Annotated in this window: 35 protein-coding genes and 2 pseudogenes; 25 read left to right on the top strand and 12 right to left on the bottom strand. The window is 41.7% G+C overall.

What is annotated here, in order from left to right:
* Window positions 1–538 precede the first annotated feature (538 nt).
* The 3 genes and pseudogenes from LPH68_RS10090 to LPH68_RS10080 all read right to left on the bottom strand — a co-directional run bounded on the left by LPH68_RS10090 (window position 539) and on the right by LPH68_RS10080 (window position 3,494).
* Complete coding sequence (locus LPH68_RS10090; protein ID WP_115484095.1) at window positions 539–1,384, bottom strand: pilus assembly protein N-terminal domain-containing protein; 846 nt, start codon at window positions 1,382–1,384, stop codon at window positions 539–541.
* Between the two features lie 77 nt (window positions 1,385–1,461).
* Window positions 1,462–2,649 (bottom strand): annotated as a pseudogene (gene uxuA / locus LPH68_RS10085) (mannonate dehydratase).
* Between the two features lie 29 nt (window positions 2,650–2,678).
* Window positions 2,679–3,494 carry an SDR family oxidoreductase gene (locus LPH68_RS10080; protein WP_008020332.1) on the bottom strand — a complete coding sequence of 272 codons (816 nt, stop codon included), beginning with the start codon at window positions 3,492–3,494 and terminating at the stop codon, window positions 2,679–2,681.
* Window positions 3,495–3,614: 120 nt separating this feature from the next.
* Between LPH68_RS10080 and LPH68_RS10075 the strand changes: the two genes are divergently transcribed.
* A complete protein-coding gene (locus LPH68_RS10075) occupies window positions 3,615–4,496 on the top strand; it encodes an AraC family transcriptional regulator (protein WP_004310215.1) in 882 nt (293 codons plus the stop codon).
* Between the two features lie 70 nt (window positions 4,497–4,566).
* Complete coding sequence (locus LPH68_RS10070; protein WP_004310216.1) at window positions 4,567–6,519, top strand: glycoside hydrolase family 97 protein; 1,953 nt, start codon at window positions 4,567–4,569, stop codon at window positions 6,517–6,519.
* Window positions 6,520–6,863: 344 nt separating this feature from the next.
* Here the strand turns inward: LPH68_RS10070 and LPH68_RS10065 are convergent, their stop codons facing one another.
* Entirely contained in the window at window positions 6,864–7,706 is an 843-nt protein-coding gene (locus LPH68_RS10065; RefSeq protein WP_004308578.1) for an aldo/keto reductase, read from the bottom strand.
* Between the two features lie 236 nt (window positions 7,707–7,942).
* On the opposite strand from LPH68_RS10065, the gene LPH68_RS10060 reads away from it, so the two are divergent.
* Window positions 7,943–9,559, top strand: a complete 1,617-nt coding sequence (locus tag LPH68_RS10060; RefSeq protein ID WP_151923672.1) for an alpha/beta fold hydrolase — start codon at window positions 7,943–7,945, stop codon at window positions 9,557–9,559.
* Window positions 9,560–9,584: 25 nt separating this feature from the next.
* On the opposite strand, the gene LPH68_RS10055 is transcribed toward LPH68_RS10060, so the two are convergent.
* Together LPH68_RS10055 and LPH68_RS10050 are read right to left on the bottom strand one after the other, a co-directional pair.
* Complete coding sequence (locus LPH68_RS10055; RefSeq protein ID WP_117610819.1) at window positions 9,585–9,968, bottom strand: DUF3037 domain-containing protein; 384 nt, start codon at window positions 9,966–9,968, stop codon at window positions 9,585–9,587.
* Entirely contained in the window at window positions 9,946–10,728 is a 783-nt protein-coding gene (locus tag LPH68_RS10050) for a HipA family kinase (RefSeq protein ID WP_004308580.1), read from the bottom strand. Before LPH68_RS10050 ends, LPH68_RS10055 begins: the two co-directional genes overlap by 23 nt.
* A 164-nt stretch (window positions 10,729–10,892) precedes the next feature.
* Between LPH68_RS10050 and LPH68_RS10045 the strand changes: the two genes are divergently transcribed.
* From LPH68_RS10045 to LPH68_RS09950, 20 genes and pseudogenes are all read left to right on the top strand, one after another.
* Entirely contained in the window at window positions 10,893–12,827 is a 1,935-nt protein-coding gene (locus tag LPH68_RS10045; protein ID WP_008774953.1) for a glycoside hydrolase family 127 protein, read from the top strand.
* A gap of 15 nt (window positions 12,828–12,842) precedes the next feature.
* Window positions 12,843–14,768, top strand: a complete 1,926-nt coding sequence (locus LPH68_RS10040; RefSeq protein WP_099146614.1) for an alpha/beta fold hydrolase — start codon at window positions 12,843–12,845, stop codon at window positions 14,766–14,768.
* A gap of 21 nt (window positions 14,769–14,789) precedes the next feature.
* Window positions 14,790–17,057: a heparinase II/III family protein gene (locus LPH68_RS10035; RefSeq protein ID WP_151923673.1), complete on the top strand. Its 2,268-nt coding sequence runs from the start codon at window positions 14,790–14,792 to the stop codon at window positions 17,055–17,057.
* A 127-nt stretch (window positions 17,058–17,184) separates the two neighbouring features.
* Window positions 17,185–19,962, top strand: coding sequence for a two-component regulator propeller domain-containing protein (locus LPH68_RS10030; protein WP_004325499.1), 2,778 nt, complete (start codon window positions 17,185–17,187; stop codon window positions 19,960–19,962).
* 231 nt (window positions 19,963–20,193) lie between these two features.
* Entirely contained in the window at window positions 20,194–20,709 is a 516-nt protein-coding gene (locus tag LPH68_RS10025) for a sigma-70 family RNA polymerase sigma factor (RefSeq protein ID WP_004296983.1), read from the top strand.
* 44 nt (window positions 20,710–20,753) lie between these two features.
* Window positions 20,754–23,963, top strand: a complete 3,210-nt coding sequence (locus tag LPH68_RS10020; protein WP_230296923.1) for a TonB-dependent receptor — start codon at window positions 20,754–20,756, stop codon at window positions 23,961–23,963.
* Window positions 23,964–23,990: 27 nt separating this feature from the next.
* Window positions 23,991–25,712, top strand: a complete 1,722-nt coding sequence (locus LPH68_RS10015; RefSeq protein WP_117809119.1) for a RagB/SusD family nutrient uptake outer membrane protein — start codon at window positions 23,991–23,993, stop codon at window positions 25,710–25,712.
* A gap of 34 nt (window positions 25,713–25,746) precedes the next feature.
* Entirely contained in the window at window positions 25,747–27,210 is a 1,464-nt protein-coding gene (locus tag LPH68_RS10010) for an Ig-like domain-containing protein (protein ID WP_151923676.1), read from the top strand.
* Window positions 27,211–27,262: 52 nt separating this feature from the next.
* The gene (locus LPH68_RS10005; RefSeq protein WP_224440800.1) at window positions 27,263–28,528 is read left to right on the top strand and encodes an alginate lyase family protein; all 1,266 of its coding nucleotides are present in this window, start codon (window positions 27,263–27,265) and stop codon (window positions 28,526–28,528) included.
* Between the two features lie 93 nt (window positions 28,529–28,621).
* Complete coding sequence (locus LPH68_RS10000; RefSeq protein ID WP_117809117.1) at window positions 28,622–31,762, top strand: glycoside hydrolase family 2 TIM barrel-domain containing protein; 3,141 nt, start codon at window positions 28,622–28,624, stop codon at window positions 31,760–31,762.
* Between the two features lie 222 nt (window positions 31,763–31,984).
* A pseudogene (locus LPH68_RS09995) lies at window positions 31,985–32,098 on the top strand (type II toxin-antitoxin system RelE/ParE family toxin); the annotation flags it as partial.
* Window positions 32,070–32,372: a helix-turn-helix domain-containing protein gene (locus tag LPH68_RS09990; RefSeq protein ID WP_004296976.1), complete on the top strand. Its 303-nt coding sequence runs from the start codon at window positions 32,070–32,072 to the stop codon at window positions 32,370–32,372. The pseudogene LPH68_RS09995 and the gene LPH68_RS09990, both read left to right, overlap by 29 nt.
* 221 nt (window positions 32,373–32,593) lie before the next feature.
* On the top strand, window positions 32,594–35,425 hold the full coding sequence (locus tag LPH68_RS09985; protein ID WP_117610828.1) for a two-component regulator propeller domain-containing protein: 2,832 nt from the start codon (window positions 32,594–32,596) through the stop codon (window positions 35,423–35,425).
* A gap of 703 nt (window positions 35,426–36,128) precedes the next feature.
* Complete coding sequence (locus tag LPH68_RS09980) at window positions 36,129–36,644, top strand: RNA polymerase sigma-70 factor (RefSeq protein ID WP_151923677.1); 516 nt, start codon at window positions 36,129–36,131, stop codon at window positions 36,642–36,644.
* Window positions 36,645–36,713: 69 nt separating this feature from the next.
* The gene (locus LPH68_RS09975) at window positions 36,714–40,013 is read left to right on the top strand and encodes a TonB-dependent receptor (protein WP_074909995.1); all 3,300 of its coding nucleotides are present in this window, start codon (window positions 36,714–36,716) and stop codon (window positions 40,011–40,013) included.
* Window positions 40,014–40,016: 3 nt separating this feature from the next.
* Window positions 40,017–41,750, top strand: coding sequence for a RagB/SusD family nutrient uptake outer membrane protein (locus tag LPH68_RS09970; protein ID WP_151923678.1), 1,734 nt, complete (start codon window positions 40,017–40,019; stop codon window positions 41,748–41,750).
* Window positions 41,751–41,781: 31 nt separating this feature from the next.
* Window positions 41,782–43,308 (top strand): Ig-like domain-containing protein, encoded by a 1,527-nt coding sequence (locus LPH68_RS09965; protein ID WP_074707729.1) that lies wholly within the window; start codon window positions 41,782–41,784, stop codon window positions 43,306–43,308.
* Between the two features lie 5 nt (window positions 43,309–43,313).
* Window positions 43,314–44,717 (top strand): alginate lyase family protein, encoded by a 1,404-nt coding sequence (locus LPH68_RS09960; RefSeq protein WP_074909988.1) that lies wholly within the window; start codon window positions 43,314–43,316, stop codon window positions 44,715–44,717.
* A 249-nt stretch (window positions 44,718–44,966) separates the two neighbouring features.
* Complete coding sequence (locus LPH68_RS09955) at window positions 44,967–46,616, top strand: glycoside hydrolase 43 family protein (protein WP_074707724.1); 1,650 nt, start codon at window positions 44,967–44,969, stop codon at window positions 46,614–46,616.
* A gap of 66 nt (window positions 46,617–46,682) precedes the next feature.
* Window positions 46,683–47,903, top strand: coding sequence for a glycoside hydrolase family 88 protein (locus LPH68_RS09950; RefSeq protein ID WP_074707721.1), 1,221 nt, complete (start codon window positions 46,683–46,685; stop codon window positions 47,901–47,903).
* 162 nt (window positions 47,904–48,065) lie between these two features.
* Here LPH68_RS09950 and LPH68_RS09945 read toward each other — a convergent pair whose 3' ends face one another.
* The 4 genes from LPH68_RS09945 to LPH68_RS09930 all read right to left on the bottom strand — a co-directional run bounded on the left by LPH68_RS09945 (window position 48,066) and on the right by LPH68_RS09930 (window position 53,337).
* Window positions 48,066–48,539: a copper resistance protein NlpE N-terminal domain-containing protein gene (locus LPH68_RS09945; protein ID WP_009040929.1), complete on the bottom strand. Its 474-nt coding sequence runs from the start codon at window positions 48,537–48,539 to the stop codon at window positions 48,066–48,068.
* Window positions 48,540–48,596: 57 nt separating this feature from the next.
* Window positions 48,597–49,889 (bottom strand): hemolysin family protein, encoded by a 1,293-nt coding sequence (locus LPH68_RS09940; protein WP_009040928.1) that lies wholly within the window; start codon window positions 49,887–49,889, stop codon window positions 48,597–48,599.
* Window positions 49,890–50,140: 251 nt separating this feature from the next.
* Entirely contained in the window at window positions 50,141–50,926 is a 786-nt protein-coding gene (locus tag LPH68_RS09935) for a M48 family metallopeptidase (RefSeq protein WP_151923679.1), read from the bottom strand.
* Between the two features lie 32 nt (window positions 50,927–50,958).
* Window positions 50,959–53,337, bottom strand: a complete 2,379-nt coding sequence (locus LPH68_RS09930; RefSeq protein ID WP_151923680.1) for a TonB-dependent receptor — start codon at window positions 53,335–53,337, stop codon at window positions 50,959–50,961.
* Between the two features lie 181 nt (window positions 53,338–53,518).
* On the opposite strand from LPH68_RS09930, the gene LPH68_RS09925 reads away from it, so the two are divergent.
* Window positions 53,519–53,953, top strand: a complete 435-nt coding sequence (locus tag LPH68_RS09925) for a DUF2007 domain-containing protein (protein WP_008643234.1) — start codon at window positions 53,519–53,521, stop codon at window positions 53,951–53,953.
* Window positions 53,954–53,979: 26 nt separating this feature from the next.
* Entirely contained in the window at window positions 53,980–54,798 is an 819-nt protein-coding gene (locus tag LPH68_RS09920) for an alpha/beta hydrolase family protein (protein ID WP_151923681.1), read from the top strand.
* 408 nt (window positions 54,799–55,206) lie between these two features.
* On the opposite strand, the gene LPH68_RS09915 is transcribed toward LPH68_RS09920, so the two are convergent.
* Both LPH68_RS09915 and LPH68_RS09910 read right to left on the bottom strand, forming a co-directional pair.
* Window positions 55,207–56,001, bottom strand: coding sequence for a DUF4595 domain-containing protein (locus tag LPH68_RS09915; protein ID WP_117684424.1), 795 nt, complete (start codon window positions 55,999–56,001; stop codon window positions 55,207–55,209).
* A gap of 6 nt (window positions 56,002–56,007) precedes the next feature.
* The gene (locus tag LPH68_RS09910; protein WP_117684422.1) at window positions 56,008–57,456 is read right to left on the bottom strand and encodes a S41 family peptidase; all 1,449 of its coding nucleotides are present in this window, start codon (window positions 57,454–57,456) and stop codon (window positions 56,008–56,010) included.
* Between the last annotated feature and the right edge of the window lie 215 nt (window positions 57,457–57,671).

Below are 57,671 nucleotides of genomic sequence, written 5' to 3'. Positions count from 1 at the left end.
AACCCACTGTATTTATAATGTCAGAACTATACATTCATTACTAAAAGTATATGTGTTCAAACAATTATGCAACAATCAAATGAAACGGCTTACTTTAATGAGCTGATTTGTTTACTGCCGTTAGCTTTTCAGCTCATAGCAGTAAACAAGCCAGCTCACAGCAGTGAGCTTTTGAAGATGAAGTAAGCTTAATCATTAGGGTCCATAGGGTTATTGTTATGAACCTTATTGCTTTGATTCCAACATATTAGTGGCTATCAACTGGTTTATGCCTGTTTGTCAAGATAAGAAGCCAAGTCTGGCAACTAGAATTAGGACGAAACACAGGGTGAGGGTAAAAGTTACTCTCACCTTTACCCTCACCTTTACTCTCACCCTCGAAAGCACGATGAATAAAGGGATATAAGAAAAAGGTGAGAGTGTGAGAGTAAGTCTAATAAAACTATTGTGTATAGCGTTTTTAATTAAATGGAAGATGCGACAAAAAACAGTTATTCGTGCTTTTTGCCGCATCTATTTTATAGAAAGAGGAATAAACCTATCGTAACGGAGTGAATGAACCTATATAAATGCGTTCTATTTTCAGGGAGGTGGCATTTATTCCGAATAGGTCGGTCACATCTGATTTATAATCTTCAGTTACATCTTCCACTAACCAATAAGGAATCGGGCCAAGGTCTCGTGTGGTGATACTCTTTGAAGTATCGGGACGTTCGGGAAGTTTAAATTTGCAGTCATACTCTTTACCATTGATTGTAATTTGGAATGTAGTGCCTGACTCTGATGTGGAGCGGGAGAAGCTTCCTTCTATTTTCGGAGCATTTTCTTTACCAGTAACAATTGTCACTTTGCCACTACTTTTTTGGTCATAAGAGAAAGCTATTCCTCCTGTAGCTTGTATACCCGCTTCCTCCTTTATCTTTTTTATGACCGCTTCTAGTTTTTCTTTTTGTTGTTCATCCAACAGACTTTCATCTATTCCTGTGATTTTTGCTTCCACAGAATTCACTGAAAAAGATTGTTTGCCGTTGACGACCTTTAGCCCTATTTTTATGATTCTTCCATCAGCGTCTTTTACCATCAATGACGTGCTGCCCAGTTTTATAGAGCTGATTTGAATATCATTGTTTTCATCCACATAAGCTGTAGCAATTTGCCCATCGGCTATTTCTGCTGTATAAGGAGCTACGCCACCCTTAATTCCCAACTTTGTTCCTCCCGTGATTGACAAACTGGTTTCACTAATGGGAGGTTCCGGGTCGAGCATTACTTCCCAGTATTCAAACAGGTAAAAATCGTCAGCCTCGTCGCTGCATGAATAAAATACAGGAAGGGAGCATAATAGAATAAATAGTAGACAGAGCTTCGTAGTTTTTGCTTTCATGATATTCTTCTTTTTTGTTTCTTCACAAAAGTAAAGCTCCTTTCCTGTATTTCAAAGTATATTGATGAAAAATAAGATTAAAACTCTATCTTATGTTGTTTCTCATCATCCACCACAGCCATCATTCCTTCTACCTGTGCTAAAGCCAGCATACGTCCGTGGAAAGAATAACCGGCATTGTAGCCTTTATCTTCATCTCCGAGCATCAATCGTCCATGATCTACGCGCATGGGAAGTCCCGGATTCTCATTTTCGAAAATGCGGATGAGATCAATCAGATGTCCTCTTCCTGATAGATGGGAACTTTCGATGAAGTTTCCTCCCGGCATGGCCTCTGTACTGCGTAGATGAACGAAATGGGTTCTTCCTGCAAACTTCTTCGCCAATTCACGAGTATCATTATGTGCGCCTGCACTAAGAGAACCAGCACAGAAAGTCAGCCCATTATGCGGATTGTCTACGGCATTCAGGAACCAGGCTATATCTTCTTCATTGGTGACAATACGGGGTAGGCCGAGAACTTGGAATGGAGGATCATCCGGGTGTACACACATATTGATACCATATTCATCGCATACAGGCATAATTGCAGAAAGGAAGTAACACATATTCTCTCGTAAAGCATCCCGGTCTATGTCTTTATATAAACCTAACAGACGTTTGAATATAGCAACTGGGTTTTTATCTCCTTCTTTGATATTACCGTTCACAAATCCTTGTGTCTTGACGATAATAGTATCAATCAAATTATCCTTTTCGGTCTCTGTAATCACTTTGTCCAGTTCGGCAACTTTATGCAGTTCTTCTTCTGTGTAGTCTTTTTCAGCTCCTTCACGTTCCAGTATTTTGATGTCGAAGTAAGCGAAACGAATACGGTCGTAGTAAAGCGAACTGGTACCGTCCGGCCAAGGGTACTGTAAATCCGTACGTATCCAGTCGATTACCGGCATGAAGTTGTAACAGACTGTTTTCACTCCGCATTTACCCAGGTTGGCAAGACTTACTTTATAATTTTCGATCAACTGTTCACGTTCCGTACCCGCATACTTGATTGCCTCACAAACCGGAAGGCTTTCCACGACCGACCAGCGCAACCCATACGATTCAATATACGATTTTAAATCGTTGATGGCTTCTACTGTCCAAATCTCTCCGTTCGGTACCTCGTGTAATGCAGTGACGATTCCTTCAACACCTATCTGACGGAGCATTGGCAAGGTGATTTTATCTTTCTTGCCGAACCATCTCTATGTTTTTTCCATCATAGCGTTTGAATAAATTAAAAGATTAAATATTAAACGCCGCTGAATGCACTGAAACCACCATCGATAGGCAACATAGCTCCCGTTACGAAACTAGCGGCTTCACTGCACAGGAATTGTACGGCACCATTCAATTCTTTGATGTCGCCGAAACGATTCATCGGAGTCTTGGCTAATACCTTTTTACTTCTGTCGGTCAATGAACCATCCGGGTTGATAAGTACACGACGGTTTTGGTCACCGATAAAGAATCCCGGAGCGATAGCATTAACACGGATACCATCACCGTATTTCAGTGCCATTTCGCTTGCCAGCCATTGGGTGAAGTTGGCTACTGCCGTTTTAGCGGCCGAGTAACCCGGTACACGGGTGATAGCACTATAAGCAGCCATAGAAGATACATTGATGATGCATCCTTTCTTCTGTTTTGCCATTACCTTACCGAATATCATGGACGGATAAACTGTACCGTTCATATTCAGGTTAGTCACTTTTTCCCAGCAAGAGATGTCCATATCATAGAAGTGCTGATCTGGTTCGAGAGTGGCTCCCGGCATATTGCCACCGGCAATGTTCAATAGAATATCGATCTGTCCCCATTTGGCTACGACTTCTTCGGCTACTTTCTCCAGGCTGGCGATGTCAAGTACATTACCGATGATGCCGATTACATCGTTACCATATTGCTTAAGTTCAGCCACACGGTTGTCCAGTTGCTCCTGACGAATGTCAATAGCTACAACTTTTGCTCCCTGCTGTACAAAGTGTTGGGCAATATTTCCGCCCAGTACACCACCTGCTCCGGTAATAACAGCAACTTTACCGGCAATACTAAATAATTCGTTCATGTTTTCTATCAAATGTTTTTATGAATGGATGCAAAAATAGCGGGTTTTTATACATGCTATGATGCGTATTTTTGCAAGATATTTACCTATCTTTGCAAAAGCAGTTTAGAAAGGAGATTTATGAAGAAGATAATGAATGAGAAGTTGACTATTACGACTTCTAATCCCGTCCGTGCCCGCTTTTATGAATATCCACGTTTCACGTATCCGTGGCATTTTCATAGTGAGTATGAAATTATTTATGTGGAGAAGGGAGAGGGGGATTGTCTGGTGGGTGACAGCATTATCTCCTATTCAAAAGGTGATTTGATTCTTTTCGGTTCCGAACTGCCTCATAGTATGCAAAGTCCACCGGACGGCGGGGAAGAATCTGATAACGAAGAAAAATCCGAACTGAAAGTAAGAGGAGTCAATATTCAGTTTGAAAAAGACTTCATGCATTATTCTATATCTCAATACTCCCAGTTTATTCCTATCAGGAATTTATTGGAGGATGCTTGCAGAGGAATTAAATTCACAATTACCCGTTCGGGGAAAATCATTAAGCTATTAAAACAAATACCTTCTGCCAAAGGAGTAGATCAAATTATCCTGTTGCTTTCACTCCTACAAATGATGGCTACCAGTAATCACAGGAAGTATCTGACTACTTCTCATTATACTCCGTCTCCTTCGATTATGCGTAATGAAAGAATGGAAAAAGTGATTGCCTATTTGAATAAACATTATACCGAGTCTATCGGTCTGGATGAAATTGCTTCTTATACAGCGATGAACCCTACTGCTTTCTGCCGATACTTTAAAGAAAACACAGGAAAAACATTCAAAGAGTATGTACTTGATATGCGTATCGGATATGCTTGTAAACTATTGAATAGTAGTATGATGAATATATCTCAAATCAGTGCTACTTGCGGATTTGAATCACCTGTACATTTTAACCGCATTTTTAAAAGGGTGACAGGAATGACACCTACTTTTTATAGGGAACAGATGGAATAAGCTTTTCAGGCAATAAACATTTGAGTATAATTTCTTTCTCGTTCGTATATAATAGGAAAGATGAATAAACATGAACGTAAATAGAATGAAGAAAAGAATTTTGCTTTTGTTGTTGGTGATACCGGCATTGATAAAAGCGCAAGATGTGATGACAGAAACCCGTCAGGAACTGACGTCTCCTGATGGAGCTTATCGTTTTACCTTTTATCAACGTGCGGTAGGAGAGGATAATGCACAAATGTATTATACCTTGACTTATAAAAATCGTCCGGTGATTGAAGAAAGTAAACTGGGTGTTCTGATTGAAAATCAGTTGTTTGAATCGGCGTTGGGTATACCGAATGATACTTGTCATTTTTGGTGTGAGAATCTGAAGTTGACGGGGACTGAACATCAAAAGACGGACGAGAGATGGAAGCCTGTATATGGCGAGCGTGCGGAGGTTCGTGATTGCTATAATGAGATGACCTTGAAGTTCAAGAAAGGAGAAGGAAAAGGTAATCGGGATGGTGGTTATGATAAGCGTAAAAACTACTTTATGAATATCATAGTCCGCGCCTATAATGAAGGAGTTACTTTCCGCTATCATTTTCCGGAAATGACAAACGGGCTTTTCTTGCATATCGTCGGTGAGCAGACTAGCTTCACAATGCCTGAAGGAACGATGGCGTATTATGAACGTTGGGCACAAGGGCCTTATGAACTCCGTCCGTTGGAAGGATGGGGCAAAGAGGAGAGTGAGCGTCCTTTGACATTGAAACTGCCTGATGGATTATCTGTAGCCTTGTTGGAAGCGGAAATGGTGGATTATGTTCGTGGTAAATTCCGTTTATCGGCAGAGAAACCTTCCACTTTGGAGACAAGCCTGTATAGTAGCGTCGATATTATTTCTCCTTACAGTACTCCGTGGCGTGTAATCATGGTTGGCGAACGTCCGGTCGATTTAATTAATAATAATGATCTTGTCTTGAATCTGAATCCGGCTTGCAAACTGGCTGATACTTCTTGGATCAAACCCGGGAAAGTATTCCGTTCGGGCGACTTGAAACAAGATAGAGTAAAAGCGGCCATTGATTTTGCGGCAGAACGCGGTATTCAGTATGTACACATGGATGCAGGCTGGTACGGACCGGAAATGAAAATGAGTTCGGACGCTACTACAGTTTCTTCTGATAAAGACCTTGATATACCTGCTTTGTGTAAATATGCCGAATCGAAAGGAATCGGACTTATGGTGTATGTCAATCAGCGCGCATTAGTGCAGCAGTTGGATATTCTGTTGCCTTTGTATAAAAAATGGGGATTGAAAGGTATCAAGTTCGGTTTTGTACAGATAGGTAATCAGCGTTGGAGTACCTGGTTGCATGATGCAGTTCGTAAATGTGGAGAATATAATCTGATGGTAGATATTCATGACGAATATCGTCCGACAGGTTTCAGCCGTACTTATCCTAACCTGATGACGCAGGAAGGTATTCGTGGAAATGAAGAAATGCCGGATGCCACACACAATACGACTCTTCCTTTCACCCGCTATCTGGCAGGTGCAGGAGACTATACGCTTTGCTATTTCAATAATCGGGTGAAGAATACGAAAGCACATCAGTTGGCGATGGCAGCTGTGTATTACAGTCCTTTGCAATTTATGTTTTGGTATGACAGACCGGAATTCTACCAGGGAGAAGAAGAACTGGAATTTTGGAAAGCAATTCCGAGTGTATGGGATGACAGCCGCGCGTTAGATGGAGAGATTGGTGAATATATCGTTCAGGCACGTCGTTCGGGGAATGACTGGTTTGTAGGAGCAATGACGAATACGGAAGCCCGCACAATTACATTGACTACGGATTTTCTGGAACCGGGTAAGAAGTACATGCTTCACCTGTACGAAGATGATGACAAGCTGAATACACGCACGAAAGTACGCAGTACTCATAAGAAGATAAAAGCCGGAGATAAGCTTGTTTTGAAGCTAAAAGCAAGTGGCGGAGCCGCATTGCATTTCACTCCGCTAAAGAAATGACTCAAATTATTTTGATGGTCATTGAGTATGTGAAAATGACAAGTAAATGATAATTTTGCGGAGTGCCCTGAAAGGGCTTAATTATATAGCGTAGGGCAACGCCCTACGAAAAAGACACATCGGCCACAAGCCCTGAAAGGGCGGAACCGTATACAATTATGCCCTTTCAGGGCGCAAATTCAGATTGCTGTTTTTACGTAGGGCGTTGCCCTACGCTATATAATTAAGCCCTTTCAGGGCACCCCAATAAATATATAATTGTAAGGCTTTCAGCCTAACCGATAAATTCTCATTTAACCGCTAAATTCCCATTTGTAGTCTTTATTGGGATTTACTACTTACCACTATTTACCATAATTAATCAACCACTTCACCATCTCCGGATCATAGTGGGAGAAAAAGAGTGTTTTAGCTGTATCAAGCGCAGCGATAGCCGCCATATCGTCCGGTGTTAACGAAAAATCGAAAACATTGAAATTCTCAATCATACGTTCTTTATGAGTCGATTTAGGAATCACGATGATATTGCGTTGAATCAGATAACGCAGTGCGACCTGTGCCACTGATTTGCCATATTCTTTACCGATTTCCTGGAGAGTCGGGTTGGTAAAGAAGTCGTTTCGTCCTTCAGCAAACGGTCCCCATGACATAATTTTAGTACCATATTCTTTCATTACTTCCTGCAACTTTATCTGTTGGTTGAAAACGTGTGTCTCTACCTGATTGACGGCAGGAGTAATTTCACAGAATTCTGCCAAGTCTATAAAGCGGTCAGGATAGAAGTTGCTGACACCGATTGCACGGAGTTTACCAGCCTTATATGCTTCCTCCATAGCCCGGTAAGTTCCATAATAATCACCGAATGGCTGATGAATGAGCAGTAAGTCTATATAATCACTTTTTAATTTGTGAAGTGATTCATCAATAGAAGCTTTAGCTTTTTCGTAACCGGCATTTGAAATCCATACTTTTGTAGTGATGAACAGTTCCCCACGTGGTACGCCGCATTTACTGATTGCATTTCCAACACCTTCTTCGTTATGATAGGCTTGTGCCGTATCAATAGAACGATAGCCCACACTGATTGCATCCGACACGCAACGTTCACACTCTTCAGGCGTAACCTGATAAACACCATAACCTAAAATAGGCATTTCAATGCCATTGTTCAATTTTACTTTTTCCATAATCGAGTATATTATTAAAATAAAAGCGTATTCTAATGTTTTTATTATCTTTATTTCCTCTATACAAAGTTAGTCTGTAAAAGGTAATCTGTTTTTATATAGATTACGGGTTTTGCTACCTTTTTTACGGATAACTCTATCTTTGCATTTAATATCTACTATTATATAGTCGTTTTTTGAGTATTTTGTTCTTCATATTCGTAGTATAGGAAGTTAAATCAATTAAAAGAAGCATTATGAATAAATATTTTCTTGTTGTATTGTTGTCATTATTCATGCAGGTTGCTAAGGTGGCAGCAGCCCCCTGGCAATGGTCAGTGGAAATAAAAGAGCTGATTTCAGAAGAGACAAACGCCCACCCTTCTGCCTATCTATGGATACCGGAAAACTGTAAACAAGTCCGTGCCGTCATCATCGGGCAACACAATATGACCGAAGAAACAATTTTCGAGCATCCTGAATTTCGGAAGAATATGGGCAAACTGGGAATTGCAGAGATATGGATCACTCCCGGAATAGACCAACGCTGGGACGTGACAAAAGGTACCCAACAAATCTTTGAAACAATGATGAAGAACTTGTCTGAAATAAGCGGATATACAGAACTGGAGTTTGCCCCGGTTATACCCATCGGACACTCGGCAATGGCTACTTATCCGTGGAACTTTGCCGCCTGGAATCCTGAACGTACATTGGCCGTACTCTCTATTCACGGTGATTCTCCCAGAACTCATTTGACGGGTTACGGGCGTGCGAATTTGGATTGGGGAACCCGTACGATTGAAGGTATCCCCTCATTAATGGTAATGGGAGAGGACGAATGGTGGGAAGACCGGTTGATAACCTCTTTCGATTATCGTCGTGAATATCCGAATGCTCCCCTTGCATTTCTTGCTGATGCAGGACACGGACATTTCGACATATCCGATGAATTGATTGATTATCTTTCCCTCTTTCTGAAAAAGACAGTGGAATATCGGTTGCCGGAGCATTCGTCATTGGATGCTCCGATTCAGTTAATTCCGGTAGAAGCAAAGAATGGCTGGCTGGCAGACCGTTGGCGAAAGAATGAAAAGCCTACAGCCGAAGCCGCTTCCTATGATAAGTATAAAGGAGACAAGAACCATGCGTTTTGGTATTTTGATAAGGAAATGGCAGATGCCACAGAAAAATATTACGCCAATGAGCGTGGAAAGACAGAGCAGTATATCGGCTTTGAGCAAAAAGGAAAACTGATAACTTTCAATCCGAAATCCCATGTACGTATGTCTCCTTCTTTTCAACCCGAAGCGGACGGAGTCACTTTCCACCTGAAAGCAGTGTACACAGATACGTTAAGGAACGAATATTCAAAAGAACACAGTACGCATCCCATTCGAATGTCGAGAATTTGCGGTCCGGTGGAAGTGGTGAATGATACAACTTTTACTGTTCGTTTCTATCGGATGGGATTGGATAATCCTAAACGTACAGGAGGCATCTGCCTGATGGCTTCCGTAAAACAGGATCATAAATACCGGAGTGCCGTTCAGCAGGTAGAGATTCGTATTCCTTACCGGAATAAGGAAGGGATACCCCAAAGTATAATTTTCCCGAAACTATCCGATGTAAAAGCTTCAGTGAAAGAAATAAGTTTAAATGGAACTGCTGACTCCGGCCTTCCGGTTTACTATTATGTAAAAGAAGGTCCGGCAGAGATAAAGGGAGATAAACTGGCATTGACTAAAATTCCCCCACGTGCAAAATTTCCGGTAAAGGTGACAGTGGTAGCCTGGCAATATGGGCGTAGCGGAGAACCTAAAGTGCAGACTGCTGAAGCAGTAGAACAGAGCTTTTATATTACTGCCCGTTAGTTTGACAAAGAGATTGTCCAAGGAATCAGAGTACTAATTCCTTGAACAATCTTTCCAAAGTCTTATCTAAATCAGTAGAAAATCCCGGATGTGGGCGAGATACTTGTATGCAGGAACTTCTTACTGCAGTCAGCCAACGAAATCTGTCAGGAATATCCATATTGGCTATGGCTCCTCCCTCTTTATTTCCCATGCATATCTTGTCAAAGACCTGTAACCCTTCTTTCAGGCAATTCATATCCAGTTCGGAAGAAAACAGTTTTAGTTTGTTCTCATCTATCGTATAGAGGGATTTCAGGTATTTGGCTTGTTTGGAAAACAACACAATCCCCATATTGATAAACTCCTCCCGTTCTACTTTAGGAACGAAACGGATGACTGCGTATTCATATAAGTGCCTTTCTTGCATTTTGCGCTTCATTTACAAATGTTTCGGAATGTTTCATCCTTTCTTCTAAGAATCGAATATAAATGTCTCTCAAATCCTGTGGAGTTTCTGTGCCTTCTGTCCAGTTCAACCAGTCGTCGGGAATAGCATTGACTATCTCACGGATTTTATCAGAAGTCAATATCTGTCTGAATTCGATATCTACTTCTTCCAGTCTATCGGCAAACGGTAATAATACATGATCTTTTATCTGTACAAAAGGAACCAGTGCCTGTTTTTGCCAGTTAGTCCAGGAATGGTGGAAATAAAGGGACGCCCCATGATCTATCAGCCATAGTTCTTTGTGCCATATCAACATATTGGTGTTTTTAATGGTACGGTCTACGTTAGTCAGCAAGGCATCCAGCCATACTACTTGCGAAGCCGTTTTTCCATCTACTTGATGTACTATCGGATCAAAGGTCAACGAACCGGAAAGGAAATGCAATCCCATATTCAGTCCTCGACTCCATTGAAGTAAATCCTGTATCTCTTCGTCTGCTTCCGTTCGTCCGAAGGCCTCGTCCAGATTCAGAAAAACTATTTCGGGGACTCTGAAACCCAGTGCACGGGCTATCTCCCCACCAATCAGTTCGGCAATCAGCGCTTTTGTTCCGTGTCCTGCCCCCCTGAATTTGACTACATACTTAAATTCATCGTCAGCTTCGGCTAGAGCAGGCAATGAGCCTCCCTCACGCAGAGGAAGAATATATCTTGTAACATTTGCCGTACGTAAATCCATGTAGCTCCTTTCTTTAATTTGGGGAATAAAGATAGGACGTTTTAGATGAATTTTATAAGAAAGTGGGCTTTAAATTAAAGAATTGTAGCTTAATTAAATAATTTTGTGGCTTTGAGTGTTTAAGGCACCTTGTTCGTATCTTATAGATAAAAGATAGAAATAATATGAATAAGAAAGTTTTAGTTACGGTAATCTTGTTTGGTTCATTGACAGTATCGGGTATAGTGTCAGCTCAATCTGTATATCCCGGACAACATCAGGGAAAGTTGAAAAAGGAAACAGTCGCTCCCCTTCAGGCGGAAAGTTTTGATTTGAAAGATGTTCGCCTGTTGCCAAGTCGTTTCCGTGATAATATGCTTCGGGATTCTGCCTGGATGACGTCAATAGATGTGAATCGTCTGCTACATAGCTTCCGTACCAATGCCGGTGTGTTTGCCGGACGTGAGGGCGGATATATGACAGTGAAGAAACTGGGTGGTTGGGAATCTTTGGATTGCGAACTTCGCGGACATACTACCGGACACATGCTCTCGGCACTTGGTTTGATGTACGCAGCTACCGGCAGTGAGATATTCAAACTGAAAGGCGATAGCTTGGTTAACGGATTGGAAGAAGTGCAGAATGCACTGAAAAACGGGTATTTGAGTGCCTGGCCCGAAGAACTGATAAACCGGAATATTCAGGGAAAAGGTGTATGGGCTCCCTGGTATACTCTGCACAAACTTTTCTCCGGGCTGATAGATCAATATCTGTATGCGGATAATAAGAAAGCATTGACTATCGTCACCCGAATGGGTGATTGGGCATACAATAAATTGAAACCCCTTAGTGAAGAAACACGTAAACTTATGATCCGCAATGAATTTGGCGGTATCAATGAGTCATTCTATAATTTATACTCAATAACGGGAGATGAACGTTATCGCTGGCTGGCGGAATATTTCTACCACAATGACGTAATCGACCCATTGAAAGAACTTCGTGATGACTTGGGAACGAAGCATACCAATACTTTCATCCCGAAAGTGATAGCCGAAGCCCGCAACTACGAGTTAACCCGCAACGAGACAAGCAGGAAACTATCGGAATTCTTCTGGCACACCATGATTGACCATCATACTTTTGCTCCGGGATGTAGCAGTGACAAAGAACACTACTTTGATCCGAAGAAGTTATCCCAACATCTGACCGGCTATACCGGAGAAACTTGTTGTACCTATAATATGCTCAAACTTAGCCGCCATCTTTTCTGCTGGACGGGCGATTCATCTATTGCGGATTATTACGAAAGGGCATTGTATAATCACATCTTGGGACAACAAGACCCTGAAACAGGTATGGTAGCTTATTTTCTGCCTTTGCTTTCCGGGTCTCATAAACTGTATAGCACAAAAGAGAACTCTTTTTGGTGTTGTGTCGGTAGCGGATTTGAGAATCATGCAAAGTTTGGAGAAGCCATCTACTACCATAACAATCAGGGAATATATGTAAATCTATTTATCCCTTCACAGGTAACCTGGAAAGAAAAAGGACTGACAATCCGTCAGGAAACGGAATTCCCACAGGAAGAAACAACACGTTTTACTCTTCAGGCAGAAAATCCTGTCCGCACGACTATTTATCTGCGCTATCCTTCGTGGAGCAAGGATGTAAAAGTTTCGGTGAATGGTAAGAAAATATCTGTAAAACAGAAATCTGGTTCTTATATTGCCATTACCCGTGAATGGAAAGATGGCGATCAAATCTCGGCTACTTATCCGATGCAAATCAAACTGGAAACTACTCCGGATAACCCGGATAAGGCAGCCCTGTTATATGGCCCGTTGGTATTGGCGGGAGAACGGGGAACTGAAGGTATGCAAGCCCCTGCTCCTTTCTCAAATCCTGCTCTTTATAATGATTATTATACCTATAATTTTCATGTCCCAGCACATTTGCGTACCTCTTTGAAACTAGATAAGAAACACCCTGAACGTGCTTTGCAACGTGTAGGAAGTGATTTGAAGTTTACGACAGAACAAGGAGATGTGATTCGTCCGCTATACGATTTGCATCGCCAGCGCTATGTCGTATATTGGGATTTACAATCAGAAGAATAGATAGTAAACAACGAAATGAATAATCGTTTATTAATTGCCGCTTTTGTAAGTATCTGCTTTTTGTCCGGTTCTTGCAAAATATCATCCGGTCAGGGAAGTCGGTATGACTTCTCTTCTTTGGATTCTGTTATCCAAGGATGGGTAGACAAGGGATATTACCCCGGAGCATCCATTTGTGTAGTGAAGAATGATACCGTCATTTTTCAGAAGAACTATCGGGATTATACACCCGATACAAAAGTATATGTCGCTTCTGCCGGAAAATGGGTAGCGGCTGCTGTCATAGGCGCGGTGGTAGACCGTACTGATTTGGGATGGGATGATCCGGTAGAAAAATGGTTGCCGGAATTTAAAGACGATGCTAAAGGTAAGATTCTTCTCCGGCAATTATTATCCCATACATCAGGAGTACGTCCATATCTTCCCGAGCCCCGTGTAGATAACTATAATCATTTGGATTCGGCAGTCACTGAAATTCTCCCTTTGGATACAGTCTTTACTCCCGGCACTCGTTTTGAATATGGTGGACTTGCCATGCAAATTGCCGGAAGAATGGCAGAAGTGGCGATGGGAGAGGAGTTTGAGACTCTTTTTCAAGAACTGCTGGCGCAACCTTTGGAAATGAAAAACTCTCATTTTACCCCAATCAACACGGACGGCGGACATGCACCCATGTTAGGGGGCGGACTGTGTACTACAATGAATGATTATCTTCACTTCCTGTCCATGATTTATCACGATGGAATGTATAATGGCAAGCAAATTATATCAGCAGAAACTGTGAAAGAAATGCAGGCCGACCAAGTGAAAGGCGCCATAATCCCTTCGAATAACTCGGATAATTATGTAGCGAAAGGACTGGGACAATCCCACAATGGAATCTACGGATTAGGAGAATGGCGTGAATTAATAGATAAAAAGACAGGTGAAGCTTATCAGATTAGTTCACCGGGATGGGCCGGTGCTTATCCGTGGATAAATAAACACGATAAAGTTTACGGATTCTTCATCTCCCATGTAGCAGGTTCTTCTGCTAAAGAAGACGGTTTTTCTTCTTTCTTTGGCAGCCCTGTCATTTCACGGACCGTTTCAGAAATACTGAAAGGTAAGCCATTGGTTGTCAAACAAGGACGTATCAATGTAGGAAACGGCTCTCTATACTATGAGGAAGCCGGTCAGGGTGAACCGATCATCTTTGTACACGGTCATTCGCTTGACCATCGTATGTGGGATGAGCAATTTTTAGTGTTTGCGAAAAAGTATCATGTCATTCGCTATGATTTAAGAGGATACGGCATTTCTTCTTCCCAAACAGAAGATTATCAATTTATGCATGTTGAAGATCTGGTTACTTTGATGGACTCTTTGCACATCAAGAAAGCGCATATCGTCGGACTTTCTTTGGGGGGATTTATCACTGCTGATATGTTGGCGTATTTCCCAGACCGGATGTTATCGGCTTTTTTAGCCAGTGGAAACATTCGAAAGTCCAAAGGTCCCAGTGAACCGATGACTAAAGAGGAAGCAAAGGTACGTGATGACGAAATAGCTGCCCTGAAAAAGAAAGGAGTGGAAGTGATGAAGAAAGAGTGGTTTGAAGGATTAATGAAATCCGGTGGTAGCCAGCGTGAACGGATGCGTGTGCCTTTGTGGCAGATGATTGACGAATGGGATGCGTGGCAACCGCTACACAAAGAAGTACGGGTAGTAGCAGGGCTGGATGCTATTGAAGAATTGAAGAAGAGTCACCCTGCTGTACCTGCCTTAATTGTAGAAGGTCATTCTTCTGATAACAAATTTTCAAAAAATCCTCCCATATTGGAATATCTACCTAATGGAAAGCTGAAAATCATAGAGGATTGCGGGCACATGATGAATATGGAGCGACCGGAGGAATTCAATGCAGCTTTAGAAGAATTTTTAATCAATATTGAACAGTAAAATGAAAAAGCAATAAATATCATGAAACAAATAGTTCTATGCCTGATCGGAATATTATTAGCATCGTTTGTATCTGCACAAAAGATAAATCATCCTTCACTTTTGTATACCCCTCAACGCATTCAGCAGGTAAAACAACGTATGCAGAATGAACCGAAATTGCGGGAAGCCTGGGAGGATATTCAGAAAACCGCCGATGAAGCCTTACAAAAGAAAGATTTCAATCGGTTGGATTATTTGTCGTTGGCCTATCTGATGACGGATAATAAAGAGTATGCAAATATAATCAAAGAGATTCTTTTGAAAGCTGTGGAAGCCGAATCCTGGGGAGATATGGAAATGATGGCACGTATTCCTGCCTGGCGTTCGCAACTGGGCATGGCACATAAGAGTTTCCTTTCTGCCATAGGATATGATGCAGCTTATAATATAATGTCTTCTTCGGAAAGAAAAAAGATTGCCGAAGGCTTGAAACGATTGGCTGTAGAACCTGCATTGGGAGACTGGCTGCTGGAACCTACCCGTATCCATTCTTTGAATTCTATGGGACATAACTGGTGGACTTCTTGTGTATGCCAGGGTGGAATATTAGCATTAAGCCTACAGAATGAACTTCCCGAAGTAAAAGATTGGGTGGAGCAACTTCATGAATCACTACCCGAATGGTTTGACTTTGCAGGCGATGCCTTGCAGCAGAAAGCAAAGAGCTTTGATGAGGCCGGAGGAATGTATGAAAGTCTCAATTATGCAAATTTTGGTATTCAGGAAGCTCTTTTGTTTCGGATCGCCTGGATAAACACTCATCCGGGACAAAATCCCGGTGATATACCCCAATTAGCAAAACTTCCGAACTACTTTTCTCAAGTATGCTATCCCCGTACAGGTGTGCTGCATAGTTTGAATTTTGGTGATAGTCATAAGAACGTATCAGCAGAATCCAGTATGATGTTATTGTATGCATTGGGACTGAAAGACCCGACTATTCTGTGGTATATAGCCCAAGTAGAGCAAGGACAGCATCGTGATGGATTTTTCCTGAATCGTCCGATGGGCTTTCTCTATACCCCTGATTTGAGTAAAGCTCCCATAACTCCCGATTTGAAAACCTCACAGCTATTCTCGGATTTCGGTTGGGCCACCATGCGTACTTCTTGGGAGAAGGATGCTACGATGCTTGCTGTGAAAAGCGGTCATACGTGGAATCATTCCCATGCGGATGCCAACTCCTTTATTGTTTTTCATAAAGGCGTTGATATTATCAAGGATGGAGGAAACTGCTGGTATCCCAATCCTGCCTATCGCAACTATTTTTTTCAAAGCCAGGCACATAATGTAGTCCTGTTCAACGGGGAGGGACAACCTCGTGAACAACAGTATAGCGGCTCTACTTTGCGAGGAAATCTTTATCATCTCTTGGATGCGGGCAATGTGAAATATGTTTTGGCCAATGGAACAGGTCCTGTCTCTAATAATTTCAGCCGTAACTTCCGTCATTTCCTGTGGATGGATAATGTGATTTATATGATCGATGATTTGAAGACACATAAGGTAGGACAGTTCGAATGGTTATGGCATACCAATGGAACTTATAAGAAATCGGGCATTGACGTGAATGTGACAAACGGAAATTCTTCAGTAGTCATCCGTCCTTTATATCCCCGCATGCTGGCTAAGTCCGATTTTGTGCACGACTATCCCGAAGATTTATATTGGGAAGAAATAGAAGCTCCTACGGAAGATTTGAAAGGAACCGAAAAATATTATTCATTCCATTTACCAGCCGAGGTGAACCGTGTGAAAGGACTGACAGCTATTATTCTGAAAGACGCTCCCGATGAAAAAGACCTGCCTCAAATGGAAAGACGTGAAGGGCAGGACTGGATAGGGCTTCGTATCCGTCATAAAGGTAAAATTACCGATTTATATATCAACCAACTGGCGGACGGAAGATTAATGCACAGTAATTCATGGATTATGCCCGACGGCTGGATGACAGATGCTTATATGTTTGCAGTTTCTTACCCAGAAGGTACTGAAGCAAAGAACGCTAAGGACTTCTTTATTGCTTATGGAAGTGCATTGAGACGGGGTAATGAAACTTACTTTTCATCATTGGCTAAGCTGTTCGTTATTCAGAAAGCAGAAGGTAAGAAACTTGATCTTTGGATAGACGGACAGCCGAAGATAAATACCACCTTTAGAAGCACAAAGAAGCCTATGTCTGTAGAAGTGAATGATAAGAAAATCCCGGTAGTTTATCAGAAATCACAGATAAAGGTGAAACTGTAAATTATGTATATCCAGGATAGATTCTATCTTTTTAAAGAGAGTAAGTTCCTTGTTTTTTGTGCAAACCTATATAAAATCCGAGATATTTTATGTAGGTTTGCATTGTTTCATTAAATATGAATCCTCTATGCATAATCTAATACGACATATAGTAAAGGCTTTGACTACTCTTTGTCTGCTACTCATAAATATACCTATTTATCCGATTTCTTACTCTTTCCGCAGCATTTCCGAAACAGACGGACTTTCCGACCTGATGGTCAGTTCTTTTTATAAAGATTCATTAGGCTATATTTGGATTGGCACGGCAAGTTCTGTTGAACGTTTTGACGGAGTCCATTTGAAACATTATCCCATATTAGGGAATAATGAAAAACTAAAATGGGTGAATGTAATAACAGAGACGACTGGTAATAGGATATGGATAGGGAATGATATGGGATTGTGGACGGTTCATAAGGAAACAGAAAAACTGGAACCCTTTAGTCCGGAGACTATTAATTGTGGTGTTCGTGCCCTTTTACCAACTCGGGATGGAGGATTGTATATAGGTAGTGAAAAAGGATTATTTATCTATCGAAATAATCAATTGGAGCGACTGGCAGTAAGTTCCGACATCTTATCGGCAGAAAATTTCATCGTTGCATTGAATTTGGATGAAAATGGAGCTTTATGGATTCTTACCAAAGGTGGATTACATTCCATGAATATTTCAAACCGGAAAATAACCTCTTATCCATACAAGCAGGGATTCTCCTATAGAAATATGACACGTATCGGCAAAAAGCTTTATTTAGGAACAATGGATCATGGGTTGCTATGTTTTGATATCTCGACGGGTGAATTTAAAGAAAATATTATTGACTTGGGTTGTAATGTTATCATGTCTCTCTCCAGTGATGAAAAGAATTTGTTGTATATAGGCACTGATGGAAACGGGGTACATTTTGTTTCTGCGAATAATATGAAGATTGTTCGTTCCTTTTGTTACGAATCGGGAAATAAACAGGCGATCCGTTCCAATTCTGTCTATGCATTATTGGTTGATAGGGAAGGAGTGATTTGGATTGGTTTTTATCAGTTAGGCTTGGATTATACACTATATCAGAGCGGGTTATTTTCTACCTATGCCTATCTTCCTTATTTCGACTCAAAAGAGATGCCTGTTCGTGCAATAGCTGTTTCGAAAGACGAGAAACTGATAGGTTCGCGCAATGGACTTTTCTATATAGATGAAAAGAAACAGCGGTTTAAAAGTTTTAAGGTTCCCGAATTACGTTCCAATATGATTTTGTGTATTTATGCTTTTGAAGGAAAGTATTACATAGGTACTTATGGTGGCGGTATATATATCCTCAATCCTTCCACGTTGACTTTATCTGATTTTGAAACAGCAGACTTAAAATCAACTCCATTCCTGAAAGGACATGTGTTTTGCATAAAATCGGATGATGAAGGAAGTTTGTGGATGGCGACGTCTATGGGACTTTACTGTTATAGAGATGGAAAGCAAATCCGGCATTATACTACTGAAAATTCGAAATTACCGGGAGAGAATGTCTATGATATATGTTTTGATTCCACTCGTAAAGGATGGATTTGTACAGAGAACGGTTTATGCATTTGGGATCCATCAACCAATAGTTTGAAGTCGGATATGTTTCCTGAAGGGTTTATTCATAAAGATAAAATCCGGACAGTATACGAAGATTCTAATCATGAGCTTTATTTCCTTCCGGATAAAGGTGCAATTTTTATATCTGATTTGTCGATGAATCATTTTCGGAGAATGCAGTCGGGCACTCCTTTGGATGGAAAGGATGCAATGTTTATTATAGAAGATCATGAAGGTTGGTTGTGGATTGGTACTAATTTGGGCTTATATCGTTATGATAAGAAAGGTAATTTTATTCCCTATAATTTCGTAGATGGCTTGCCCAGTTCTATATTTATTACTTGTTTCCCTGTGATAGATGAAGAGGGTACGATGTGGTTCGGCAATTCGAAAGGTATGATTTATCTGACCTCGGAACAAAATGGCAGAAAAGCAAAATGGCATTATCCGGTTGCTATTACCGATGTATTAGTGAATGGAAAGCAATCGGTTTATGCTAAGATGAGTAGAGAAAATAACGTGTATAAAATAAAATTGGAAGCAGATCAGCGTAATTTGACAATCCGTTTCTCTGGGTTCACTTATTCGGAGCCTGCATATATGTCTTATAAATGTAAGATGGAAGGAATAGATAGCGACTGGCAATTATTGAGTGGACAATCTGAAATAACGTATTATGACTTATTATCCGGCAATTATCAGTTTAGAATTCATCGGGTGGATGATCCGGAGTCGGAAATTTGCCTGATGGTGACTATTGCTCCTCGTTTCAATGCTGTTATGTGGAGTGTGACTGTTTTAGTGATATTGATAATAACCTTGGCTTATATATATTATCGCCGGAGAATGAAACGAAACAACCTAATTCAGTCGAAGGAAAAACAGCAACCGGTAATAGAAGAAAAATATAGAAAGAGTAATGTGACTGAAGAAGAATGTAGGCGCTTGGCTGGCGAACTGGAACTTCTGATGCAAAGGGATCGACTATATGTTAATCCCAATCTGAAAATAGCAGACTTGGCTGCAATATTGAATGTTTCCACTTATACATTATCCTATTTATTCAATCAATATTTGGATAAAAACTATTATGACTATTTGAATGACTATCGCATAGAGGAGTTTAAGCGTTTGGTTGATAAAGATGAATATTCTAAATATACGTTGACAGCTTTAGCCGAACTATGTGGTTTTAGTTCGCGTACTTCCTTCTTTCGTTATTTTAAAAAGGTTATTGGAATTACTCCGAATGAATATATTCGAAGTATCGGAAAGACCAATGAAGAATAATATACTTATGTACCTTTCATTTTAAACTTTAGATTGATAAATACCTCTTTAGAGTCTCAAATAATAAATTGAGACTCTATGAAATTGAGAGTTAACTGTCTGATAATTAGAATGTGTGTTGATCGCTTGCTCTCCGCCAATAGGACGGAATTTATCTCTTTCTTTTTGAATATCCGTTTTCATATTTACCTTCTATATTTGCCAACGTAATGATAAACAAAAATCTAAGCAATGGAAAATATAGATATGTCATCCGTACAGTTGATTACTGATTCTTATCAGAATTATCATCGTTCCGTTTACTTGTATATCTTATATAAGATAGGAAAAGATGAAGACGCGAAAGATCTGGCTCAAGATGTATTTTTACGTTTGATGGATTATAAGCAAATGTTGCGACCGGAAACAATAAAGTACTTTATTTTCTCTATTTGCCGGAATTTGGTTATTGATTATTTGCGTCGTCATTATAAAATGCAGGAAATTACATCCTATTTTTTAGATCAGCTTCCTACCTTTATTAATGAGGTAGAGAGCCAGATAATCGCTAATGATTTATCTGTGTGTGAGCAGAAGAGAGTTCTCCGGCTGCCTGCGCAACGAAGAAAGATTTATGTAATGAGTCGCTTCAAGCATATATCGTCAGCGGATATTTCCGCTTGTCTCGGATTATCTGTCCGTACTGTAGAAAATCATTTGTTTATCAGTCGGAAAGAAATCCGTGAATATATCCAACAGTGTATCTAATATTAGAATAAATAGTATAAATGTTAGTTTTAAATTTTATGTATATGAAAAAAAGTCTCTTCAGATTTTCATCGAGAAGGATTCTATTCTCCACGGTGATAGCCTCTGCTCTTATAGCAGGTGGCTCGCAGGCTGTCTTTGCAGATGCCGGGGAAGTGCAAGTCGTATTGCAGACTGGTACAATTAAAGGTAAAATCGTGGATTCCAATGGCGAGCCCGTTATCGGTGCTAATGTTATGGTAAAAGGCACCACCAATGGCTGTATGACTGACATTGACGGAAACTTCTCATTGAAAGATGCCAAAGGAACTTTGGTTATCTCATATATTGGTTACAAAACGGAAGAAGTTCAAGTGAAAGGCCATGAAACCAGTTTGAAGATTGTATTGAAAGAAGACTCTGAACTACTCCTGGAAGTTGTAGTGGTGGGATACGGCAGTATGAAGAAAGAGTCGTTGACAGGCTCGGTAACAGTGGTCGACCAAAAACTTTTTAAAGACAAAGGTACGGTATCCAATCCGCTTTCGGCCATGCAAGGTCAGGTGCCGGGTTTACGCATCACCCGCTCGTCGGCTGCTCCCGGTGAAGAGGGATGGGGTGTCTCAATCCGTGGTTCTGTATCGAAGAACAAGGTAGAACCTCTCTTGATTATTGACGGTGTACCTGCCAGTGGTGTGAGTGAGATAGCTCAACTCAATGCCGATGACATCGAAACCATTAACTTCCTGAAAGATGCTTCGGCTGCCATTTATGGTGCAAAAGCGGCAGGTGGTGTGATTTTGGTAACTACCAAACGTCCCGATGCCGGCAGAACCAAGGTGGAATATAGTGGTTCGGTTACACGTAAAATTGTGGGTTTGCAGCCCCGCATGATGAGTATGGACGAATGGACGGATGGTGTGCTCCAAGCCCGCTTGAATGACGGCTATGGCGAAGACGACAACTGGGTGCGCTATGCCCGTTTGGCTAAAGCGATGAAGGGGAGTTGGATTAATCTGCATGGTGGAAATAATCCCGATGAAGATCCCATTCCGGGAGGATTCCGCGGTGTGGCCGACTTTGTGTTTCATGATATGAACTGGACTGATGTGCTGTGGGGGAACGCTACTTCTACCCAACATAACCTCAGCATAAGCGGAGGTTCGGAGAAATCGACCTACCGGCTCTCGCTTGGTTATTTGAATGACCAAGGGACGCTGCAATGGGGGAACAACTCGAACGAACGCTATAACGTACGTTTATTCAACAGCTTCAAGATAAACGACCGTATCAGCTTGGAAAGCAATATGTCAGCCAGTCGTCAGCATCAGGTGGCTCCTACACAGATTGGTAGTATATTAGGCAGTAGCATACCGCAGCCAGGGTTACCGGTTTCGACCATCGATGGCAAACCGTATGCGTGGGGAGGCATTCATACTCCCAACTGGTCGGCCGAGTTGGGAGGTGACAACAAACTTGTAGTGACCACTATGAATGTGAACGAGATTTTGAAAGTGAACATATTGGATGGCCTTGATTTTCAAGGTACTTTGGGGTACTCAACGAACAATGCGGCCCGTGACGAACAGTATCTTTCAATTGATTGGTATCAATACGATGGCACACCGATTCAAAACGAGAACTCTCCCTATCCTGCAAAAGAAAAATCATCGTATACTAAAAGCTCTGCACGTACCGATAATTACACGGCATCAGCTTTTCTCACTTATAAGAAATTATTTGATGAGGCTCACGACATATCGCTTATGGGAGGTGTGCAATATGACTATGCCGCTTACGATTATAGCGGTACCAAAGCAATGGACGTGGAAGCGGCAATCGAATCGCTTAACGGTAAAGGACAAATCTACATAGACAAGGTAGACCGTTGGGAGGAAGCTATTCTCTCTTATTTCGGTCGCTTGAATTACAACTATAAGTCAAGATATATGGTAGAAGTGAATGCTCGCTACGACGGCTCTTCGAAATTCTTGCCCAAGAATCGCTGGAACTTCTTCTGGGGCGCATCAGCCGGATGGCGTATCACTGAAGAGAAATTCATGGAGAACTTGCGTGACTATGTGAATGAACTGAAACTACGTGCCTCATATGGTGAGGTAGGTAACCAAAATGGTATCGGACGCTATGACGGCATCCAACTTTACAACTACAAATCGAACAGCGGTGCTTTGTTGGGCAACTCGAAAGGAACCTATGTGGAATCTGCCGGACTGGTGAGCACTGTGCGTACTTGGGAACGTATTTACAACTATAACTTGGGTATTGACTTCGGATTCTTCAACAATCGCCTTACGGGTACGTTCGAGATCTTTAAAAAGAAAAACGATAATATGTTGGTTTCGCGTCTGCATCCCGGTGTTCTGGGCGGAACTGCTCCCAGTACGAATAGTGGTAAGTTTGAAGCCAATGGTTACGATGTTAGTTTGACTTGGCATGATAAGATAGGCAGTTTCAACTACCATGTTGGCGGTACGTTAACCTATATGACCAATAAACTCGTTGATGGAGGTAACATCGTGGTGAGCGCAGGTTATAACGAAGCTGTGAATGGCTATCCGCTCAATTCGGTATTTGGCTACCGCTATGTGGGCAAGGTACAAAACCAAGACCAACTGGACTATTACGTGGACAAATATGTGGGCAGCAACTCTATCGCCCTGCCTGCCAACTTGCGTTTGGGCGACCACATGTATGAAGATGTGAACAAAGACGATAAACTGACACAAGATGACCTTGTATTTCTCGGTTCCGACGACCCCAAATATTCGTTCTCGTTTAATTTCGGATGCGAGTGGAAAGGATTCGATTTCAATACCGTATTCCAAGGTGTGGGCAAGCGTACCATCTATCGTGAAATCGACTCTTGGAAAGTGCCTTTCAAGGCTATTTGGCTGAACACTACCAACCAGTCGGTGGGTAATGTATGGAGTCCTGAAACTCCCAATAACCATTTTCCTACTTATTCAAACAGTAATGACATCAATAATTACAACTACATTCCCTCTACCTGGTCAGCCGATAACGGAGCTTACCTGCGTCTCAAAGAGATTGTACTTGGTTACACATTGCCAAAGGCATGGATGAATAAGAGCGGTTTCATCAGCAACTTGCGTATTTATGTATCGGGCGCCGATTTATGGGAAAAATCGTATATCACCGATGGTTGGGATCCCGAAGCCACCCGTAAGGTGGAAAACAAGCAACGCTATCCGTTTAACCGCACCGTGACTTTCGGTGTGAATGCCACATTCTAATTTTTATTCTTAATATTGAAGATAACAATGAAAAAAATAGTATATATTTTAGGAATTATTTGCGCCATGATCATGCAGTCGTGTTTAGACCTTGAGCCCAAGACGCAATTGGCGGATACCAACTATTGGAAGTCGCCCGAACACTTCAAACTTTTTGCCACCCAGTTCTATGGCTGGTCGGCCGACTTTCGATGGCTCGACGACAGTCAGCACGCCGATATTCGCTCGGATTTGTTTGCCGGCAGCACGGTGAACATCTATAGTAACGGAACGAACAGCATTCCGTCATCCGACAAGCATTATGCCGACAATTACAATCGTATTCGCCAAGTCAACACCTTGTTGCAACAGGCTGATGCGTATGAACAACAAGCCGACATTGCCATTTCAGTGGGGGAAGCCCGTTTCTTCCGTGCTTATTGTTACTTCGAGTTATTGCAGGCTTACGGTGACCTTATCATAGCCCGCACGCCGCTCGACATCGACTCGCCTGAGATGCAGAAGGCTCGCAATCCGCGTACCGAGGTGGCTGACTTCATCATTGACGACTTGAAAGAAGCCGCTAAACTATTGCCCGTTGATAAGGCTATCAGCAGCAGCGATGAAGGTCGCCTTTCCAGCGAAGCCGCTTTGGCGTTTCTTTCGCGTGTAGCCCTTTACGAAGGTACATGGGAGAAATTTCATAATGGCGGTCAAAATACCGAACGTACAAAAGATTTGCTCAATACCGCAGCACAGGCGGCTCATGATGTAATGGCGGGCGGAGCATTCGAGCTTTTTGCTCCTCAAGAATTGGGAACGGAAGCCTACAAGTATCTCTTTATCTTGGAGAATGAAAAGTCAAACCCTGCCAATATCAATAAAACAGGTAATAAAGAGTATATCTTTACCCGCCGCCACGACCCTGTTATCAATTCTATTGGTTTCAACATTACACAAGGGCGTTTGGGCAATGCCTTGTACGTTACTCGCAAAATGGCTAATATGTATCTGCAAAGCAATGGGTTACCCATCAATCCCCAAACGTGGAATTACACGAAAGTGGATGATGAATATAAAAATCGCGACAACCGCATGAACAATCAGCTTATGGTGCCCGGACAGACTTATTGGGGTACAAATGGCGGACGCATTGATTGGAGCGGCGATGCTGCCGAAATAGCCAATGCCTCGCATAGGAACTTCATGCCTCAAACCGGTACGGGCTACTTTCCCCACAAGTGGTGCAGCGAACGTGACGGAGTGCCCACCGGTATGGAAGCTTACGACTTCCCCGTCATCCGCTATGCCGAGGTGCTGCTGAACTATGCCGAAGCTGTGTTTGAACGCGATGGACAAATATCAGATGAAGACTTGGCTATCAGCTTGAACTTGACACGTAAACGCATTAACCCCGAAATGCCTGACTTGACTAACGACTTTGTCACGGCAAATAATTTGGATATGCGCACAGAGATTCGTCGTGAGCGTACCATCGAGTTTTTCGATGAGAATTTCCGCATTGATGATCTGAAGCGTTGGAAGACGGCCGAAGACGAAATGCCGATGAATCTCACCGGTGTGAAGTGGAAAGATACTGATTTTGAAAGCAGATGGCCCGATGCTTCTTTTAAAGACAAAGATGGTGAAGGCTGCATTATTCACGAAAAAGGACGCAACTGGCACGAAAAGCATTACTTGTTGCCGCTGCCCACTGACCAACTCAAGCTGAACTCCAACTTGAAACAAAATCCGGGTTGGAACCAATAATCCATTCATTATTCATTTATAAAGTAATCGAATTATGACATACAAAAACATACTTCAAAAGGGTGCATTTGCAACACTGTTGGCGGGTGCCTTGGTGGTGACCGTTTCGTGCAACGATGACGATGTATCCCCCGTTTTAGAAGAGAGAGTGCTCGTTAAGGAAATCAACCTTGAGGTGACTCCCGAACTGCCTCTGCTGATAGACACTGATACTTTGATAAAATATACCGTAGGCCCGGATGAGGCTTTCAACAAAGAGGTGGTATGGAAATCGACTGTGCCCGATGTGGCTACCGTAGATGCCGAAGGACGCATCACTGCAGTGAAGGCCGGTAATACGGTCATTTCGGCCAAACCGGTTGTAGGCTATTCTGCCACTTCGACCATCAATGTGAAGGTGGTAAACGAAATCATTCACATCACTGATATCAGTCTTACTAATGAAGAGCTTGAAGTGTTTGTTACCTCGACTCTGCCGCTCATTTGGCAGACTACTCCGGTCGTTCCCACTTACCCCGGAGTGATTTGGAAAAGCCTTACTCCCGATAAAGCCACCGTCAATGAAAAAGGCGAGGTGAAAGGTGTGGCCGAAGGAACGGCACGCATACAAGTCACCGCTACTGACGACAAACATTTCACAAAAGTGTTTGAGATTAAGGTGAAGCCTATTATTTATATCGAAAGTATGGAATTCGTGAAGGATACCGATAAGCTGGCTTTAGGCGAAACCTATACTCCGCAGATGAATGTAACGCCGGCAGACGCTACGCTGTCGTACATCGCATGGGAAAGCAGCAAGCCCGATGTTGTAGAGATTGACGAAAAAGGCCGGTTTGTGGCGAAGGCTTACGGCAATGCCGTGATTACTGCTTTGGCAGACTATGGCGACGGTAAACCTATCAAAGCTACGATGAGTATCAATGTGAGTGAGGGATTGATGAACGACCAATTTACCATTGAGAACATCTGGCAACCATTCGGCAATTTCAATCATCGAGAATTTGAATGGATGGAGAACGATGGAGTACTTCGCATATTACCCGGTGACGATAAGGCTTACAAGGCTGTGCGCATTTGTCGTACCGGAGGATTTGGGTTCAACGTAACCAACTATCCCATCTTGGCCTTTAAAGTGAAATTCCCCGAAAATGTGTTCGAAGCATCAACAAGCATAGAGTGGTATCTCGACATTTGGGGTGGAAGCGGCATTACCGTAGCCGGTAAATATGGCGAAGATACCGATAAAGGAAAAAACGCCATGACTGTGGCAGATTGTGGCGAATACAAAGTATTCTACGCCGACTTTACGAAGAAATTCCTCGGCAAGAATCAACAGTATATGCCTACTGCATTGACGAAGTACGACACGGTGGAACTTCAATTTTGGAAAATATGGTATGAAGCCAGCGAAACTGGCAGTATCTATGTGGATTGGGTGAAGACCTTCGAATCGGAACAGGAACTGAAAGATTTGATTAAAGCTGAAAAAGCCGAATAATGGTAGCCGACTTCTCAGAAACTGATTGAATAACAAAATGAATATTGAATATATGAAAAATTTGATTTATACCTTCGTGGGCAGCATGGCACTTGTGTTGCTGACCGGCTGTAGTGCTGAGTTCGAGAACGGAACTCCCGAACCATGGCAACGCGAAATCAACCCCAATGAAAATTATGAGTACACCATCAAGCACCCTTGTCTGGTGAACACCGAAGCCGATTTTGAACGTGCACGCCGTAAAGTGAATGAAGGCGCCGAACCTTGGATTAGTGGTTGGCAAAAATTGTGCGACAGCCGATTTGCCCAACTGAATTATAACTCAAATCCGCAAGAAGAAATTGTGCGCCACTCAAAAGGCGGAAACTTCAATACGGCTGCTTTTGATGCCGGTGCCGCTTATCAGTTGGCTTTACGCTGGAAAATTTCGGGAGATGAAGATTATGCGAAAGCGGCTATTAAAATTCTGAACGGATGGGCTAAAACTTGTAAAGGGGTGAACTATAAAACGTGGCCTGACGACAGCCATCGCCTGCTTGCTGCCGGATTTATCGGTTACCAGTTTGCTGCTCCCGCTGAACTGATGCGCGACTACGAAGGCTGGAAAACCGAGGATTTCGAAATCTTCAAGAAATGGATAGATAAAACTTTCTATCCTATCTGCGACGATTTCTTAGATAACCACTTTAACTCTTCAGCCATTGCAGGTTGGATGAGTTGGGATCTGCCCGCCATGCTCACCATTCTTTCTATCGGCGTGCTGAATGATGACGATGCTAAGATTAAACAAGCCCTGGAGTTTTTCTACCACGGAAAAGGTATGGGCTGTATCGAGTGGTCGGTGAGAGGTATGCACGAAGACCCGGAAGGAAAAGTGAAAGGCAGACATTTGGCACAGAGCCAGGAGATGGGACGCGACCAGGGGCACGCCACTCTCAATGTCGGTTTGCACGCTTACTTCTGCCGTACGGCTTATAACATGGGTATCGACCTTTTTGCCTACAACGACAACATTGTTCTCGACCTCTGCGAATATACGGCTAAGTATAACTTGACTTCGGCTGAAGATGTAGAAATGCCTTTCGAACCTTACTATCACCCCAAATATGGTTGGCACGAGAAGGTGTCGGCCGAGGCTAAGGGGCGTGCCCGTCCGGGATGGGAACTCCTCTACAATCATTATGCCAAGGTGAAAGGTATGAATGCACCCTATTCTCAAGCCTTTGCCGAAAAGGAACGCCCCGAAGGATATGGTGAGCGTGGAACTGCTGAAGCCGGCGATTTGGGATTTGGGACATTATTATATACTGAAGAATAACTTTTGAGTTTTCCGGCTGATTTCAAGGAGTTAAGAGGTTAGACTTCTTAACTCCTTGATACTACTCTGTGAAACCTTCACAACTCTTTCCTTATGATAAATAGATTATTTCCTACCTTATTATTCTTTATCTGCTTCTTTTATAGTTTGCCTCAAACGGCAAAGGCGCAAAACAACGAGTGGGAAAATCCCGCCAAATATGAGTGGAACAAAGAGAGGCCACATGCTGACTTTCGTCTCTACGAACAGGCAGAGGATGCAGTGAACGACAAACCCCGAAAATCGTCTTGGCAACATTCGTTGAATGGTGTGTGGAAGTTTATCTATGCCCCTACTATAGCAGCGAGCATAAAAGATTTTTATCGGATAGATTTACCCGACAGTAATTGGGATACAATAACAGTTCCTTCTAACTGGGAAATCCAAGGATTCGGTGAACCGATAATCCGCAACATTCAGTATGTATTTTCATCCAATCCACCTTATATTGACGTAGACAATCCTGTGGGTACCTATCGGCGCACATTTACGGTTCCTCGAAACTGGCAGGAGCGCGAAGTATTTCTGCACTTCGGCTCCATTAGCGGCTATGCCCGCATTTATGTGAACGGGCAGCAAGTCGGAATGACCAAAGCTTCCAAAACACCGGCTGAATTTAATGTGACGAACTATCTGAAAGAAGGAGAAAATTTACTGGCAGTACAGATTTATCGCTGGCATGATGGCAGCTATATGGAAGACCAGGATTTTTGGCGACTGACCGGGATTGAACGTGATGTATTCTTGCAAGCTTACCCTAAACTGACTATTTGGGATTTTTTCTTAAAATCAAGTTTGGATAGTACATATAAGAATGGTATATTCAATGCTACCGTAGATTTGCGTGAATTTACAGGTAATAATGTAAAAAAAGGAACACTCAAACTGGAATTATTGGATAAAACCGGCAAAATAGTTTTGTCACAACAAAAGAAATTTGACATAGAAGATGAGTTTACCCAATTAGCTTTTTCGGGCGTCATTAAGAATGTATCCAAATGGAATGCTGAAAAGCCATCTCTTTATGATTGTGTCATCACACTTTGGGATGATAAAAACAAGCAGCTTGCAGTTACTGCCTGTAAGACCGGTTTCAGAAAGATAGAAATAAAGAATGCTCGATTATTGGTGAATGGTGTTCCGACTTATATAAAAGGCGTGAACCGTCATGAGCATAATGACAGCTTGGGGCACGTCCAAACTCGCGAATTTATGATGAATGACCTGAAATTGATAAAACAACTGAATATGAATGCTGTTCGTACCAGTCATTATCCCAATCATCCGTTGTTTTATAAATTATGTGACCAATATGGCATTTACATTATAGATGAAGCCAATATTGAAACCCACGGAATGGGCTCAGTTCCTTATTTCAAAGATACCATTCCGCATCCTGCTTATCGTTCCGAATGGTATGCGGCTCATGTAGACCGTATCACCCGTATGGTGGAAAGAGATAAAAATCATCCGTGCGTCATAGGCTGGTCGTTAGGGAATGAATGTGGTAATGGAATCGTATTCCATGATGAATATAAACGTCTGAAAGAATATGACCCAAGTCGTTTTGTGCAATTCGAACAGGCTTGGGAGGACTGGAATACAGATATTGTATGTCCGATGTATCCCAATATGTGGAAAATAACGGAATATGCCAAGTCCGGTAAACAGCGCCCCTTTATCATGTGTGAGTATGCCCATGCCCAGGGGAATAGTAATGGTAACTTCAAAGACCTTTGGGATGTTATTTATGACAGTCCAAATTTGCAAGGTGGTTTTATTTGGGACTTTATGGATCAAGGGTTTAAAATGAAGACAGAACCGGGAGACGGACGCATCTACTGGACGTACAATGGAAAAATGGGAAGTTATAAATGGCTGGAAGATAGGAAAGGGGAATTAAATACAGGAACCGACGGCTTAATTTCTGCTAATGGCATTCCCAAACCACAAGCGTATGAAGTAAAGAAAGTCTATCAGTACATTCAGTTTAACGCGAAAGATTTGAGTAAAGGGATTGTTTCAATCAGGAATCGTTATGATTTTACCAATCTGAATGAATATGCTTTTACTTGGGAAGTATATAAGAACGGAGAGAAATTCTCTACAGGAAATTTCAATGTTGAATTAAAACCTCATGCGGAAAAAGAGGTACGATTGAATCTTCCAGTCATTCCGGAAGATGGAAATGAATATTTTCTCAACCTCTATGCCTATACAAAGGTTGCTACCGATTTAATTCCTGTACATTATGAAGTGGCTAAGGAACAGATAAAGCTAAATAGAGGCAGTTTCTTTGCTTCTCTTTCGGCTTGTTCGGGTAAGTTGTCTTATGAAACGAAAGACAATGTTTTATCTTTTCAGTCGGATGCCGTCTCCGGTAAGATTGATTTGAAAAAAGGAGTGCTGTTTAATTATAGCATAAACGGCAAACAACCCATTAAGCAATATCCGGAACCGGCTTTTTGGCGTGCTCCGGTTGATAATGATTTCGGGAATAAAATGCCCTGGTTGGCAGGTGTCTGGCGGACAGCGCATGTGAACCGTTATGTGAAGAACGTGGTTATAGAGGAAAAGAACGAAAAAGGATTGTCCATAAAAATTGATTGGATATTAAGTGACATTCAAGTTCCTTACACGATAGAATATTTGATACGTAATAATGCATCTATTATTGTGACAGGAAGTATTGACTTGACAGGAACGAGACTTCCTGAACTTCCTCGCTTCGGTATGCGGATGGAATTGCAACAACCCTATGAAAATCTGACTTATTATGGTAGGGGACCTTTTGAAAACTACATCGACCGTTATTCAAGCTCGTTCATCGGGCGATATGAGGATAAAGTCGACAATCAGTTCTATTGGTATATACGTCCACAGGAAACCGGAAATAAAACGGATGTTCGTTGGCTGGCTTTATTGAATAGTGAAGGAGAGGGAGTGAAGATTACAGGTCTGCAACCTATCGCATTTTCCGCTCTGCATTTCTCACCGGAAGACCTTGACCCCGGTTTGACCCGCAAATTGCAGCATACCATTGATATTGTTCCGCAAAAGAATATTTTCCTGCATGTTGATTTGAAGCAACGCGGATTAGGCGGTGATAATAGTTGGGGGATGTATCCACACAATAAATATCGTTTGCTTGATAAAAAATATGTTTATAGCTATATGATTGAATTGATAGACTGATAAATAATTAGAATAGCATAGAGATAATGGAAATGTGATTGATAAGTATTGCGCTATGGGTTCTCCACATTCTCCTAATCGGGAAGAGACAGAACTACTGAAACGGGAAGGATGGAGTACGGCAAAAGAAATGATTATAGTCTTTTTTACTGTTAAAATCTAACGCCAGGTTGCATAATTGTACAACTTGGCGTATATTTGTAATATGAAACGTAAGATTATGTCTTATTCAATGGCTTTCAGAAAAAGAGTCAGAAGACACCATCAGGAGAGATAGAAAAGGCGTTAAAAATAAAGGAGGCTTATTATGGAGACAAACAATCATCAAATCGTTGATTACAGTGCTGTGTTAGAAGCACAGTATGGAGCACTGGGCACTCCTGAACGTGCGAAGTTTGACGAAGAAGCTTATGCTTTTTATACGAGTCAAATACTTTTGGATGCGCGAAAGAATGCCAGATTGACGCAGGAAGAGCTTGCAAAACGTATCGGTGCCAACAAATCATACATCTCACGCATTGAGAAAGGCATTACAGTTCCGAGTGTTGCTACTTTCTATCGTATCATAAATGCTTTAGGATTAACGATTGAGCTTAAACCTGCTTTATGATTTAGGTTATTTTGCAATAATAAAAAGTCCCATTCCATTTATTTGGTTCGGGACTTTTGTTTTTATTTGGATTGTATTGAGTAAATTATTTACCCCCTTCGTATTTAGTTATGTACATATAGAGAATACGAAGGGGCTACTTTTTTAAAAAAGGAATGTGCTCTTTTGGAGATTTTTATGTATGTTTGTCACATGTTTAATATGAAAGGAAGCAGTTGTAAGTGAAGAACACGATTAAATATCTGATTCTTATATTAATATATTTGGCTTGTGGGGGTAATCTACAAGCCCAAAACTATACATTCCGTAATGTCGTCATGTCCGACGGGCTATCCGGACTGTTGGTGAATGCCATTTATAAAGATTCCGAAGGTTTTGTATGGTTGGGGACGGATAATTGCCTCGACCGTTTTGATGGTGTGAAAGTGCGCCATTTTGAATTCCGTGGCATTGAGTCGGGAAGAAAGAAACGGGTAAACAGTGTTACGGAAACATCCAATAAACAACTTTGGGTGGGAAACGGAATCGGGCTTTGGCGGTTGAATCGCCCAAACAGCCAATTGGAAAGGATTGTCCCCGAAAAGATAGACTTTGCCGTCAATACGTTACTGGCCGATGGAGATATTCTTTATATCGGCACAGAGAAAGGCTTATTCATTCATAAAGACGGTCAGTTGCTTCAAGTCTTGACAGACCGGAATATGCTTGCCGCCTGTAACAGAATCATGGATATTTGTCTGAATGAAGATAAAACCGTATTATGGTTGGCCACGGTACAGGGATTGTTCTCTTATTCACTGAAAGACGGCAAGATTGATTCCTGGCATTTTCAGGAGAATGTGCCCGAAGCCGATTATTTCCGTTGCCTTACTCGTATCGGCGAAACGCTCTATCTCGGTACAATGAGCCAAGGTGTAGTACGTTTCGATATAAAGAAGGAATCATTCTCTCATGCGGTATCTTTGGGGTGCGATGTCATTTCCGATATTTCCAGCGATGGTAAAGGGACTGTGTATATAGCTACTGACGGCAATGGCGTACACTTCCTTTCACACAAAGACCAACAAGTGACACGTCGTTTTTACCATGATGTCAATGATAAGGAAGGAATTCGCAGTAATTCTATTTATTCCTTACTTATAGATGATAGAGGTGCCGTCTGGGTGGGGCATTTTCAGGCAGGACTGGATTATTCACTCTATCAGAACGGCCTTTTCCGTACGTATGATTATCCACCTTTGTTTAATTCGGCCAATCTTTCCATCCGTTCTTTTGTAAACAAAGGGCAAGAGAAGGTCATCGGTTCGCGTGACGGCTTGTTTTATATAAACGAAGCTACCGGAGTAGTGAAGAGTTTTGTAAAACCCGTCTTGACCTCGGATTTGATACTGACAATCTGCTTCTATCAAGGAGAATATTACATCGGTACGTATGGTGGCGGTATGATGGTATTGAATCCGGAAACGCTGTCTCTGAAATATTTTGCCCAAGGTGATACGGAGCTTTTCCAGAAAGGACATATCTTCTGTGTGAAACCGGATGCCAAAGGAAATCTTTGGATAGGTACTTCGCAAGGGCTGTTCAGCTATAACGGACAGACAAAGCAGATAAAGAGCTTCACCAGTGCCAACTCCCAACTGCCGGAAGGCAATGTGTATGAAGTCAGTTTTGACTCTACCGGCAAAGGATGGATTGCTACCGAAACCGGTATGTGTATTTACGACCCGGCTTCCCAAAGTTTGCGTTCCAATGTCTTTCCCGAAGGATTCGTGAATAAAGATAAGGTTCGTACTATCTACGAAGATGCTGAACACAACCTCTATTTTATCCGTGAGAAAGGAAGCCTGTTTACATCCACTTTAACGATGGACCGTTTCCAGAACCGCTCTATCTTTTCTACTCTTCCGGACAACTCGCTAATGTCTGTTATAGAAGATAACCAAGGCTGGTTGTGGGTGGCTTGCAATGACGGGTTATTGCGTATCAAAGAAGAGGGAGAGGAATATGATGCTTTCACTTTCAATGATGGAGTGCCGGGACCAACTTTTACGAATGGAGCTGCTTATAAAGATGAAAAAGGACTATTGTGGTTTGGTAACACTAAAGGACTGATTTATGTCGATCCGAAACGTGTGGACGAGGTGCGTGGCAAGGTCCGTTCGATCGTATTTACTGACATATTAGCTAATGGTGTCCCTTTTACCAGCTCCTCTTTGAAATACAATCAGAATAATTTGACTTTCTGTTTCACAGACTTTGCTTATGGTCTCCCATCTGCCTTACTATATGAATATCGACTGGAAGGAGTGGACAAGGACTGGAAATTATTGGCTGCACAGAACGAAGTTTCTTATTACGGACTTTCTTCCGGGACTTATACTTTTCGTGTACGTCTTCCGGGAAATGAGCAATCCGAAGCTAGCTGTCAAGTGACGGTATGCCCTATGATACCTTGGTGGGGATGGGGACTTTCCGTTTTATTAATCGTAGGAATTATAGCCTTTATACGGTATTATGTCTGGAAACGTATGCGTCGTTTGCTTGTTTCTTCTGCTTCGCCGGTTGTGGTATCATCAGCAGAGGAGGAGATACAACAAAGAGAACAGTCTGTAGAACAACATCCGGAAGTAAATTCAGAACAACAACCTTCCGTTGTTGAAGAGAAATATAAGACCAATAGACTGACCGAAGAGGAATGTAAAGAACTTCATAAAAAACTGGTGGCTTATGTGGAGAAAGAAAAGCCATATATCAATCCCGATTTGAAGATGGGTGACCTGGCTTCTGCATTGGATACTTCTTCACATTCATTATCGTATCTTTTGAACCAGTATCTTAATCAGTCCTACTATGATTTTATCAACGAATATCGCGTTACCCAATTCAAAAAGATGGTAGCGGATAGCCAATATTCCCGCTATACTTTGACTGCACTGGCAGAACTTTGTGGATTCAGTTCGCGTGCCTCCTTCTTCCGCTCATTCAAAAAGAGTACGGGAGTTACTCCGAATGAATACATCCGTAGTATCGGCGGAACAGCCAAAGAAGAGTAACTTTCCGACTTATTATCCCTGAAATCTATTTTGCATCCATATTACCTTCACCCTTCACTTCTCCCTGTTCATCGGGGTTAGAGGGTGAACCCTGCCCTTTCACTTGGTGAACCCCTTCTCTTTTATTCTTTTCCTATTTCCAATCTGTTATTAGATAAGTTCTTCTTCTCCCTATCTAAACTTCCTTTTCCTTAATTGCAAAGTTGTTTTTTATAGGAAGCAAACTTTAAATGCAAGTTTTGTTTTTATAATCAAAGCTTGCATTTATAAAAACAAAACTTGCATTTATATAATCAGAACTTTCATTTATAGTTTATCATTAACCAAAAGCAACTTTGCAACAAGGGCAAAACAAGTTTATCATTAATGAAAAGGAACTTATCTCTTAATGTCCTGCATCATCATTAGCCTGAATGTAAGATGAAGGAAAGGCCAAAATGGTGAAGAAAGGGAGTAAAGAGGTGAAGGGGGTGAAAGCAAATGGGTATAAGGAGAGCGAAAATACATTGTTTTTTAGTAAATAGAGTATCAAATTATAAAATGAGACTCTGTTTGTTGTGAATGTAACTTCTTGATATATAATGATATATATGCAAATAAGTCTATCTGGATTCTTGGAGATTACTCTGTCCTGTTTTCGAGCTGTTATATCCAAAATCACCTCTATATTTGCATCGTGATCAAAACCGAAAAAGATAGTATTATGGAGACAACAGCTAACACTTATGACGACATTATCACCCGTTCTTATGAAGAATATTATCAGGTGATTCTTACCTATATTACTTATCGTATCACTCATCGCTACGAAGCGGAGGATCTAACCCAAGATGTATTTGTACGTCTGCTGGACTACAAACAAATGCTCCGTCCCGACACAGTGAAATATTTTCTGTTCACTATTGCCCGCAATATTGTAATCGACTATATCCGTCGTTATTATAAGAAGCAGGAGATAGACAGCTACATCTATGATACTATGTCTACTTCTACCAATGAAACCGAAGAAAAAATTATCGGTGATGATTTAATGACAATGGAACGAATCCGCTTGGCTGCTATGCCCGAACAACGTCGGTTAATTTATACATTGAACCGCTTCGAAAATAAAACGTCTCCGGAAATCGCAAATGAACTGAATTTAAGTTGCAGGACGGTGGAAAACCATCTGTTTCTGGGACGTCGTGAAATGCGCGAGTTTTTCCGGAATTGTATATAATCTTATTCATTAATAAATAACCCTTTGTGCTTATGGAAAAGGAGTCAGAATTTACAAAGAGGTACTTGTATGCCTCACCTTATTTTAGAGAACAAAAATTTAATACTATTTTTAAACCTCAAATTTAATTTTATGAAACGAAGAGGATTAATATTTAATTCGCGACCTAACAAAACAGCAGTGTTTGCGTTAGGATTAATGCTGGGACTTTGTCCTGTTTCAAAGGCGTGGGCCGATACAAACATGAAAGATAGTCAAGTAGTGGCACAGGCTCAAAAGAAAGTGAAAGGTCAAGTCGTTGATGCAATAGGCGAACCATTGATTGGTGTGAATATTACTGTAATAGGAGGAACAGAAGGAACTATTACGGATATCGACGGAAATTATACGATTGGTGTACCTGCTGGAGCTAAGTTGAAATTCAGCTATATTGGTTATAAGGATCAAATTATAGATGTGGCTGCACAAACTGTGATAAATGTAAAATTGCAGGAAGATAGCGAAGTGTTGGACGAAGTTGTGGTAGTGGGATACGGTTCACAAAGGAAGGAGACATTGACTGGTGCTGTAACAGTGGTATCTGATAAAATGTTGAAGAATAAAGGAACGATGTCAAGTCCGTTACAGGCAATGCAAGGTCAGGTTCCGGGTGTTACGATCACTCGCAATTCGGCAGCTCCGGGAGATGAGAGCTGGGGCTTGAAATTGCGTGGTTCTGTTTCTGCAAATAATGCGGAGCCATTGATCGTTATTGACGGAGTTGCTTATGATGGTGTAAATGCACTGCGTAATATCAACCCTTCTGATATTCAGTCTATCAATTTTCTGAAAGATGCATCGGCTGCTATTTATGGTTCCCGGGCTGCAGGTGGTGTGGTATTGGTAACCACTAAGCAGGCAAAGGAAGGAAAAGCGAGAATAGAATATAGCGGTTCATACACTTACAAGATGGTGGGATTGCAGCCGGAGCTGATGACTATGAACGAGTGGGCAAATGCAGTGTTACAGACTTGTCAGAACGATGGTCAGCCGGATTCTTACTCATGGGTGAAATATGCGAAAATGGCATTGGCTAATGAAGGTAAATACATTGATTTGGACCACAGTGCAAATCCTTTTGCTCCCAGCTATTCAGATGTAATGGATTTCGTGTTCATGGATACCAACTGGCAAGATGTGTTGTTCGGCAATTCTTATTCTACGCAACATGACTTAGCTGTTTCTGGAGGTACAGAAAAGAATTTATATCGCTTGTCCGTAGGGTATATGTATGATGACAGTAACTTGAAGTGGGGAAATAATAACAATCAGCGTTTCAATCTTCGTTTGACTAATAAACTGAAAGTCTTTGATAACTTTTCTATTGAATCTGTGATAGCCTATAACCGCCAGGATCAGGTGGCTCCTTCACAACTGAATAGAACATTGACTTCCAGTTATCCGCAACCGGGACTTCCGGCTTCTACGATTGATGGAAAACCTTATTCGTGGGGAACTTGGTTGTCACCGATTTGGTTTGCCGAATTGGGTGGAGATAATAAACTGAAAGTATCTGAAATTAATATCAGTGAGAAATTCACTTACAATATTAATAAACATCTGGATGTAGTAGCAAATCTCGGTTATAACTCCGGAGTAGCTTCACGTGATATAAAGAAGATGGCTATTACTTCTTATAATTATGCGGGAACCAAGATAAACACCAAGGCCGACGGTTACAAACAGGAAGAGTCGTCTTACGAGAAAACAAGTTCACGTACAGACTTCTATTCTATGGCAGGTTATGTTGATTATCACAATACATTTGCGCAGCATCATAATGTAAGTGCAATGGTTGGTGCTCAATATGAATTGAAAGAATATGATTATTTTGGTGTATCGGTGAAAGATATACAGAACTCGTTGGAAACTGTAAATGGGGCAGGTCTGGTAAATCTGACAGACAAACATGGTACGAAGTGGCATGAGGCTGTGATGTCCTACTATTCTCGTTTAAACTATAACTATAAGTCAAAATACTTATTGGAAGTAAATATGCGTTATGATGGTTCTTCCAAGTTTAAACCGGAAAATCGCTGGGACTTCTTTTATGGAATATCCGGTGGATGGCGTATTACGGAAGAGGCGTTTATGAAGAACATCAAATGGTTGAATGATTTGAAAATCCGTCTTTCTTATGGTGAAGTTGGTAACCAAAGTGGTATTGATCGTTACGATGGTACGCAGTTCTATAAATTTGAATCTCAAAGCGGAGCTTATATCGGTCCTAACAAAGGCACTATCATAGATACGAATGGTAAAATCGCTTCTCTGGGACGTGAATGGGAACGCATTAAGAATTATAACTTAGGATTGGATTTCTCTTTGTTTAATTCTCGTCTGACAGGTACTGCCGAAGTGTACATGAAACGTAATGATAATATGTTGATTAATGTTTCTTATCCGGGAGTTCTGGGTGATAACGCAGGTATGTCAAACAATGGAAAATTCAGATCACATGGATGGGAAGTCATGGTAAACTGGTCTGATAAGATTGGAAAAGACTTCACTTATCATATAGGAGGTACTTATTCTTTCAATACGAATAAACTGACGGATATTGGTGCAGTTTCAGTTCTGAAATCCGGTTTTGTTGATAAACAGCAAGGTTATCCGTTGAATAGTATTTTTGGTTTGCGTTATGCCGGCAAAGCACAGACAGAAGAAGAACGTCAAAAATATCTATATCGCTTCCTGACTGGTAATACTATCGGACTGACAGAACAAAACTTCCGTTTGGGAGATAATATGTATGCTGACGTAAATAATGACGGCAAACTGGATCAGAATGATATTGTTTATTTAGGTACAGATGATCCGAAAATCTCTTTCTCTTTTAATGTAGGAGCAGAATGGAAGGGATTTGATTTATCACTAGTTTTCCAGGGTGCTGCTCAACGTACAATCTTCCGTACGGGAGATAATAACGGTAATGAGATTTGGCGTATACCGATGAAAGCATTATATCTGAACACTTCGAATCAATCGGTAGGTAACACGTGGAGTCCGGAGAACCGGGGCGCTTATTATCCGACATATAGTAATAAGAATGAAATCAATGACTACAACTATCAGGCTTCTTCCTGGTCAGTGGAAGATGGTTCTTACATTCGTCTGAAAAATGTGACATTGGGATACAATGTTCCTTCTGCCTTTTTGGCTAAAACGAAAGCAATTAGTTCTTGTCGTATATATGTAGCAGGTGCTGATCTTTGGGAATATTCTAAGATTAACGACGGATGGGATCCGGAGGCTAGCCGTAAGGTATCAGCAGCAGGACGTTTCCCCTTTGTCCGTACAGTGACTTTCGGATTAAATCTAACTTTTTAATGTATGAAGAATATGAAACTATATAAGAAAGCTCTTTTAATTTTATCGCTTGGTCTGACACTGAATTCGTGTCTGGATCTTGATCCGCAGGACCAACTGGCAGATGGCAACTTATGGGGGGCGGCAGATGATTTTAAATATTTTGCAACTAATTTCTATGGTTGGACCCGTGATTTCAAGTCTGTTATTTCTGATGGTGCACATTCTGACTGGCGTTCGGACTTGATGACTTCCAGTTCTGTAAATATGTACAGTAACGGTAGCAATCCGATTCCTACTTCAGACGGTAACTATACGAGTAATTATGCCCATATTCGCCGTTGCAATTTGTTGCTACAAAAAGCAGCGTCTTTTTCCGGTAACGGTGATATCAGCCGCTATGTAGCGGAAGCCAAGTTTTTCCGTGCTTATTCTTACTTTGATTTGGTGCAGTTGTTCGGAGATGTGATTATCACTAAAGAACCGCTGGATATTACTTCACCCGAGTTACGCATGAGCCGCAATGACCGTAGCGAAGTGATTGACTTCGTGATTCAGGATTTGAAGGATGCGGCTGAAGTATTGCCGGAAATTATTGCGACGGATGAAGAAGGACGTATTTCAAAATGGGGAGCTTATGCATTCCTTTCACGTGTCGCTTTATATGAAGGCACATGGCAACAAAACCGCAATAATGAAGAACGTGGCAAAGCATTGTTGAGTATTGCAGCGGATGCGGCGAAAAAAGTTATCGACAGTAAGCAATTCGAGCTATTCAAACCAGCAGCATTGGGAGAGATGGCTTATAAATACCTGTTCATTTTAGAGAATGTACAGTCTAATCCTGCGAATCTGACTAAGAGTGCCAATAAAGAATATATATTCTATCGCCGTCATGATGAAACGATTGCTCCGATCGGGACTAATATTACACATGGTTGTGTAGCGAACGTGCAATATATTAACCGTAAATTTGTGAATATGTATCTTTGTAGCAATGGGCTACCTATTGACTATACCAAGAGTGCTGACGTCTTTAAAGGTTATGGAGGTCTGACTACGGAATTTGAAAATCGTGATAATCGCATGAAGAACTGTCTTCTGGCTCATGGCACTAAATATTGGGATAACGACAAACCGCGTATTGATTGGAAAGGTATGGATGGGGAAGATGCGACCAATGCCATTACATGTAATGTATTCCAAGGTTCCGGTTATCAAAACCAAAAATGGGGTACGGAACGTAAGGTGGCCGATACATTTGAAGGTTACGATTTCCCGATTATTCGTTATGCAGAAGTTTTATTGAATTATGCCGAAGCTATGTATGAGTTGGGAACCACCGGCAAAGCTTTGGATGATGCTTTGAATATCTCGTTGAATTTGGTTCGTCTCCGTGTAAACCCGGATATGCCTAAACTGACTACGTCTTTTGCTTCAGAAAACAGTTTGAATATGCGAGAGGAAATCCGTCGTGAACGTACCATCGAATTGTACAATGAAGGTTTCCGAGTTGATGATTTGAAGCGTTGGAATACTGCTATTGTAGAGATGCCTAAACCTATTCTAGGAGTGAAATGGACAGGAACTGATTTTGCGACTTCATGGGCTGGCGCTTCTAATATGGCAAAAGATTCCGATGGCTGTTTGATCTTGGAAAATAGTCGGCGCTGGGGTAGTAAAAATGACCTGTATCCGCTTCCGGTAGATCAGTGTCAGTTGAATCCGAACTTGGGACAGAATCCGGGATGGCAATAATCAAGTCTGAATAACTTAAAGAATAAGAATCATGAAAAGAGATTATATAAAATATTTTGTTGGACTGGCGGCTTGTTCGTTTTTAGGTCTGACTTCATGTGATGATGATAAGGATTTAGGAGGAAAGATGGACGAAATGATTACAGTATCCACCATTACTCTTAACGAAACTCAATATGATGCAGGGAATAAAACAATTTGTCTGCTGAAGAACAAAGAACTGCAACTCTCTTGGAGTATTGCACCTGAAAATGCAACCAATGCTAATGTGCAATGGACTTCGTCGGATGAATCTATTGTTGCTGTTACACGGGAAGGTAAGGTCGTGACTAAGGATAAAGCAGGAAAAGCTATTATTACATTAACGCCGGAAATCGGTTTCGGTCCGGAAGCTACGATCATCACTAGAACAGTTGAAGTTATGGACGAGTATACCTATATGTCAGCCATCAATATAACTAATGTTCCAGCAGAGGAGATTGCGGCAGGCGATGAATATCAATTAACTGTTTCTTCGGAACCGGCAACTACTACGTTCAAGCGTTATAAATGGACAAGTAGTAACCCGGAAGTGGCTACGGTGGATGAAAAGACAGGTTTGGTGACCGGAATCAGCAAAGGGGATGCGACTATTATAGTAACGGCTGATGATTTCAGTTCGAATCCGGTGTCTGCAAGTTGCGAGATAGGGGTTAAGATAGTAACTCCAATTACCGGAATGACGTTTACTGAAGATACGGAACTTAATCAATTGGGATATGGACAGGAATATCAGATTAAGTACACATTGGAACCGGTAGATGCTACTGCTTCGCTGCTGACTTGGGCGAGTGATAATCCGGAGGTGATTAGTGTGGATAAGACTGGTAAATTGAAAGTACATACTACTAAGACCGCTTCTGCTGTGATAACAGCTTCTTATGGCCCTGTTGTACAAAATGTAACTGTCACAGTTGCCGATGGACGTTTCTGGTATTCATTAGGTAATGGTTTGGGTAACGGACTGGATAATAATTGGTATTTGGATGGCAACAATGCGTCTGTTGTTTCATCTGACGGAAATAAGACTACTGTTCAGATGGGCTCCGGATACCGTGGTGACTTATGGCTTGCAAGAAGTGGTAAAGGAAAAATTGTAAATGTAACTCCTGCTGATTATAGATATTTTGCCATTAAGGTAGGATTTAAATCTCAATTGGTTCCAGGAAAGAACAAACCCAATGGTTGTATTAAATTAGAGATCTTTGATGATGGTATTAAGAAAATCGGTCCTGAATATTTTGGAACAGGCGGAGATGCTAATAATAGATACGAGATTCTGGGTGCAAGTGAGATTTCGACTACGGAGCCAAATGTCTTGTATTACGACTTACAGTCAAAATATAAAACTGTGACTCCTACAGATTGGAATCAGGTCTTTGATTTAGTGCAATGTAAGTTTGTAATTGCCGATTTCCCGGAAACTGCTCAGACTTATGATCTTTACTGGATTCGTTCTTTCAAATCCATAGAGGAACTTCAAGCTTTTGTAGATAGTGAAAACAATACTAACGAATAACTACCATGAATAAGATGAAATTATATACAATAATAGGAGCAGGGCTTTTTGCCCTGACTTCTACCACGCTTTTAGCATGTAGCGAAATAGAAGACGGCTCTAATGATATGAGTAGTTGGCCGGAAGTGAAGGATTATGTTACGACTTTGGAGCATCCTTGTATGCTTCATACAGAAACGGATTTTGAGTTTGTAAAAGGAAAAGTGCAAGCCGGTGCGCAACCTTGGAAAAATGCGTTCGATCATTTAAGTCGTAGTGGGAATAGCTTGTCACAATCAAATTATAAGGCTTCTCCGGTGAAATTATTGGCGCGTCTCGATCAAAATAATTGGGCAGGCAAATATCCCAATGACTGGAATAACTACACGAAGTTGATGAAGGACGCTGCCGCAGCCTATCAATTGGCCCTTCGATGGAAATTGTCGGAGACTGACGGTGCACAGTATGCAGATGCTGCTGTTGCTATTTTGAATGACTGGGCTAAAACATGTACAGGATTTATCGTGAATGATAAAGGTGAATTTATAGATCCGAACGAGTTCTTGATTTTTATTCAGGTACATCAAATAGCAAATGCAGCGGAGATTATGCGTTCTTATCCAGGATGGCAGGAAGCTGATTTCGTTAAGTTTAAAGCATGGATTGCAGATGTCTTTTATCCTCATATCACAAAATTCCTGTCTACGCACAATGGAAATGAATGTGCGCTTCATTATTGGCTCAACTGGGATTTATCTGCGATGACAGCTTTACTTTCTATCGGTATTTTGGCGGATGATAACTTTAAAATCAATGAAGCTATCCAATATTTCAAATTTGGTATTGGTTCGGGAAATATAGGAAATGGCGTTCCTTTCATACATTTAGATCCGGATAGTAATGAAATGCTGGGACAATGTCAGGAATCAGGTCGTGATCAAGGACATGCTACCTTGTGTGTCAGTCTGCTGGGTGCTTTCTGTCAGATGGCAAAGAATGTAGGTGAAGACCTTTTCATCTTTGATGACGGACGTGCATTGGCTATGTGTGAATATGTAGCTAAATACAATATCGGTGGTGCTGAAACCGGTAGTTCAAGTGCCAGTTGGAAGATGACCGGTTTCAGATATACAGATAATGATCTGCCTTATACTACTTATACAAATTGTAGTGGAAGCTGGGATACCATTTCTGCACAGGAAAGAAGAGAAGGAAAGGATTCACGTGGTGAAGTGCGTCCTGCATGGGAGCTGGTGAACCGTTTGGCGCAGGATTATGGTAAATCAAGCATCTATGCTAAGATGTGGGTTGATAAAATGCGTGAAAATGCATCACGCGGTAATTCCGATGGTGGGGCAGGTGATTATGGGCCTAATAGCGGCGGTTATGACCAATTAGGTTTCGGAACCCTGATGTTTGCAAAAGAGTAAAGAAAAAGCTGTTGGTAATATAGCATGATTGTTTTACAATAATCTTGGATAAATAGAAAAAAGTTGGAAAGGGATTAGGTATTTACCTAATCCCTTTCGTATATATAAGTAAATAGGTCAGTAAATAGATTGTTTTGAAATCAGAGATAGGATTCAGTTTTAAAAGTGTTTGGTTTTTATATAAGGTAGAAAGAACCTGTTTTTAGGAATAACGAATCTAGTTTTGAATGAAATTGATTAGTAAGGTATATGCGTAAAAAGATTCTGTTTTTAGCAGGAATGATGGCTTGCAGTTCATTGGCAGGCGCACAAGAAATTTCTAAGACCTGGGTGGCTGATAAGGGGAATGGAACTTATCAGAACCCGGTTCTTCATGCTGACTATTCAGACCCGGATATCTGTGCGGCCGGAGATGATTTCTATATGACAGCATCCAGCTTTAATTGTATTCCCGGAATTCCTATTCTTCATTCCAATGATTTGGTTAATTGGTCGTTAGTAAACTATGCGTTACCGGTTCAGGAGCCGGAACCTTTCTTCGATAAGGCACAGCATGGTAAAGGCGTATGGGCACCGGCCATTCGTTTTCATAACGGAGAATTTTATATTTACTGGGGGGATCCGGATTATGGAATCTATATGATTAAAACCAAAGACCCGAAAGGAAAATGGAGCAAACCTGTATTAGTGAAAGCAGGGAAAGGAATGATTGATGCAACTCCTTTGTGGGACGAAGACGGAAAAGTATATTTGATACATGCTTATGCCGGAAGTCGTAGTGGGGTGAACAGTATCCTCGTCATTTGCGAACTGAATGCGGAAGGAACAGAAGTTATTTCCGATCCGGTGATGGTGTTCGACGGAAATGATGGAAAGAATCATACCGTAGAAGGACCGAAGCTCTATAAACGCAACGGATACTATTATATTTTTGCTCCGGCAGGAGGGGTAGCAACCGGTTGGCAATTGGTACTTCGCTCAAAAAACATCTATGGCCCTTACGAATCGAAAATCGTGATGGCACAAGGAAAGACAACGATAAACGGACCTCATCAGGGGGGCTGGGTAGACACCAATACAGGAGAATCTTGGTTCGTCCATTTTCAAGATAAAGGCGCTTACGGACGTGTGATTCATCTGAATCCGATGATGTGGGTAAATGACTGGCCTGTAATCGGAGTGGACAAGGATAAAGACGGTTGCGGTGAACCTGTAACGACTTATAAGAAACCGAATGTGGGAAAGACCTATCCGATCGCTACTCCGCCGGAGAGTGACGAATTCAATACCCGGCATTTGGGATTACAATGGCAATGGCATGCCAATAAAAAAGACACTTACGGTTTTACTACCGATTTGGGATTTATCCGTCTTTATGCAGGCAGCCTTTCGAAAGAGTTTGTGAACTTCTGGGAAGTTCCTAATCTGTTGATGCAAAAGTTCCCGGCTGAAGAATTTACAGCTACGACCAAGCTGACATTTACTGCCAAGCAGGATGGAGAACAAACCGGAATTATTGTGATGGGATGGGATTATAGTTATCTTTCTATTCGCAAGGCGGGGGATCAGTTTATTCTGCAACAGGCAGTTTGTAAGGATGCGGAACAGCAAAATCCCGAACGGATAAAAGAATTGGCAAACATTCCGGTAAAATATCTAAAGATGCCGGGAGTAGCAGATAATGAATGGCAAACAGTGTATTTACAGGTAAAGGTTCGGAAAGGAGCCGTTTGTACATTTGCTTATAGTCTGGACGGGAAGAAATATACGACAGTGGGAGAGACTTTCACAGCCCGTCAAGGCAAATGGATTGGAGCCAAAGTCGGATTATTCTGTGTGACTCCGAATGAAGGCAATCGGGGATGGGCAGATGTCGATTGGTTTCGGATGAATAAGTAATTGACCAATCAATAATTGACAAAGAGAAATAAAGATTAAGAATTAACTCGAAGATATCAGATTAAGATGAAAAAGATTGTAGTAGGTTTGGCTGTGATGTTAGGTTTCTGTACGTGTGCTCATCAGCCGTCCGGTACATTGGATGTGAATAAGGCATTGGACTATTGTGCAGAGCAGACACAACGTACGCTTGCGGAACTGAAAACTGACTCCGGCATCGACTATACAATGATGCCACGTAATATCATGACTGACGAACATCATTGGAATTGTCGGAAAGCGACGAAGGAAGAATGGTGTGCCGGTTTCTGGCCCGGAGTATTGTGGTATGATTACGAATATACGAAAGATAAACAGATTCAGGAAGAAGCGGAGAAGTTCACGAACTCTCTGGAGTTCCTTTCCAAGACTCCGGCTTTCGACCATGATTTGGGCTTCCTCGTGTTCTGTAGCTACGGAAATGGTTACCGCCTGACCAAGAATCCGGCTTACAAACAAGTGATTCTTGATACAGCTGATACGTTGGCTACTCTGTTCAATCCCATCGTAGGAACCATCCTTTCATGGCCTCGTGAAGTGGAACCCCGCAACTGGCCGCACAATACCATCATGGATAACATGATTAACCTCGAAATGCTTTTCTGGGCAGCGAAGAATGGTGGAAATCCTTATTTATATGATATTGCCGTTTCTCATGCTGATAAAACGATGAAATGCCAGTTCCGTCCCGATTATACATCCTACCATGTAGCAGTCTATGATACCATCACAGGTAATCTGATAAAAGGAGTAACCCATCAGGGCTATGCAGACAGTACCATGTGGGCGCGTGGTCAAGCATGGGCAATCTACGGATATACTGTAGTCTATCGTGAAACGAAAGATCCTAAGTATCTTGATTTCGCACAGAAAGTGACAGATGTTTACCTCGAACGCCTGCCGGAAGATAAAGTTCCTTATTGGGATTTCAGTGCACCGGGAATACCGGATGCTCCCCGTGACGCTTCTGCTGCGGCAGTGGTGGCCTCTGCTTTGCTTGAACTATCCACTTACCTCCCGAATGGAACCGGAAAACGTTATAAAGATGCAGCTATCGAAATGCTGGCAAGCCTGAACTCTGACAGTTATCAGAGTGGTAAAAGCAAACCGTCATTTCTGTTGCATAGTGTAGGACACTGGCCCGCTCATTCTGAAATAGATGCTTCTATTATTTATGCAGATTATTATTATATCGAAGCCTTGTTGAGGCTGAAACGTCTGCAAGAAGGACACGGGGTATTGGGATAACAGTATTTCCGGGCTTATGAATACGGTAATATCAAAGTATCGGTAGAACTAATAAAGTGAATAGTCCGATTAGAATAGGTGATAGTGTAAAAAAGGAAAAGCTCTGCAAGAACGAAGGTTCTATACAGAGCTTTTTTTACTGGTTAGGGTTAGGCTTATTTATTATTTTACCTTGATGATGTCATAATTCAAATTGCTGACAGCTTCTTGCAAGCTATCGTTCACCAAACGAAGAGTGGTGTCGTTAACAACCACGAAATACATCGGAGCTTCACCATCTTTCGGAGTTAACTTAACAGCAGTAACAGGTTTTTTGTTCACAACCTTGTGTACAGTCTCTTGTTTTCCTTTCGAAGTGAAAGTCTTGTTTTGTCCTTGACCTTCAGCGTCGAGGTAAGTCATATCCAGTGTGTACACTGTATCTACACCGTCAGTTGCAGCATTTAAGGTCAGTACATAGTCAATACCCGGACCGTCGGCAGCAGGAAGAGTACCTTCATAAACTTCAGTCAATTCGGTAATCGGAGTCATAGCAATAGCTAGACTGTCTGCTTGTGCCTCTGCGGCTTTGTTTGCTTTTGATTGGCATGATGCCAAAGCAGCTACGACTGCTGCTAACATAATTACTTTTTTCATCATTAAGTGCTTTAAGTTAATATAATTATAGTGAGCTATTGCTCGTTTTTTGCTATCCTATTCCTGTTCCTCGTCCCGTTTGATGACAAGCAGTTTGTCTACTCGTCCGCGGTCCATGTCCACCACTTCGAATTGCAGATTCTTGTAGGTGAAGATATCTCCTGCTTTCGGGATGCGACCAATCAGGAACATGGCCAATCCACCCAGAGTGGTGAAGTCTTCCGATTCCAGATCTTCGTAGGATAGGATACCCATTTCCTCCATGAAGTCGTCGATATTCATTGAAGCTTCCACCAGCATTGAACCATCCTGCCTTGTGACGATTTCTTCTTCTTCCATTTCATCCTCTTCAAGGATGTCTCCGAAGATACTTTCGGTCAGGTCGTGCAGTGTGATAATGCCTTCTGTGCTGCCATACTCGTTAACAACAACTCCGAACTTGTTTTTGTTCTTCTTAAATAGCTCTAAAACTTTATTTGCATACAAACTTTCCGGAATAAAGAGGGGAGGACGGGCAATTTCGCGCAGGTTAAACACCTTTTTGTTGCCTACCATCAGGATAATATCCTTTACGGAAACCACACCGATAATCTCATCTTTCCGTTCGTCTACCAATAGATATTTGCTGTAATGTTCTTCTTCGATAATCTTCATCACTTTTTCCTGTGTATCATCGGGATGAAGGATAATAAGATCTCTGCGATGTGTCATCAGTTCGTTGGCGCGTTTATCAGAGAAACGGAATACGTCGCGTATCATTTCCGTTTCCTCTTTGTCAATCACACCCTGCTCCGAACTTTGATGCAGGATCATTTTGATTTCCTCTTGTGTCATGGGGCGTTCTTCGCTTTTCAGACCGATAAGTTTGTTCAGTAACCGGGTAGAGACGCTTAGCAACCACACAAAAGGATAAGAAACCTTCGTCAGCAGAATCATGACCGGGCTGAACAAAGTGGCGTATCGCTCCGGATTACTAAGAGCGATAGATTTGGGTACTAGCTCTCCGATAATCAGAGAAAGATAGGTAATGATTGCTACGGTAGTAATCATTGCCAGGTTGCGTGCATAAGCTTCTGCGCCCGGAATGAGGGAAAAGAAAGGAACGAGGTCGTCGGCAATAGCCACACCACCATACGCACCGGATACGATACCGATCAGCGTGATACCAATCTGAATGGTAGACAAGAACTTTTCCGGTTCTTCCAATTGTTTTAAAACTCCTCGGGCTGATTTGTTACCTTTTGCGACAAGTGTTTCAAGACGTGCTTTGCTGGATGATACCAACGCAATTTCATACATGGCAAAAATGCCATTCAGTATAAGTAAGAAAAGTATGATAAGAAATTCCATAAATGGATTTAAATGGTTATAGGGTCGAAATTACAAGAAATCGGGACACTATGCAAATATGTGTAATATATTAATGAAAATTTAATAATCGTGTTGTCTTTTTTGTGTAATCATAATAATATAATTGAGGCACGGATTACGCTGATTTCACAGTTTCAATTAAATAAGAACTGTGTTAATCTGTGTAATCCGTGCCTTAATAAAAATCAACAGGAAGTTTTGAACTCTTCCTTATATATTAGATAAACTCTTTACTTCTTAGCGTAGCTGTCTGCTTTGGCTTTTGTACGTTCAATGCGTTTTTGAGTGTCCGGATGTGAAGAGAACATTCTTTGTGCATAGGATGCTTTAGGAGCATCTTTTGCAAGTTCTGCCAATTTACTCAAGGCATTTGCCATTGCATAAGGGTCGATGCCGTTTTTTACGCAGAATTCAACACCATAATCATCGGCTTCATTTTCTTGCTTTTGTGAGAATTGTGCACCGGCAAGAGCTTCTGCCATGGCTCCCAGTTCGGAGTCTGTCAGTTTGGCTACTTTGTCGTTGGCTGCACCTGCCGCGTTCTTCACAGCTGAACGTAGGTAGGCATTTTTCATAGCGTCTTTGGAATCTGTGTGAACCACATGACCGATTTCATGACCTACCACTGCCATTACTTCTTCGTCCGTCATAACATCCATCAGACCGGCGCAGATACGTACACTACCGTCACCGCAGGCAAAGGCGTTTACGTCTATTACTTCATATACGCCAAAGTTAAGTTTCAGTCCGTCCACTTCTTTGATATGTCCCGTCAGTTTCTCCAGACGTTTGCCATATTCAGTATCAGGTTTTGTCAATGGATTATGAGTGTCCATCCATGCCATATATTCCTTACTCATATTAGCAATGTCCGCATCAGATAATGTAACGGCTGATACTACATCTTTACCTGCTTGTAAAGCTTTTCCTAAATTAATCTTCTTGCCGAATTGTGCAGAAGCTGTCATTCCCATGCCTAATAATACAAAGGCAATCATTGCAATTTTTCTTTTCATATTCTTTTCTAGTTTGATGTTTTATGTATAAATTAATATTCAAATGTTATGCCTAATGTGGGGAGCAAAGTCCCGCTCGATTGTTTGAGGCGTTTCATTTTATAGTGTTGGCTGTCGGTAGGAGCTTCCGGATTCTCGATGATGCCGGTGCTCATCAGCACATCCTGCTGTTTCAGTTTGCTGGCTGTGATATTCTGCAAATCAAGATAGAATCCCAGCATGCAATGTTTCAGATAAAATGTCTTGTCGATACGGAGGTCTACTTGTGCAAAGGTCGGAAGACGTTCCTTATTATATTTTGAATAGTCGTAATATGCTTTGCCTTGTGCATCCCAGGCGGATACCAAAGATGATTTTTCTTCATCGTATGGGGTATAAGGAGCACCGCCGATGCAACTGACTTTCATGCCGACACTCCATTGGTGGGGCAGATTGTAAGTTCCCCGTAAATTGAAAATATATCGGTTGTCCCATGCAGATGCAATGTATTCGCTCTCTTTGTCGTTGCGGTATTCACTTTTAAAGATGGTGAAGGAGGAAGCCAGATTCAGTTTCTTGGCGATCAGCCACTTTACCAGAATCTCCGCGCCATACGAACGTCCTTGAGCGGTAGAAGTCAGCAATTCATTGCCAATCACTCCATAGTCATTTCCTTTGCAGGTAAGAGGAATCCCGTCTACAACGGAGAGCGGAATTTTGTCATAGTCTTTATAGAATCCTTCGACGGAGACTTCGAACGTATCTCCTTTGCGCCAACTAATGCCCAGACTTTCCTGGCTGACTTTCATATAGCGGAGATTGTATTTGTTGGCATACATTCCGTTATTATCTTTAAAACCGAGTGCCGTGTAAGGAGGCAACTGATAATAAAGTCCTGCATTTCCGCTAACGAACCAGTGCTCGGCAAGTTGGTAGGAAAGCGATATGCGGGGAGAAAGCTGGTCGGAGAGTGACTTCATGGCCGACGAATAATTGTTGGCATCAGCTCTCAATCCCAAGGAAGCTGTGAAACGTTCGTCCATCGAAGAGTAGCTGATAGTGCCGAAAAGTCCCCAACGCATCATTCCCAAATAGGTATGGTAATCAAACGTTTGTGCCTGATTGGTATATGCCTTTTGAAAGGTGGTATTGGTATATTGACTATAATCCAGATTCACTCCGAGATTGACTTTCCAGTTGCGGAAAGAAGAATTGTTTTCGAAGCGGAACTTCGTTTCCTGTTCGGTAGAACGGAGGCGGAGCATCAGATTCTCCGGAATGCTTTCATCATTCTGCCGGTATTTAGTATTGCGGTTGTTCAGATAACTGTGACTGACTACCACCGATTGCACATGCGGCCCTGCATAGTGACGATATACAGCACCTAAGGTAAACGTTTCCTGCTTGATTTTTGGCAGGTAACTAAGGATATATTCATTGTCCTCGCTATCTGCTTTCGTGTTCAATCGCATATTGTCGATTCCTCCAAGCCCCAATACCGTCAGTTCGTTCTGTTCGTTGAACCGGGTTTTCAACTTGAATTGCGCATCGGTGAAAGTCGGCAGGAAAGGCAGGTCGAGCATATCAAACAGGAATTGCAGATAAGATTGACGCACGGATACCAGATACGAGGTCTTTTTTCCAATATGTCCGTTGGAGGCCAGAGAGACCTCGGATGCTCCGAGGGTAGCTTTTAGTGAGTTATGCTCCATGTCTCCGTCGCGCAATTTGAAATCAAGCACGGAGCTAAGCGCGTTTCCTCTGTCAGTGGGAAAAGCACCTGTATAGAAATTTACTTCACGGATCAGGTCGGCATTAAGGATTCCCACCGGACCGCCGGATGCTCCTTGCGTGCTGAAGTGATTGATATTGGGTATTTCCACTCCGTCCAGATAGAAACGGTTTTCAGAAGGAGAACCACCGCGTACAATCAAGTCATTGCGGTAGCCGATAGGAGAGAAGGCAACTCCCGGATAAGACTGAACAATACGCGAAATGTCCCGATTGGCTCCCGGACTCTTTTCTATTTCCTGCAATCCGATGATACGCAGGCTGACCGGACTTTCCAGATCGCGCCGGAAAGGAGAAGCGGTGACGGTTATTCCTGCGAGTTCGGTCAGATTCTCTTCCATTTCTATCGAAATGTTCAGGTCTTTGGTAGATAAGATATATTCGGGAGTAGTGACACTCTTGTAGCCGATGGCTGTCGCTTGCAGACGGTAGATGCCGGGAGGCACTTGTTCGATGGTGAAATGACCTTCCGCATTGGTGACACCACCTTTATTCAGCCCAAGAACCATTACGTTAATGAATTCTAATGGCTGACGGCTGTTTTTCTCAATCACCGTTCCCTTTATTTGATGTACAGGTTGGGCCTGTAACAGGGAAAGCAGGATGTTGGAAAATAGTAGCAGTGTCAATAGTTTTTTCATGTGATTGCCAATTGTCGCTGCGAAAGTACGAAAAAAGTATTAAATAATGATACCTTCCGTGAATAAAAATAGAATCACTTCTGATTTGGTTCGTTTTACCTGCTGATAAAGTTAGTCGGGTTTTGTTTCACATTTCATTTTTATATCTTATTTTTGTGGGACATATTAAAACAGATTCCTTATGAAGACTGTAAAATTGATCACTTGTAATGATGCGATGAAGGCACATATCCTTCAGGGAGCATTGGAGAATGAAGGCATCGAGTCTATTCTGCACAATGAGAATTTCTCTACTTTGTATAAAAGTTGCGTAAGTAGTATTGCAGGGGTGGATATATTGGTGGCAGATGAAGACTACGAGAATGCTGTCCAAGTGTTGAAGGATAACGATAGTTGGCCGGAAGAGTTGACGCTTTGTCCGTACTGCGGTTCATCGGACATCCAGTTGGTTTTGAGAAAAGGAAAGCGTTGGCGTGCTATGGGGGCTGCTATCATTTCTGCATTAATGGTCATTCCCCCGGGAGACAACCACTGGAACTATACCTGTAAACAGTGTCATAAAACCTTTGAAATGCCGGTTGCTAAATTTAATCCTGCTGCAGAGCCAGAGGAATAATTATATCTAACTATTTATAACACACAATGGAAAAGAAAAAAAATCTATTAATTGCTCTTCTTTTAATTTGGGTAGCTCCCTCTTTTGCTGCCAAAGTAGATACCTTGTTAATTAAAAGTCCTTCCATGAATAAGGAAGTGCAAGTGGTCGTTGTTACGCCGGATGCTGCATCAGGAAAGAAATCGGTGGCTTGTCCTACTATTTATTTGTTGCACGGTTATGGTGGAAATGCTAAAACATGGATTGATATTAAACCGAATCTTCCCCAAATTGCGGATGAAAAAGGAATCATATTCGTTTGTCCGGACGGAAAGACCAGTTGGTACTGGGATAGTCCGGTCAACCCGTCTTTCCGCTATGAAACTTTTATCTCGTCGGAACTGGTGAAGTATATCGACGAACATTACAAGACGATTGCCGACCGTAAGGGACGCGCCATCACCGGATTGAGTATGGGTGGACATGGAGCGATGTGGAATGCAATCCGTCATAAAGATATGTTTGGTGCCAGTGGAAGTACAAGCGGAGGGATGGATATTCGCCCGTTCCCGAAAAACTGGGACATGGCTAAACAGTTGGGAGAATATGAATCGAATAAGGAGGTATGGGATAATCACACCGTTATCAATCAGATTGATAAGATAGAGAATGGCGATTTGGCTATTATTGTCGATTGTGGAGAAGATGATTTCTTCCTGAATGTGAACAAGGATTTGCATAACCGCCTGTTGGAAAGAAAGATCGATCATGATTTTATTACCCGCCCGGGAGGACATACAGGGCAGTATTGGAATAACTCCATTGATTATCAGATTCTGTTCTTCGATAAGTTTTTCAAGAAATAAAACCGGGAATACTTGACTTTGGCTTTTCAATGTTGTATCTTTGGTACAGAATCATAAAATAGATTGAGGTTAAACTACGATAGAAGGAGGGAGCGGAAGCTTTCTCCTTTTTTGTTGTATCCTTGGGAGTCGTGAGCTTTATCCCGGTTTATAAAAGGGATGAAACCAGAGATTAACGTGTTTTATACCGTAGCTTTATAAAAATTAGACGGTGCGTTACGACTCATTAAACGCTGCGTTAGGAGAAATTAGAGCCTTTGTTAGGTAAAATCAGAGCCTTTGTTTCGGAATAAACAAAGTTGAGGTATGAAAAGGGGCTTTATAGGTTAAGAATCTATAATTCTGCTCTTGACAGAAATAGAGTGATTATGCTACTTTAAAAGAGAATTCGATGTTCGGAATGAAAGATTATTCGAAAGAAATCGAAATGTTGCGTGTGTATGGATAATAGCTGGCCTGTCCTCCGGCATAGGTCGTCTGACAAATCATTCTGGATGGATTTCCTTTTTTATCAAACCCATACGAATAGACTGTCTTTTCGTCGTTACTTCCTGCAGGACAACTGCGTATGGTGAAATGGCGCGGGTCCTTACCCAATAACCCTGCGTAAAGAGCTTCAATATGGAATGTCAGAGGGTGTATCTCCAATAAACCGAGGCAGGGCAAATGGTATGTAGAACTTTCTTCTCCCGGTTCATAAATGAACTTGTTTTCAAGGCCGTTCATCTTGGAACTGATAGAGGTTATATCTCCGTTCTCGTATGTAAGTGATGTTGATGAATATTCTCTATTGTCGATATTCTCGACAATTCCGGTTAAGTATCCTTCTGCAGAGTAAGAAAATTGATAAATACGATTTTGTGAAGACAAACTGTATACACATTGACTGGCATAGCCTTCGCTATTTAATGTATATACTAAAGTGAGATAGTCAGTGGTAACTGTTACCTGATTATCAGAGTAGCTCAAGTTTACTTCGTTACTGATTTCTTCTTCGAAATAACGTTGTTTTATAATATGTTGAATCAGGCGCTCGCCATCGAACATAAACTTCTCTGTCTTATTTACAGGTTTTGAATCGTTCTCGACGGATTCATTGAAAATCATAGCCCATTGCCCTTTATCCTCTTCTGTACCCTTTTCGTCATCATCCGAACAACTGAATGTCAGTATTGCCAGCAATAAAATAGCTACTTTTTTCATCCTTTCTTATTTTAATTGTAATCCGTTACTACTAAAACGTCTACTAGCCGGACTTATTACGCTTTTCTCTATCTTGAATTGTGCTTTTGTCGTCTCTTCGGTTTCCTCGTCCTTTGGTGGATAACTTCCGTCAATAACACCGATGGCTACTTTTAACATTCTTTCGTTAGGATCACCGAATGGCAGAAACTCACTGTAATTAGTAACTCCACCAATAGTCGTTTCACTAATTTTAAGATCTGTTGCAGGGGAGAGAGCTCCTCCGGCATCGTGGTTGGAATCATAAACAGTGCAGACTACCGGATTGATTGACCACAGAAATTCTTCATTAATGAATTGTTCTGTTGCTACATTTTGTCCTTTGGTGACACCACCGATGGTTACAACAGGATAGCTGTCTTTCAGGAATAGGCTCCTGATTAACATTTCCGGTGCTCCGGCTGTTGTACTGCTTGTGATAGCGAATAGGGCGGGCAGGTCTAAATTAACACCGCTCTTTAATATCTCACTATCAAAGTTGATGGTAGCATCCTTGTCCCTGTTTTTATTATTATATTCCAGATAGGCCATCGGCTTATTTAATCGTACTTCTGAAGTCAGAATTGTACCTAATAACTGAACGCAATCCAATGAACCACCGGCGTTGTAACGTAGGTCAAGTATAACATATTTCACGCCTGCTGTCTTGAACTCTTGTGAGATTTGTCGCAGTTCGTTATTATACTTGTCTGGATCACTATTGGTTCCGGCAGTGAAGCTATTGTACATGAGATACCCTACTTTGATATCTCTATTGTTTTCTTTTACCGTAAGTATTTTGGTTTTATGTACCGGATTATCCTCAATGGATCGTGCAGCAGGTAGTTTTAATGTTATGTCATTAGGTACTACCTTATATACAAATTTTTCTTCTCCTACTTCTTCCCCTTCTTCCGGCTCAACAGGAACTTCTTTCCATACTCCCATCACCAAATCCCGGGCTTGGGTTCCCTGTAATAATTGAGTCTCATATTTCTTGCTGATGTAAGAAGTATCGACTTTCATAATCCAGTTTCCACGTTCCAGTCCGGCTGCTTCTGCCGGTGAACCGGGAATGACGTAAGTAATTAATGCGTTATATGCTGTATCGATATCCACACTTCGAACTAGTGAATAGTCGAATCCATAAGTAGGCAGCGGAGCCTCCATCACAGAATCTACAAACGAGTAGCTGTCTTTTTTTGATTTCACTTTAGATAAGAACGAGGCAGGTTCCAGAAACAGATTCACATCATCGTAGGAAGGTAGATCTTGATACCACAGATAGTTCTGTTGCATGATGTCGTACATCCATGTATCCAGTGCAGTTTGATGGGCATACTCCGGCCAGCGGTCGACACCGCAGGAGAAGAAACCACTGATAGATACGAGGATCAGGGCAGGTATGAGGATTATCTTTCTTAATTTCGTCATCATAAAAAGCTTTTTACTGTGCAAATGTAGGAAATACTTTGCTTATCTACCACATTTATGGTATAAAAATGCCTTCAATGTGTGATTGGGTGTTAGAGAATCTTGCCTTATCTTTGTGACATCAAAGTTTTCGATAGGTATTAATGCGAATCAGTAGTTGAACTCTGATTCCTTGTTTTAGAAAATTAGATAAATGAATGCGATGGCAATTTTGCCCA

Origin of the sequence: Bacteroides sp. 1_1_30, from assembly GCF_020982715.1 — a bacterium.
Classification (GTDB): domain Bacteria; phylum Bacteroidota; class Bacteroidia; order Bacteroidales; family Bacteroidaceae; genus Bacteroides; species Bacteroides xylanisolvens.
Note: the sequence above shows the minus strand (reverse complement) of the source record. Positions and strands in the feature narration are given on the sequence as shown.

What these genes read in the sequence shown, in the direction of transcription:
- LPH68_RS10090 (WP_115484095.1), bottom strand. Translation starts at nt 1,384, where the DNA reads ATGAAAGCAAAAACTACGAAGCTCTGTCTACTATTTATTCTATTATGC.
- LPH68_RS10080 (WP_008020332.1), bottom strand. Translation starts at nt 3,494, where the DNA reads ATGAACGAATTATTTAGTATTGCCGGTAAAGTTGCTGTTATTACCGGA.
- LPH68_RS10075 (WP_004310215.1), top strand. Translation starts at nt 3,615, where the DNA reads ATGAAGAAGATAATGAATGAGAAGTTGACTATTACGACTTCTAATCCC.
- LPH68_RS10070 (WP_004310216.1), top strand. Translation starts at nt 4,567, where the DNA reads ATGAACGTAAATAGAATGAAGAAAAGAATTTTGCTTTTGTTGTTGGTG.
- LPH68_RS10065 (WP_004308578.1), bottom strand. Translation starts at nt 7,706, where the DNA reads ATGGAAAAAGTAAAATTGAACAATGGCATTGAAATGCCTATTTTAGGT.
- LPH68_RS10060 (WP_151923672.1), top strand. Translation starts at nt 7,943, where the DNA reads ATGAATAAATATTTTCTTGTTGTATTGTTGTCATTATTCATGCAGGTT.
- LPH68_RS10055 (WP_117610819.1), bottom strand. Translation starts at nt 9,968, where the DNA reads ATGCAAGAAAGGCACTTATATGAATACGCAGTCATCCGTTTCGTTCCT.
- LPH68_RS10050 (WP_004308580.1), bottom strand. Translation starts at nt 10,728, where the DNA reads ATGGATTTACGTACGGCAAATGTTACAAGATATATTCTTCCTCTGCGT.
- LPH68_RS10045 (WP_008774953.1), top strand. Translation starts at nt 10,893, where the DNA reads ATGAATAAGAAAGTTTTAGTTACGGTAATCTTGTTTGGTTCATTGACA.
- LPH68_RS10040 (WP_099146614.1), top strand. Translation starts at nt 12,843, where the DNA reads ATGAATAATCGTTTATTAATTGCCGCTTTTGTAAGTATCTGCTTTTTG.
- LPH68_RS10035 (WP_151923673.1), top strand. Translation starts at nt 14,790, where the DNA reads ATGAAACAAATAGTTCTATGCCTGATCGGAATATTATTAGCATCGTTT.
- LPH68_RS10030 (WP_004325499.1), top strand. Translation starts at nt 17,185, where the DNA reads ATGCATAATCTAATACGACATATAGTAAAGGCTTTGACTACTCTTTGT.
- LPH68_RS10025 (WP_004296983.1), top strand. Translation starts at nt 20,194, where the DNA reads ATGGAAAATATAGATATGTCATCCGTACAGTTGATTACTGATTCTTAT.
- LPH68_RS10020 (WP_230296923.1), top strand. Translation starts at nt 20,754, where the DNA reads ATGAAAAAAAGTCTCTTCAGATTTTCATCGAGAAGGATTCTATTCTCC.
- LPH68_RS10015 (WP_117809119.1), top strand. Translation starts at nt 23,991, where the DNA reads ATGAAAAAAATAGTATATATTTTAGGAATTATTTGCGCCATGATCATG.
- LPH68_RS10010 (WP_151923676.1), top strand. Translation starts at nt 25,747, where the DNA reads ATGACATACAAAAACATACTTCAAAAGGGTGCATTTGCAACACTGTTG.
- LPH68_RS10005 (WP_224440800.1), top strand. Translation starts at nt 27,263, where the DNA reads ATGAAAAATTTGATTTATACCTTCGTGGGCAGCATGGCACTTGTGTTG.
- LPH68_RS10000 (WP_117809117.1), top strand. Translation starts at nt 28,622, where the DNA reads ATGATAAATAGATTATTTCCTACCTTATTATTCTTTATCTGCTTCTTT.
- LPH68_RS09990 (WP_004296976.1), top strand. Translation starts at nt 32,070, where the DNA reads ATGGAGACAAACAATCATCAAATCGTTGATTACAGTGCTGTGTTAGAA.
- LPH68_RS09980 (WP_151923677.1), top strand. Translation starts at nt 36,129, where the DNA reads ATGGAGACAACAGCTAACACTTATGACGACATTATCACCCGTTCTTAT.
- LPH68_RS09975 (WP_074909995.1), top strand. Translation starts at nt 36,714, where the DNA reads ATGCCTCACCTTATTTTAGAGAACAAAAATTTAATACTATTTTTAAAC.
- LPH68_RS09970 (WP_151923678.1), top strand. Translation starts at nt 40,017, where the DNA reads ATGAAGAATATGAAACTATATAAGAAAGCTCTTTTAATTTTATCGCTT.
- LPH68_RS09965 (WP_074707729.1), top strand. Translation starts at nt 41,782, where the DNA reads ATGAAAAGAGATTATATAAAATATTTTGTTGGACTGGCGGCTTGTTCG.
- LPH68_RS09960 (WP_074909988.1), top strand. Translation starts at nt 43,314, where the DNA reads ATGAATAAGATGAAATTATATACAATAATAGGAGCAGGGCTTTTTGCC.
- LPH68_RS09955 (WP_074707724.1), top strand. Translation starts at nt 44,967, where the DNA reads ATGCGTAAAAAGATTCTGTTTTTAGCAGGAATGATGGCTTGCAGTTCA.
- LPH68_RS09950 (WP_074707721.1), top strand. Translation starts at nt 46,683, where the DNA reads ATGAAAAAGATTGTAGTAGGTTTGGCTGTGATGTTAGGTTTCTGTACG.
- LPH68_RS09945 (WP_009040929.1), bottom strand. Translation starts at nt 48,539, where the DNA reads ATGAAAAAAGTAATTATGTTAGCAGCAGTCGTAGCTGCTTTGGCATCA.
- LPH68_RS09940 (WP_009040928.1), bottom strand. Translation starts at nt 49,889, where the DNA reads ATGGAATTTCTTATCATACTTTTCTTACTTATACTGAATGGCATTTTT.
- LPH68_RS09935 (WP_151923679.1), bottom strand. Translation starts at nt 50,926, where the DNA reads ATGAAAAGAAAAATTGCAATGATTGCCTTTGTATTATTAGGCATGGGA.
- LPH68_RS09930 (WP_151923680.1), bottom strand. Translation starts at nt 53,337, where the DNA reads ATGAAAAAACTATTGACACTGCTACTATTTTCCAACATCCTGCTTTCC.
- LPH68_RS09925 (WP_008643234.1), top strand. Translation starts at nt 53,519, where the DNA reads ATGAAGACTGTAAAATTGATCACTTGTAATGATGCGATGAAGGCACAT.
- LPH68_RS09920 (WP_151923681.1), top strand. Translation starts at nt 53,980, where the DNA reads ATGGAAAAGAAAAAAAATCTATTAATTGCTCTTCTTTTAATTTGGGTA.
- LPH68_RS09915 (WP_117684424.1), bottom strand. Translation starts at nt 56,001, where the DNA reads ATGAAAAAAGTAGCTATTTTATTGCTGGCAATACTGACATTCAGTTGT.
- LPH68_RS09910 (WP_117684422.1), bottom strand. Translation starts at nt 57,456, where the DNA reads ATGATGACGAAATTAAGAAAGATAATCCTCATACCTGCCCTGATCCTC.